General features: G+C 68.1%; 53 protein-coding genes (2 of these 53 only partly in view). 35 read left to right on the top strand and 18 right to left on the bottom strand.

All coding sequences use genetic code 11. The features are described from left to right. Positions 1-658, bottom strand: partial view of a ComF family protein gene (locus C8261_RS11105; protein ID WP_107493776.1) — the 5' portion only. 44 nt of this gene lie to the left of the window's left edge; the window shows 658 of its 702 coding nt (coding positions 1-658); it begins with the start codon at positions 656-658; its stop codon lies beyond the left edge, outside the window. A 49-nt stretch (positions 659-707) separates the two neighbouring features. On the opposite strand from C8261_RS11105, the gene bioB reads away from it, so the two are divergent. From bioB to C8261_RS11090, 3 genes are read left to right on the top strand one after another with little or no spacing between them, the layout of a single operon-like run. Beyond that, positions 708-1694, top strand: coding sequence for a biotin synthase BioB (gene bioB, locus C8261_RS11100; RefSeq protein WP_408003217.1), 987 nt, complete (start codon positions 708-710; stop codon positions 1692-1694). Between the two features lie 14 nt (positions 1695-1708). Continuing rightward, entirely contained in the window at positions 1709-2599 is an 891-nt protein-coding gene (locus C8261_RS11095) for a methyltransferase domain-containing protein (RefSeq protein ID WP_235864901.1), read from the top strand. 11 nt (positions 2600-2610) lie between these two features. After that, positions 2611-3255, top strand: a complete 645-nt coding sequence (locus C8261_RS11090; protein ID WP_107493773.1) for a pyrimidine 5'-nucleotidase — start codon at positions 2611-2613, stop codon at positions 3253-3255. On the opposite strand, the gene C8261_RS11085 is transcribed toward C8261_RS11090, so the two are convergent. From C8261_RS11085 to yihA, 3 genes are all read right to left on the bottom strand, one after another. Continuing rightward, the gene (locus C8261_RS11085) at positions 3244-3774 is read right to left on the bottom strand and encodes a GNAT family N-acetyltransferase (protein ID WP_107493772.1); all 531 of its coding nucleotides are present in this window, start codon (positions 3772-3774) and stop codon (positions 3244-3246) included. The genes C8261_RS11090 and C8261_RS11085 overlap by 12 nt on opposite strands. After that, entirely contained in the window at positions 3771-4787 is a 1017-nt protein-coding gene (hemB, locus tag C8261_RS11080; RefSeq protein ID WP_107493850.1) for a porphobilinogen synthase, read from the bottom strand. Before hemB ends, C8261_RS11085 begins: the two co-directional genes overlap by 4 nt. Positions 4788-4984: 197 nt before the next feature. Continuing rightward, on the bottom strand, positions 4985-5605 hold the full coding sequence (gene yihA, locus C8261_RS11075; RefSeq protein WP_107493771.1) for a ribosome biogenesis GTP-binding protein YihA/YsxC: 621 nt from the start codon (positions 5603-5605) through the stop codon (positions 4985-4987). 132 nt (positions 5606-5737) lie between these two features. Here yihA and C8261_RS11070 point away from each other — a divergent pair, with 132 nt between their 5' ends. The 3 genes from C8261_RS11070 to ccsB all read left to right on the top strand — a co-directional run bounded on the left by C8261_RS11070 (position 5738) and on the right by ccsB (position 9698). Next, positions 5738-6349 (top strand): c-type cytochrome, encoded by a 612-nt coding sequence (locus C8261_RS11070; protein ID WP_107493770.1) that lies wholly within the window; start codon positions 5738-5740, stop codon positions 6347-6349. A gap of 136 nt (positions 6350-6485) precedes the next feature. Beyond that, positions 6486-8549 (top strand): cytochrome c biogenesis protein ResB, encoded by a 2064-nt coding sequence (locus C8261_RS11065; protein ID WP_107493769.1) that lies wholly within the window; start codon positions 6486-6488, stop codon positions 8547-8549. A 3-nt stretch (positions 8550-8552) separates the two neighbouring features. Next, positions 8553-9698, top strand: coding sequence for a c-type cytochrome biogenesis protein CcsB (gene ccsB / locus C8261_RS11060; protein ID WP_107493768.1), 1146 nt, complete (start codon positions 8553-8555; stop codon positions 9696-9698). Between the two features lie 5 nt (positions 9699-9703). Here the strand turns inward: ccsB and C8261_RS11055 are convergent, their stop codons facing one another. Continuing rightward, the gene (locus C8261_RS11055) at positions 9704-10513 is read right to left on the bottom strand and encodes a ferritin-like domain-containing protein (protein ID WP_107493767.1); all 810 of its coding nucleotides are present in this window, start codon (positions 10511-10513) and stop codon (positions 9704-9706) included. Positions 10514-10670: 157 nt separating this feature from the next. Here C8261_RS11055 and rpiA point away from each other — a divergent pair, with 157 nt between their 5' ends. Together rpiA and phoU are read left to right on the top strand one after the other, a co-directional pair. After that, complete coding sequence (gene rpiA, locus C8261_RS11050) at positions 10671-11333, top strand: ribose-5-phosphate isomerase RpiA (protein ID WP_107493766.1); 663 nt, start codon at positions 10671-10673, stop codon at positions 11331-11333. Positions 11334-11394: 61 nt separating this feature from the next. Then, positions 11395-12105 carry a phosphate signaling complex protein PhoU gene (gene phoU, locus C8261_RS11045; protein ID WP_107493765.1) on the top strand — a complete coding sequence of 237 codons (711 nt, stop codon included), beginning with the start codon at positions 11395-11397 and terminating at the stop codon, positions 12103-12105. A gap of 67 nt (positions 12106-12172) precedes the next feature. Here the strand turns inward: phoU and C8261_RS11040 are convergent, their stop codons facing one another. The 5 genes from C8261_RS11040 to C8261_RS11020 form a co-directional block, all read right to left on the bottom strand. Beyond that, positions 12173-12445, bottom strand: coding sequence for an oxidative damage protection protein (locus C8261_RS11040; protein ID WP_107493764.1), 273 nt, complete (start codon positions 12443-12445; stop codon positions 12173-12175). A 97-nt stretch (positions 12446-12542) separates the two neighbouring features. Beyond that, positions 12543-14195, bottom strand: a complete 1653-nt coding sequence (locus tag C8261_RS11035; RefSeq protein ID WP_107493763.1) for a sensor domain-containing diguanylate cyclase — start codon at positions 14193-14195, stop codon at positions 12543-12545. Between the two features lie 61 nt (positions 14196-14256). After that, the gene (gene argA, locus C8261_RS11030) at positions 14257-15609 is read right to left on the bottom strand and encodes an amino-acid N-acetyltransferase (RefSeq protein WP_181358931.1); all 1353 of its coding nucleotides are present in this window, start codon (positions 15607-15609) and stop codon (positions 14257-14259) included. A gap of 140 nt (positions 15610-15749) precedes the next feature. Beyond that, a complete protein-coding gene (pap, locus tag C8261_RS11025) occupies positions 15750-17234 on the bottom strand; it encodes a polyphosphate:AMP phosphotransferase (protein WP_107493762.1) in 1485 nt (494 codons plus the stop codon). A 29-nt stretch (positions 17235-17263) separates the two neighbouring features. Beyond that, positions 17264-17995, bottom strand: a complete 732-nt coding sequence (locus tag C8261_RS11020; RefSeq protein WP_107493761.1) for a 16S rRNA (uracil(1498)-N(3))-methyltransferase — start codon at positions 17993-17995, stop codon at positions 17264-17266. A 146-nt stretch (positions 17996-18141) separates the two neighbouring features. Between C8261_RS11020 and C8261_RS11015 the strand changes: the two genes are divergently transcribed. The 12 genes from C8261_RS11015 (at position 18142) to C8261_RS10960 (ending at position 30708) form a co-directional block, all read left to right on the top strand. Further along, positions 18142-18951, top strand: a complete 810-nt coding sequence (locus C8261_RS11015) for an inositol monophosphatase family protein (RefSeq protein WP_107493760.1) — start codon at positions 18142-18144, stop codon at positions 18949-18951. 67 nt (positions 18952-19018) lie between these two features. Beyond that, positions 19019-19300, top strand: a complete 282-nt coding sequence (locus C8261_RS11010) for a hypothetical protein (protein ID WP_107493759.1) — start codon at positions 19019-19021, stop codon at positions 19298-19300. Positions 19301-19314: 14 nt separating this feature from the next. Then, entirely contained in the window at positions 19315-20190 is an 876-nt protein-coding gene (locus tag C8261_RS11005) for a phosphoribulokinase (protein ID WP_107493758.1), read from the top strand. 82 nt (positions 20191-20272) lie between these two features. After that, entirely contained in the window at positions 20273-22309 is a 2037-nt protein-coding gene (gene tkt, locus C8261_RS11000; RefSeq protein WP_107493757.1) for a transketolase, read from the top strand. 77 nt (positions 22310-22386) lie between these two features. Continuing rightward, on the top strand, positions 22387-23403 hold the full coding sequence (gene gap, locus C8261_RS10995) for a type I glyceraldehyde-3-phosphate dehydrogenase (protein WP_107493756.1): 1017 nt from the start codon (positions 22387-22389) through the stop codon (positions 23401-23403). Positions 23404-23473: 70 nt separating this feature from the next. Then, positions 23474-24523 (top strand): type I glyceraldehyde-3-phosphate dehydrogenase, encoded by a 1050-nt coding sequence (locus C8261_RS10990; RefSeq protein WP_107493755.1) that lies wholly within the window; start codon positions 23474-23476, stop codon positions 24521-24523. 65 nt (positions 24524-24588) lie between these two features. Beyond that, entirely contained in the window at positions 24589-25773 is a 1185-nt protein-coding gene (locus tag C8261_RS10985) for a phosphoglycerate kinase (RefSeq protein WP_107493754.1), read from the top strand. A gap of 103 nt (positions 25774-25876) precedes the next feature. Then, positions 25877-26749: an HDOD domain-containing protein gene (locus C8261_RS10980; protein ID WP_235864900.1), complete on the top strand. Its 873-nt coding sequence runs from the start codon at positions 25877-25879 to the stop codon at positions 26747-26749. Between the two features lie 70 nt (positions 26750-26819). Then, positions 26820-28262, top strand: coding sequence for a pyruvate kinase (pyk, locus tag C8261_RS10975; protein ID WP_107493753.1), 1443 nt, complete (start codon positions 26820-26822; stop codon positions 28260-28262). A gap of 135 nt (positions 28263-28397) precedes the next feature. After that, positions 28398-29462 (top strand): class II fructose-bisphosphate aldolase, encoded by a 1065-nt coding sequence (gene fba / locus C8261_RS10970; RefSeq protein ID WP_107493752.1) that lies wholly within the window; start codon positions 28398-28400, stop codon positions 29460-29462. A 129-nt stretch (positions 29463-29591) separates the two neighbouring features. Continuing rightward, positions 29592-30260: a hypothetical protein gene (locus tag C8261_RS10965; protein WP_107493751.1), complete on the top strand. Its 669-nt coding sequence runs from the start codon at positions 29592-29594 to the stop codon at positions 30258-30260. Positions 30261-30267: 7 nt separating this feature from the next. Then, entirely contained in the window at positions 30268-30708 is a 441-nt protein-coding gene (locus tag C8261_RS10960; protein ID WP_107493750.1) for a gamma-glutamylcyclotransferase family protein, read from the top strand. On the opposite strand, the gene C8261_RS10955 is transcribed toward C8261_RS10960, so the two are convergent. Both C8261_RS10955 and C8261_RS10950 read right to left on the bottom strand, forming a co-directional pair. Continuing rightward, the gene (locus tag C8261_RS10955; protein WP_107493749.1) at positions 30702-32564 is read right to left on the bottom strand and encodes a GGDEF domain-containing protein; all 1863 of its coding nucleotides are present in this window, start codon (positions 32562-32564) and stop codon (positions 30702-30704) included. The two genes, C8261_RS10960 and C8261_RS10955, sit on opposite strands and share 7 nt — an antisense overlap. 122 nt (positions 32565-32686) lie before the next feature. Next, positions 32687-33601 carry a LysR family transcriptional regulator gene (locus C8261_RS10950; protein ID WP_107493748.1) on the bottom strand — a complete coding sequence of 305 codons (915 nt, stop codon included), beginning with the start codon at positions 33599-33601 and terminating at the stop codon, positions 32687-32689. A gap of 102 nt (positions 33602-33703) precedes the next feature. On the opposite strand from C8261_RS10950, the gene C8261_RS10945 reads away from it, so the two are divergent. The 13 genes from C8261_RS10945 (at position 33704) to C8261_RS10885 (ending at position 48683) form a co-directional block, all read left to right on the top strand. Further along, entirely contained in the window at positions 33704-34777 is a 1074-nt protein-coding gene (locus C8261_RS10945) for a class 1 fructose-bisphosphatase (RefSeq protein WP_107493747.1), read from the top strand. A 149-nt stretch (positions 34778-34926) separates the two neighbouring features. After that, positions 34927-35805 (top strand): phosphoribulokinase, encoded by an 879-nt coding sequence (locus tag C8261_RS10940; protein ID WP_107493746.1) that lies wholly within the window; start codon positions 34927-34929, stop codon positions 35803-35805. Positions 35806-35818: 13 nt separating this feature from the next. Continuing rightward, positions 35819-37843: a transketolase gene (gene tkt, locus C8261_RS10935; protein WP_107493745.1), complete on the top strand. Its 2025-nt coding sequence runs from the start codon at positions 35819-35821 to the stop codon at positions 37841-37843. Between the two features lie 81 nt (positions 37844-37924). Then, positions 37925-38935, top strand: a complete 1011-nt coding sequence (gap, locus tag C8261_RS10930) for a type I glyceraldehyde-3-phosphate dehydrogenase (protein ID WP_107493744.1) — start codon at positions 37925-37927, stop codon at positions 38933-38935. After that, a complete protein-coding gene (locus tag C8261_RS10925) occupies positions 38932-40194 on the top strand; it encodes a phosphoglycerate kinase (RefSeq protein ID WP_328588075.1) in 1263 nt (420 codons plus the stop codon). The genes gap (C8261_RS10930) and C8261_RS10925 overlap by 4 nt, the downstream gene beginning before the upstream one ends. Before the next feature lie 53 nt (positions 40195-40247). Continuing rightward, positions 40248-41294, top strand: coding sequence for a class II fructose-bisphosphate aldolase (gene fba / locus C8261_RS10920; protein WP_107493742.1), 1047 nt, complete (start codon positions 40248-40250; stop codon positions 41292-41294). Between the two features lie 163 nt (positions 41295-41457). Next, positions 41458-42111: an OmpA family protein gene (locus C8261_RS10915; RefSeq protein WP_107493741.1), complete on the top strand. Its 654-nt coding sequence runs from the start codon at positions 41458-41460 to the stop codon at positions 42109-42111. 115 nt (positions 42112-42226) lie between these two features. Further along, on the top strand, positions 42227-43513 hold the full coding sequence (locus tag C8261_RS10910; protein ID WP_107493740.1) for a DUF3422 family protein: 1287 nt from the start codon (positions 42227-42229) through the stop codon (positions 43511-43513). Between the two features lie 16 nt (positions 43514-43529). After that, the gene (locus C8261_RS10905) at positions 43530-43883 is read left to right on the top strand and encodes a CidA/LrgA family protein (RefSeq protein WP_107493739.1); all 354 of its coding nucleotides are present in this window, start codon (positions 43530-43532) and stop codon (positions 43881-43883) included. Then, the gene (locus tag C8261_RS10900; protein ID WP_107493738.1) at positions 43880-44614 is read left to right on the top strand and encodes an LrgB family protein; all 735 of its coding nucleotides are present in this window, start codon (positions 43880-43882) and stop codon (positions 44612-44614) included. Before C8261_RS10905 ends, C8261_RS10900 begins: the two co-directional genes overlap by 4 nt. A gap of 67 nt (positions 44615-44681) precedes the next feature. Continuing rightward, positions 44682-46250, top strand: coding sequence for an MFS transporter (locus C8261_RS10895; protein ID WP_107493847.1), 1569 nt, complete (start codon positions 44682-44684; stop codon positions 46248-46250). A 100-nt stretch (positions 46251-46350) separates the two neighbouring features. Then, a complete protein-coding gene (gene fusA, locus C8261_RS10890) occupies positions 46351-48402 on the top strand; it encodes an elongation factor G (RefSeq protein WP_107493737.1) in 2052 nt (683 codons plus the stop codon). After that, the gene (locus C8261_RS10885) at positions 48399-48683 is read left to right on the top strand and encodes a DUF4212 domain-containing protein (protein WP_107493736.1); all 285 of its coding nucleotides are present in this window, start codon (positions 48399-48401) and stop codon (positions 48681-48683) included. The genes fusA and C8261_RS10885 overlap by 4 nt, the downstream gene beginning before the upstream one ends. Before the next feature lie 13 nt (positions 48684-48696). Here the strand turns inward: C8261_RS10885 and C8261_RS10880 are convergent, their stop codons facing one another. The 3 genes from C8261_RS10880 to C8261_RS10870 form a co-directional block, all read right to left on the bottom strand. Beyond that, a complete protein-coding gene (locus C8261_RS10880; protein ID WP_408003216.1) occupies positions 48697-49077 on the bottom strand; it encodes a hypothetical protein in 381 nt (126 codons plus the stop codon). A 148-nt stretch (positions 49078-49225) separates the two neighbouring features. Next, on the bottom strand, positions 49226-51082 hold the full coding sequence (locus C8261_RS10875) for a sodium:solute symporter family protein (protein WP_107493735.1): 1857 nt from the start codon (positions 51080-51082) through the stop codon (positions 49226-49228). A 15-nt stretch (positions 51083-51097) separates the two neighbouring features. Beyond that, positions 51098-51352: a DUF4212 domain-containing protein gene (locus tag C8261_RS10870; protein ID WP_107493734.1), complete on the bottom strand. Its 255-nt coding sequence runs from the start codon at positions 51350-51352 to the stop codon at positions 51098-51100. 230 nt (positions 51353-51582) lie between these two features. Here C8261_RS10870 and C8261_RS10865 point away from each other — a divergent pair, with 230 nt between their 5' ends. Continuing rightward, entirely contained in the window at positions 51583-52509 is a 927-nt protein-coding gene (locus tag C8261_RS10865; protein WP_107493733.1) for an SPFH domain-containing protein, read from the top strand. 10 nt (positions 52510-52519) lie between these two features. Beyond that, complete coding sequence (locus C8261_RS10860) at positions 52520-52996, top strand: NfeD family protein (RefSeq protein WP_107493732.1); 477 nt, start codon at positions 52520-52522, stop codon at positions 52994-52996. Between the two features lie 19 nt (positions 52997-53015). On the opposite strand, the gene C8261_RS10855 is transcribed toward C8261_RS10860, so the two are convergent. The 3 genes in view from C8261_RS10855 to C8261_RS10845 are tightly spaced (at most 28 nt apart) and all read right to left on the bottom strand, a layout consistent with a single transcriptional unit that may run on beyond the window. Next, positions 53016-55337, bottom strand: a complete 2322-nt coding sequence (locus C8261_RS10855; RefSeq protein WP_107493731.1) for a nitric oxide reductase activation protein NorD — start codon at positions 55335-55337, stop codon at positions 53016-53018. Between the two features lie 28 nt (positions 55338-55365). Continuing rightward, on the bottom strand, positions 55366-56196 hold the full coding sequence (locus tag C8261_RS10850; protein WP_107493845.1) for a CbbQ/NirQ/NorQ/GpvN family protein: 831 nt from the start codon (positions 56194-56196) through the stop codon (positions 55366-55368). A 21-nt stretch (positions 56197-56217) separates the two neighbouring features. Further along, positions 56218-56466, bottom strand: the 3' portion of a protein-coding gene (locus tag C8261_RS10845) for a ribulose bisphosphate carboxylase small subunit (protein WP_107493730.1). The gene runs 105 nt beyond the window's last position; only the last 249 of its 354 coding nucleotides appear in the window; its start codon lies off the right edge, out of view — the gene reads right to left on this strand; its stop codon occupies positions 56218-56220.

The raw sequence follows: 56466 nt of genomic DNA, 5'->3' as shown, positions 1-56466 counted from the left end.
CCATGCGCTTGAGGGTGCGGGCGAGCGCTTCGAGACTGGCACCGGTGGTCATCACATCATCGACCACCACCACGCTCAGCCCTGCCAGCGTACCCTCGCCGGTGAACGCGCCGCGCATGTTGCGCATCCGTGCGGCGCGCGGCAGCCCGGCCTGTGCCGGCGTATCGTGCTGGCGGCGGACCACGTCGAGAGCCAGCGGCAGCCCCCAGGCCCGCGCCAGCGGCCGGGCGATTTCCACCGCCTGATTGAAGCCGCGTTCGCACAGGCGCGCGCGGTGCAGCGGCATCGGCACCACCAGCGCAGCGCCGGGAGGCGGCGGCGCGGCCGCCAGGCAACGGGCAAAGTAGCCGGCCAGGGCGAGGCGGCGATGATACTTCAAGCCCTGCACCATGCGGTCGACCGGAAAGCGGTAGTCGAACACCGCGCGCGTGGCATCGAAAGCCGGCGCCCGGCGCTGACAGTGGCCGCACAGCAGGCCACCGGCGGTGGGCAGCGCGCAGCGCGGGCAGGCCGGCGCAAGCTGCCACGGCAACTGCCCGCTGCAGCGCGCGCAGAGCGGCTCGCCAGCGGCGTCAGCGCCGCACACGAAGCAGGCCTGCGGCAGCAGCGCCGCGGTGGTGCGCGCCAGCAGCGCGCGCAGGTTTGACAAGCTTTCCATGGATGGCGGAACATGCGCAGTCTTCGCATTACAGCCCGAAAACCGGATCATGACAATGTCTTCAGCCGCTGCCGCAACCGCACACCACGCTGCCTCACCAGCCGTCGCCCGCTGGGATGTGGATGCCATCCTGGCGCTCTTCGAGCTGCCTTTCATGGATCTGGTGTTCCGCGCCCAGCAAGTCCACCGCCAGCACTTCGACGCCAATGCCATCCAGCGCTCGACCCTGCTGTCGATCAAGACCGGGGGCTGTTCGGAGGATTGCGGCTACTGCTCGCAGGCAGCACGCTACGATACCGGCCTGGAACGCGAACGCCTGCTGGCGCTCGATGAGGTGCTGGACAACGCCCGTGCCGCAAAGGCGAAGGGAGCCTCGCGCTTCTGCATGGGCGCGGCCTGGCGCGGCCCCAAGGACAAGGACCTCGAACCCGTCCTCGACATGGTGCGCGAAGTCAAGAAGCTCGGCCTGCAGACCTGCGTGACCCTGGGCATGCTGCGCGAAGGCCAGGCCGGGAAACTTGCCGATGCCGGCCTCGACTACTACAACCACAACCTCGACACCGCCCCCGAGTTCTACGGTCAGGTGATCACCACGCACAGCCAGCAGGAACGCTTCGACACCCTCGACCAGGTGCGCGCCGCCGGCATCAACGTATGCAGCGGCGGCATCGTCGGCATGGGCGAATCGCGCCGTGCCCGCGCCGCACTGATTGCCCAGCTCGCCAACATGGCCACGCCGCCGGAGTCGGTGCCGATCAACAACCTCGTGCCGGTGCCCGGTACGCCGCTGGCCGACGCCGACCCCATCGACCCCTTCGAGTTCGTCCGCACCATCGCGGCCGCCCGCATCACCATGCCCACCAGCTACGTGCGCCTGTCCGCCGGACGCCAGCAGATGAGCGACGAGATGCAGGCGCTGTGCTTTCTCGCCGGCGCCAACTCGATGTTCTACGGCGATCGCCTGCTGACTACCGACAACCCGGACAGCGACCGCGACGAGCGCCTGTTCGAACGCCTCGGCCTGCGCCCGGTTTGAACCCTGCCGGCGCAGTGAGCGACGCCGCCTACGCCCTCGATCACGCCCTGCTGCGCCGGCGCTTTGCCCGCGCCGCCGGCGGCTATGCCCATGCCGACGTGCTGGCGCGTGAACTGGGGCGGCGCATGGACGAACGCCTCGACTACATCCGCTGCACGCCGCGGCGCATCGTCGACCTCGGCTGCGGCCCGGGCAGCGACCTCGCCACGCTGGCGGCGCGCTATCCGCAGGCCGAGTGCATCGGCATCGACTTCGCCGCCCCCATGCTTGATGCCGCGCGACGCCAGGCCCAGGCCCGCCGCGGCCTCGTCGACCGCCTCCTCGGGCGCACGCCGCCACCTGCGCTGCTGTGTGCCGGGGCGGAGGCCCTGCCCCTCGCCGATGCCAGCGTATCGCTGCTGTGGTCCAACCTGATGCTGAACTGGCTCAGCGACCCCCTCCCCGCGCTGCGCGAGATGCACCGCGTGCTGGAAGTGGGTGGCATGGTGATGTTCTCCACCCTCGGCCCCGACACCCTGAAGGAGTTGCGCGCCGCCATCCCCGCGGCGGCCGGCGAGCGCGTGCACCGCTTCATCGACATGCACGACATCGGCGATGCACTGGTCAAGGCCGGCTTTGCCGATCCGGTGATGGACATGGAGATGCTCACCCTCACCTACGCCGATGTCGACAGCCTGTTCGCCGACCTGCGCCAGTCCGGCAGCACGCTGGCAACGACGGCACGCGCCCGCGGTCTCGGCGGACGCGCGCCGTGGAACGAGGTGCGCACGCAATACGAAGCCCTGCGCGCTGGCGGCCGCCTGCCGGCCACCTTCGAACTCATCCAGGGGCACGCCTGGAAGGCGGCGCCGCGAAGCACTGCCGACGGCCGCGCCATCGTCCGCTTCCAGCCCCGTCCACGCTGAACGAGCCACGCATGTCCCACCCACCCGTCTGGCTGTTCGACCTCGACAACACCCTGCACAACGCCAGCCCGCACATCTTCCCGCACATCAACCGCAGCATGACCGCCTATCTGGAGCGCCATCTGGGACTCAGCGGCGACGAGGCGAATGCCCTGCGGGTGCGCTACTGGCTGCGCTACGGCGCCACGCTGACCGGCCTCATCCGCCACCATGGCACCGACCCCCATCATTTCCTCGCCGAAACCCACCGCTTCGAACAGCTCCACGAAATGATGGTCTTCGACCGCGCGCTGGCGGCCCTGCTGCGCCGCCTGCCGGGGGTCAAGATCGTCTTTTCCAACGGTCCGCAGCGCTATGCCGAAGCAGTGCTCGATGTGATGGGGATACGCCGCCACTTTGCCGACGTCTTCGGCATCGAGCGCATGAAGCTGCACCCCAAACCCGCGGTACGGGCCTATCGCGAGGTGCTCCGTGCGCACCGCCTCAACCCGCGGCGCTGCATTCTCGTCGAGGACTCCGCAGTCAACCTGCGCACCGCACGCCGCCTCGGCATGCGCACGGTATGGGTCAGCCGCAGCCTGCGCAGCCCGGCCTATGTCGACGTGAAGATCGCCTCGGTGCTCGACCTCGGGCGCAGCGTCGGCCTACTGCGCTGACAGCGTCAGGCGCATGCAGCAGGCGCCGTCGCCATAGCCCGCCGGCAGCGCGGTGGCGTCGGCGACGAAGCCCAGGCGCTGCCAGAAGGCACGTGCGTCGGCCAGCGCCACCAGCATGATCTCGCCCGCCCCCTGCTGCACCGCCCAGCCCCGTACCTTGCGGAACAAACCCTGCGCGAGGCCGCTGCCGCGGGCCTGCGGGCACAGCGCCATGTCATGCAGGAACACGCCTGTGGCCATGCCGGAAAGGCCGCCGAGCGGCGCATGCAGCGGCGGCGGCGAGGGTTCCGCCCAGGGGTGGGCGATGACGTAGCCGGCAGCCTCACCGCCACGTTCCCCAAGCCAGCAGCCCCCGGCCGACACTGCCAGTCGCGAGGCAAAGACCTCTGCGCGCTCATGGTAGTGCGGCGGATAGGCACGCGCCTGCAGGCGCAGCACCGCGGGCAGGTCGGCAGCCTGCAGGGGGCGCAGGACGCAGCCCGGAACGCCCGCCGGCGGGCGCAGGAAGGTGCCGCTCATGCGCCCCGCTGCAGACGGCGTGCCGCGGCAAGGGCGAAGTAGCTGAGGATGCCGTCGGCGCCGGCACGCTTGAAGGCCAGCAGGCTCTCCATCATGCAGGCTTCGAGGTCGAGCCAGCCGTTGGCCGCTGCGGCCTGCAGCATGGCGTACTCGCCGCTGACCTGATAGACGTAGGTCGGCACCTGCAGCTCGCTCTTCACCCGGCGGACGATGTCGAGGTAAGGCATGCCGGGCTTGACCATGAACATGTCGGCCCCTTCGGCGATGTCCAGCGCCACCTCACGGATGGCCTCGTCACTGTTGGCCGGATCCATCTGGTAGGTGTACTTGTTGCCCTTGCCGAGGTTGCCGGCCGACCCCACGGCGTCGCGGAAGGGGCCGTAGAAGCTCGAGGCGTACTTCGCCGAATAGGCCAGGATGCGGGTATGGATGTGGCCGCCGGCATCAAGCTCGGCACGGATGCGCGCCACCCGCCCGTCCATCATGTCCGACGGCGCCACCACGTCGGCGCCGGCTTCGGCGTGGCTGCGCGCCTGGCGGGCGAGCGCCTCCAGGGTCTCGTCGTTGAGCACGTAGCCGCGCGGGTCGGCGGGGTCGATGAGGCCGTCCTGGCCGTGACTGGTGTAGGGATCGAGGGCGACGTCGGTGATCACCCCGAGCTCCGGAAAGCGCGCTTTCAGCGCGCGCACGGTGCGCGGCACGAGGCCGTCGGGGTTCCATGCCTCTTCGGCGGCGGCGCTTTTCTTCGCAGCCTCCACCACCGGAAACAGTGCCAGTGCCGGAATGCCCAGTGCCACCGCCTCTTCGGCGACATGCAGGAGGCGGTCGATGGTGACGCGCTCGACACCGGGCATGGAGGCCACCGCTTCGCTGCGGCTGTCGCCATCGAGGACGAACACCGGATAGATGAGGTCGTCGGCACTCAGCATCGCTTCGCGCATCAGGCGGCGCGAGAAGTCGTCACGGCGCATGCGGCGCATGCGGATCTGGGGAAAGGCGCCGGTCGGTCGCATGGTCACTTGGGTCCTCATTGCACGTTCATAGTCCGGGATACATCCGGTAACGAGATCGCCCGGGAACTTGCCGGGCCATCCTCTATCTTAAAAGCCAGATGGTGCCAGCCATCTCCCGCTTCACCTCCCTGAGCGGGGCCCTGATCCAGACAGGGCTGCTTGACCCCCGGCATTTCTCCCCTTTGGCCGGGGGTTTTTTATTGTTCCGCCACCGCGGCTGGCGCATCCAGCCCCAGCCAGCCGGCGACCACCGCCTCGCACTCCTCGACCCCGCTCTTCTTCAGGCTGGAGAAAAGCTGCACGGTGACGCGCTCGCCAAGTTCGGCGAGTTCGCGGCGCACCGCGAAGAGGGTCTTGTTGGCCTCGTTGCGCGACAGCTTGTCGCTCTTGGTAAGCATCACGTGGATGGGCTTGCCGGTGGGGACGAACCACGCCAGCATGTTGCGGTCGAGCTCGGTGAGGGGGTGGCGGGAGTCCATGATCAGCACCAGGCCAACCAGGCTGTCGCGCTCCCTGAGGTAGCGTTCAAGCAGCCCTGCCCACTGCCGGCGCACGTTCTCGGGCACCTTGGCATAGCCGTAGCCAGGCAGATCGACCAGCGCCGCGCCACAGTTGAGGCGGAAGAAGTTGATCAGCTGGGTGCGCCCCGGGGTCTTCGACACATAAGCCAGGCGCACGTGCCCGGCCAGGGTGTTGATGGCGCTCGACTTGCCGGCGTTGGAACGCCCGGCGAAAGCCACCTCGGCACCTTGCGCGGGCGGCAGCGCAGCGGCCTGGGCGACGGAGATCTCGAATTGTGCGTTACGGAATATCGGCATCGGGAAAATGCACCCGCCCGGTCGGGCGCGTGAACAGGTTGCAGGCGGCGCCGACATTGCATCGCGCAAAACGGGCTTCGTGTATTAGAATACCAAGTTTGAGACATCCACTCACGGCTTTCCGAGGACACTATGATCAAGCGTTCCCTGCTGCTCACGCTCCTGCTCGCCGCAGGCAGCCTTCAGGCCCAGGACCAGGCTCCGGATCTCGCCAAGGCGAAACAGATTGGCGATTCCCTCTGCGTGGCCTGTCACGCGGCGGATGGCAACAGCCAGCTTTCCGCCAACCCGAAGATTGCCGGGCAGATTCCCGAGTACATCTACAAGCAGTTGCGCGAGTTCAAGTCGGGCGTACGCCAGGATCCGGTGATGGGCGCCATGGTGGCCGGCCTTGACGATCATGACATGCTGTCGCTGGCGCACTACTACGCCGGCCAGACCCTGCAGCCGGAATCGGCGCAGAACCTCGACACCATTGAACTGGGCAAGAAGATCTGGCGCGCCGGCATCGCCGACAAGGGCGTCCCCGCCTGCGCCGCCTGCCATGGCCCGGCCGGTGCCGGCATGCCCGCGCAATACCCGCGCATCGCCGGGCAGTTTGCCGAATACACCACGCTGCAACTGCAGAAGTTCCGTGACGGCGGTCGCGACAACGATCCGGCGCAGATGATGCGCATGATCGCGCTGAAGATGACCGACGCCGAAATGCGCGCGGTCGCGGACTACGCAGCCGGCCTGCGCTGACACGCCAGGCGGCGCGGTCCCCGCAACGAGAGAAAGGGGTGGATGATCCGCCCCTTTTTTGTTGCCCCGTTGCGAACCCCGGGACGGCGCCGAGGTCTCTAACAAAGTTCGTAGTACCAACCGCCCAAGGACCAGGATGCAACGCGGCACCTCCAAGGCCCTCTTCGAGCTGCTCAGCTCGATGCGCTTCGCCATCAGCCTGCTCACCGTACTCGCCATCGCCTCCATCATCGGCACGGTGGTCAAGCAGAACGAGCCGTTCAACGCCTACCTCAACCAGTTCGGCCCGTTCTGGTTCCCGGTGTTCGAGGAACTGGGGCTCTATTCGGTCTATAACGCCGGCTGGTTCCTCGTCATCCTCGCCTTTCTGGTGCTGTCGACGACGCTGTGCATCGTCCGCCAGAGCGCGCCCATGCTGCGCGAGATGCGCAGCTTCCGCGAACACGCGCGCGAGGTCTCGCTGCGCCAGTTCGCCCATCAGGCCACACTGCCCGGCGGCCTGCCGCTCGACGCCCAGCGCCAGCGCGTCGATGCCTACCTCGCTGCCAACGGCTTCAAGGCCCGCAGCAACGAACGCAGCGACGGCGTGCTGGTCGCCGCCAAGCAGGGCAGTGCCAGCCGCGCCGGCTACTTCCTCGCCCACGGCGCCATCGTCCTGATCTGCCTCGGCGGCCTGCTTGACGGCAACCTGCCACTTAAGATGCAGATGTGGCTCGGCGGCAAGCAGACCACCACCGGCAACCAGCTGATCGCCGACATCCCGGACTCCGCCCGCCTGGGCGAGAACAACTGGAGCTATCGCGGCAACCTCTACATTCCCGAAGGGCGCTCGTCCAACGTCGCGGTGCTCAACGTCAACGACGGCATCCTGCTGCAGGAACTGCCATTCACCGTGTCGCTGAAGAAGTTCCACATCGACCACTACGAGAATGGCATGCCGAAACGCTTCGCCAGCGACATCATCGTCACCGACGATGCCACCGGCGAGTCCTTCGAGCGCACCATCGAGGTCAATCACCCCTTCGAACACCGCGGCGTGGTGATGTACCAGGCCAGCTTCGACGACGGCGGTTCCACCCTGCACATTGCCGGGCGCAACCTCCTCCACGGCCCGGCGCTGCCGGTGCTCGACCTGCAGGGCGAGGTTGGCGAGACCCTGCGCCTCAATCACCCGCGCTTCAGCTATGCCCTCGAACTGACCGGCTTTACCCTCTTCAACGTCGAGGACATGGGTGAAGGCACCACGGATGCCGGAGGCCTCGGCCGCCTGCGCGACCATCTCGGCAGCGGTGCCGCCCGCCCCGACAGCGGCCGCGACATGCGCAACATCGGCCCCAGCTTCACCTTCAAGCTGCGCGACGAAGCCGGCCAGGCGCGCGAGTTCCAGAACTACATGCTGCCCATCGAACAGGGCGGACGATGGTTCATGTATACCGGCATGCGCGAATCGCAGGCCGAATCCTTCCGTTACCTGCGCATCCCGGTCGACGAGGATGGGCAGATCGACACCTGGTTCGCCATCCACAACCTGTTCTTCGATCCAGCCCGTCGCGAGCAACTCGCCCAGCGCTTCGCGCGCAGCAGCTTCGGCGACAGCGCGGAAGCCGCCGAGCCGCGTGCACGGCTGGCAGAGACTGGCCGCCACACCCTCGACCTGTTCAGCGATCGTGGCTACGAGACGGTCGGGCGCTTCATCGACACCACCATCCCGGAAGCCGAACGCGAACGCGCCGCCGACGTTTTCATCAAGATCCTTCAGGGGCTGACCTGGGAGGCCTGGCAGCTCGCCCGCGAAGAGGCCGGCATGGACGCGCTGCAGATCGACGAGGCGCGCGCCGCCTATCTGCGCGACACCATGGCAGCGCTCTCCGACAGCCTGTTCTACGAGTCACCGCTGTTCCTGCAGCTCAACGCCTTCGACCAGGTGCAGGCCAGCGTGCTGCAGGTCACCCGCTCGCCGGGCAAGCCACTGGTCTATCTGGGTTCGCTGCTGCTGGTGCTGGGCGTGTTCGCCATGCTCTACATCCGCGAGCGCCGCCTCTTCGTGCTCCTCAAGGGCGACGCCGAAGGCCTCCTGGCGATGTCCTCGAACCGCCAGACCATCGACGTCGACGAGACCTTCGAACGCCACACCACGGCCCTGCGCGAACTGCTCGCCGCGGCCGGCACTGCCACTCCCGAGTCTTCCGCCACGAGGTAAGAGATGGAATACGCCCACCCGTCCCTCAACCAGCGCAGCTGGCTGCAGCGCCGCGACCTCTACGACTGGCTGTACGCGCTTGCGCTGGTCGCTGGTGCCGGCATCGCGCTGGTCCATTACCACAGCTTCATGGATGTGTACGACGACATCGTGCTCATCATCCACGTCCCCGTACTGATCGCCATGGGCTGGTACTGGAAGCCCTTCCGCGTCTTCCTGGCGGCGGTGGCGGCGGTGGCCCTGCTGAGCATCTGGCTCTACGAAGGCGACCTTGCCCGCGCCGAGGAAGTCTTCTTCCTCAAGTACCTGGTCTCCAGCCAGACCGCCATCATGTGGATGAGCGCGCTCTACTTCATCGCCACCGGCTCCTACTGGCTGGGCCTGGCGGCGCGCTCGGAGTTCGCCGAAAAGCTAGCCAGCACGCTGGTGTGGATCGGCACGGTGATGGGCACTGCCGGCCTCTTCGTGCGCTGGTTCGAGTCCTATCTGATGGGCCCGGAGATCGGCCGTATTCCGATCAGCAACCTTTACGAGGTGTTCGTCCTCTTCAGCCTGATCACCGCGTTGATGTACCTGTTCTACGAACAGCGCTACAACACCCGCAAGATGGGCGCCTTCGTGATGGTGGTGATCTCCGCCGCGGTGGCCTTCCTGCTGTGGTACACCTTCACCCGCGGCGCCCACGAGATCCAGCCGCTGATCCCGGCCCTGCAGTCGTACTGGATGAAGGTGCACGTACCCACCAACTTCATCGGCTATGGCGGCTTCGCACTCGCCGCGATGCTCGGCGTCGCCTGTCTGCTCTCCGAACGCGGCATCCTTGCCGGCCGCCTGCCGCCGGTGCGGGTGATGGAAGACGTGATGTACAAGGCCATCGCCATCGGCTTCGCCTTCTTCACCATTGCCACCATCCTCGGCGCCCTGTGGGCAGCGGAAGCCTGGGGCACCTACTGGCAGTGGGATCCGAAGGAGACCTGGGCGCTGATCGTCTGGCTGAACTACGCTGCCTGGCTGCACATGCGCCTCACCAAGGGCCTGCGCGGCCCCATCCTGTCGTGGTGGGCGGTGATCGGTCTGGGGGTGACCACCTTCGCCTTCATCGGCGTGAACATGTTCCTCTCCGGCCTGCACTCCTACGGCAACCTGTAGGGCCCTCAGTCCTGCGCGCCACCCAGGCGCGCCAGCTCTGCCTCGCTGAAGCCCGCCGCCCGGCGGGCTTCGACATTCAGCGGCGGACGCGGGCGCGGTGCGCCGAAGTCGTCGACCAGCTGGCGGTAGGTGGTCTCGGCATCGACACCGCGGGCCGCACAGAGGTGGCGGAACCAGCGGTCGCCGAGAGCGACGTGACCGACCTCGTCGCGCAGGATGGTCTCCAGCACCGCCACGCTCCCGGCGTCGCCAATGGCGCGCAGCCTGGCCATGATCGGCGGCGTCGCATCCAGCCCGCGCGCTTCCAGCACCCGCGGCACCAGCGCCATCCGTGCCAGCGCGTCGGCCGCCGTCCGGCACGCCATCTCCCACAGGCCGTTGTGCGCGGAAAAGTCGCCGTAATCGAACCCGAGTGCGCGCAAACGCTCGCGGACGAGGCCGAAATGCTGAGCCTCCTCGGCAGCAACCTGAACCCAGCCGGCGTGAAAATCCACCGGCAGGCTGCGGAAGCGATAGACGCAGTCGAGGGCCAGGTCGATGGCATTGAACTCGATGTGGGCGATGGCGTGCAGCAGCGCGGCATGGCCCTCGCGGCGGCCGGCGGCACGCACCGGCACCTCCTGCGGCGGCACCAGCAGCGGCCGCGGCGGGCGCCCCGGGTGGGTCAGCGGCTCGCCCAGGTCGGCGGCGGCGACCACGCGCAGCCGCCCTGCCCCCCAGTCTGCCTGCAGCGCCTGGGCAGCGGCGCACTTGGCATCGGGGTCGGCCTCCATCAACGCCGCCAGCGCGGCCTCATGCACGGATCGGATCGTCATGGGGGCAGAGTATAGGGTGGGCCGCGCAGCGGTCGCCACCTGTGCGGGCTTTGTTGAGATAATCCGCTCATTCGATGGCGGCATGCCTTGGGCGCTGCCCCCTCCTCAACCCGACGCTGCGCACCGTTTGCCCGCAGCGCTTCACCGGAGTACCCCGATGAACCAGGACGAACTCAAGAAGGCCGCCGCGCTCGCCGCCCTCGACTATGTACCCGACGGCGCCATCATCGGCGTCGGCACCGGCTCCACGGTCAATCACTTCATTGACGGCCTGGCCACCATCAAGTCGCGCATTGCCGGCGCGGTATCGAGTTCGGAGGCCAGCAGCGCCCGTCTGCGCGCCCACGGCATCGCGCTGCTGGCGCTGACCGACATCGATGAGCTGCCGGTCTATGTGGACGGCGCCGACGAAATCGACGGCGGCTTCGCGATGATCAAGGGCGGCGGCGGCGCACTCACCCGCGAGAAGATCGTCGCCGCGGTGGCGCGGCGATTCGTGTGCATCTGCGACGCCAGCAAGCGCGTTGCCACGCTGGGGCGCTTTCCGCTGCCGGTCGAGGTGATTCCGATGGCAGTGCGCCACGTCGCCCGCGAGCTCACCGCCCTCGGCGGACGACCGCAGCTGCGCGAGGGCTTCGTCACCGACAACGGCAACCTCATCCTCGACGTCCACGATCTCGTCATCAGCGATCCGCAGGCCCTGGAGAGCACCATCAACCAGATCACCGGGGTGGTCACCAACGGTCTCTTCGCCCGCCGCGGTGCCGACGTCCTGCTGCTTGCCGCTGCCGGTGGCGTGGAACGCCTGGAACGTTACTGAAACAAAACCTTAACCTGTGAGTGCTAGCCTGCAAAGGTTACCAATACGCCCGATGCGACAAATGACCCAGCACACCCTCAAGCAGTTCGACACCGACCTCGAAGCCATCCGCACCGGCGTGCTGCAGATGGGCGGACTGGTCGAAAGCCAGGTGACCAATGCCTTCGCCGGCCTGCGCAGCGGCGACAAGAGCCTGATCGAGAAGGTGATTGCCGGCGACCACCGCATCAACCTGCTCGAAGTCGACATCGACGAAGCGTGCAGCAAGCTGATCGCCCTGCGCCAACCGGCGGCCAGCGACCTGCGCGCGGTGCTGGGGGCGATGAAGACGGTCACCGACCTCGAACGCATCGGCGACGAGGCCAAGAAGGTCGCCAAGGCCGCCCGCCGCCTGCACTCCGGCGACCTGCCCTACTCGCCGAAGGTCGACCTCAACCACGCCGCGCTGCTAGCCTCGGACATGCTGCGCAAGGCCCTCGACAGCTTCGCCCGCATGGACGTCACCCTGGCGCCCGAGCTGGCACGCATGGACGAAGACGTGGATACCGCCTTCGAGGCGGTCACCCGCCAGCTCATCACCTACATGATGGAAGATCCGCGCACCATCTCCAACAGCCTGGAGACCCTGTTCATCGCCAAGGCCATCGAACGCATCGGCGACCACGCGGTGAACATCTCCGAATACGTGATCTACATGGCCCACGGCCGCGACGTGCGCTATGCCGGCACCGAGGCGGTGGAGATCGAGGCGGCCAAGGGCGCGAAGTCCTGAGGCACAGCGCTGCGGAAACAAAAAAGGATGGCCGCGGCCATCCTTTTTTGCTGGTGCTGGCGCAGCCTCAGGCCGCCGGCGGCACGTAGCCGCCCACCTGATCGGCGCCACCGCCGAAGAAGTGCTTTTCCATCTGCTCGGCAAGGTATTTGCGCGCCTTGGCGTCCATCAGGTTGAGGCGGTTCTCGTTGATCAGCATGGTCTGGTACTTCACCCACTGCTGCCAGGCCTCTCTGGAGACGTTGTCGAAAATGCGCTTGCCGAGCTCTCCGGGGATGGGCGGCAGATCCAGCCCTTCCGCCTCACGACCAAGCTTGATGCAGTTGACCATGCGAGCCATCGTCCATTCTCTCCTGTGTTGGGTTTGCCGGTAGGCATTCTAGCCCGCATTTCTCACCCCGTCCCTACTGCGGGTTCCAATACGCTCACCGGGGCGCTCAATCCTCTCCGGCAATCGAGCAGCGGTTGCGCCCCTCGTTCTTGGAGCGGTACATGGCGTGGTCGGCGGCAGCGATCAGCGCTTCGCCATTGGTAGCGTGATCCGGATAGAGGGCGATGCCCAGGCTGGCGGTAAGCCGCGCCGGGCGGCCGTCGAAGGTGAAGCGCAAGGCCTCGATGCCGCGCACGATACGGCTCGCCAGCCCGACCAGCTCGGTGCTCTCGGCATCCGGCACGAGAACGCCGAATTCGTCACCACCGAGGCGGAAGAACAGTTCGTTGCGACGGATGATGCCGCCCACCTCGCGCGCCAGGGTGACCAGCACCTCGTCGCCGGCCTGGTGACCGAACTCGTCGTTGATGGGCTTGAAGCCGTCGAGGTCGATGGCCAGCAGACCGACCCGCACGCCACGGCGCGAGGCATCAGCGAGCAGGCGTTCGAGCTCCTCGTGGAAGCGCCGGCGGTTGAACAGGTTGGTGAGGGGATCGCGCTCGGCCAGCGCAACGAGCTTTTCCGCCACCTGGCGCTGCTCGGTGACGTCCTCGTAGATCCACACCCGGCCGATGCCACGCGCGCCGCCTGCTGCGGCGCTGCTGACCACCGACGAGAGGTCGGTGAGGATGCGCCCGTCCTTGAGGCGGAACTCGTGGGGTTCACTGACCTCACCGCGGCTGGTGACCACCTCGCGGATATGCGCGAAGTAGGCCTCGGGCGCCTCCAGCAGAGTCGCCACCTTGTGTTCCAGCACCACGTCGCGCACACCGATGAGGTTCTCGTTCGCCGGCATGCGCCAGATGTCCAGCATCGCGCGGTTGTAGTAGGTAACGCGATGCTCGCGGTCCATGAACAGGATGCCCAGGCGGATGACGTTGAGCAGTGCAGCCAGACGCTGGCGCTCGTCGTTGCTGCGGCTCAGGTAGTTCTCGCGCAGGGCCTGCGCGCGGCGCAGTTCGGCGACCGTCTCGAGCAGCTTGTATTCGGCTTCCTTGCGCCCCTGGATGTCCTCGGCGGACATGCGCACGCCGCACACCTGGCCATCGTCGTCATGCTGCGGGCGCCAGTGGCAGGCCACCCAGCATACCCGTCCCTCGTCGCCGAGCAGGCGCATCTCGAAATCGCGCCCGGCATTGGACTCGATGACCTCGCGCGCCATACGGCGACAGTACAGACGGTCTGATTCATGCACCAGCAGCGCGATGGGGTCCGCCGCCCGCGTACACTCCTGCGGCGTGCGGCCGATCAGGCGGTGGATCGACGGGCTGATCCACTGCAATTCCAGTGCGCTGCCGAAGAGGGCCTCGACACCATGCACACCCTCGGCAATTTCGCGCAGACGGCGCACCTCGAGGGTCACCGTGGCCAGCCCGGAGAGCGCCCCGGCCGTCTGCAGCGCGCTCTCGTCGACGCCACCGACGCCGTCGCCCAGGCGGCGCACATGCTCGGCCAGCGCACTCTGTTCGCCATTGCGGCGCTGCCACTGGCGGCGCAGGTGGCAATGGGTGGCAAGACCGGCGAATGCGGCCACCGCCAGCACCGCGAGACCGCCGGCGAAGCGGCCGTTCTCTACCCCCAGCCACAGCACCAGCGTGGCAAGAAGCGCGGCGCCGAGGGCCGCAAGCACACTGATGAGCAGCGCCGAGGCGTTCTTCATGCCACCCGCCCTCCCCGCCAGCACGACGGTGCCATTGCGCAGAGCGGGTGGCTGGCGGGGCTCATAGCGTCTTCACGAAGACCTTGGAGCGGCGCTGCAGGTTGTACAGCTCGCGCTTCTGGCGCGGCAGGGCCTCGGGACCGATCTCGCTGAAGCCGCGCTCGCGGAACCAGTGCGCGGTGCGCGTGGTGAGGACGAACAGACGCTCCAGGCGCTGCGCGCGCGCGCGCCGCTCGATGCGCCGCAGCAGCTGGTCGCCGAGCCCGGCGCGGCGGTATTCCTGCGTCACTGCCAGGCAGGCGAGTTCGGCAGCGTTGTCCTCGGAAAAGGGATACAGCGCGGCGCAGCCGACCAGCACGCCGTCGTGCTCGACCACCGAGAAGCGCTCGATCTCCTGCTCCAGCAATTCGCGCCCGCGGCGCACCAGTATGCCTTCGGCCTCCATCGGACTGATCAGCGCCACCAGCGCGCCGACATCCTCGAAGGTGGCTTCGCGCAGGCGGAACAGCGGCGCCCGCGAGACCACCGTGCCGACCCCGGAGTGGGTGAAGAACTCCAGCAGCAGGCCGCCGTCGCGGTCGCGGTCGATGAGGTGGGCACGCGCCACGCCGCGGCGCACCGCGCGGATGGCACCGGGCAGGAAGAGGTGCAGGTCCTCGGTGAGGCCCTCGCCGGATTCAAGCATGCGCTCGGCCTCGTCGGCGGTCACCGATTCGATCAGCTTGCCCTCGGCGTCGAGCAGGCCGGGCGCGTCGCACAGGTAGAGCAGCTTCTCCGCCTTCACCGCCACCGCCACCGCCTCGGCGACCTCTTCCATGCTGAGATTGAAGATCTCCCCGGCCGGCGACACCCCCAGCGGCGAGATCAGCACCACATTGTGCTGATCGAGGTCGGCATTGATCTCCTCGGCAATGATCTTGCGCACCGCGCCTGTGTACTGGTAATCGACCCCGTCGACCACCCCTACCGGACGTGCGGTGATGAAGTTGCCGCCCGTCACGCGCATGTAGCTGCCCGCCATCGGCGTGTTCGGCAGCCCCTGCGAGAGCAGCGCCTCGATCTCGATGCGGGTCACCGCCATGGCCGCCTTGACGCATTCGAGCGCCGCCGCGTCGGTCACCCGCAGGCCGTTGTGGAAGCGCGGTTCGAGGCCGCGGCGGCGCAGTTCGGTATCGATCTGCGGACGCGCGCCATGCACCAGCACCAGGCGGATGCCCAGCGCCGCCAGCAGGTTGCAGTCGTAGGCCAGGCTCTGGGCGAGCTCGCCGCTGGCGACTTCGCCACCGAAGGCAACGACGAAGGTCTTGCCGCGGAAGGCATGGATATAGGGCGCCGCGCCGCGTACCCAGGCGACGAAGCTGGCGGTGGTGTCGGTTTCGTCCGGCACCAGGGGAGTGGGCGATTCTGCGTTCACGGGCGTAGCGGGCTGGATGCGGTGAGCGGACTGCGCCACATGGGCGCACGGCCATTCTAGCAGGGCTGTCGCCGACTGCCTGCACCGCCTGTCATGCGGCGATGGCCTCTGGCACCGCAGCCCGGACCGGCAGCCGCCCCCTACACCAGCGCCGCCTCCAGGCGCTCGCAGAGGGTGCGCAGCACCTTGATGCGGGCATACAGCTTGTTGTCGGCCTCGACCAGGGTCCATGGCGCGCTTTCGGTGCTGGTGCGGTCGACCATGTCGCACACGGCCTGGGCATAAGCGTCGGCCTTTTCGCGGTTGCGCCAGTCCTCGGCGGTGATCTTGAAGCGTTTGTGGGGTTCGGCCTCGCGCTCCTTGAAGCGCGCCAATTGCTCCTCCGGGCTGATCGCCAGCCAGAACTTCACCACCAGCGCTCCGGCGCCGATGAGCTGGTCCTCGAAGTCGTTGATCTCGGCATAGGCGCGCATCCAGTCGGCTTCCGAACAGAAACCCTCGACGCGCTCGACGAGCACGCGGCCGTACCAGGAGCGATCGAAGATGGCGACCTTGCCCTGACGCGGCAGGTGGCGCCAGAAACGCCACAGATAGGGTTGCGCGCGCTCCTCTTCGGTGGGCGCGGCAATCGGGATGATGCGGAACTGGCGGGCGTCAAGGGCGGCGGTGATGCGGCGGATGGCGCCGCCCTTGCCGGCGGCGTCGCCGCCCTCGAAGACGAGCACCAGGGCGCGCTGGCGGAACTTCTCCGAGCGGCACAGCAGGGCCAGCCGGCCCTGGTAGAGTTCGAGCTGCTCGGCGTATTCCTTCTTGCCCATCTCCTGGTTCAGGGTGAGGCTGTTGAGCAGATTGAGGTTGTCCAGCGAGGGCGGCAGCGGCGCGGCGGTCTGCCGTGGCGCCCAGCCTTTCTGGGCTGCTTCGATGCGCTTGCGCAGGGCGTCGAGCAGGGTGCGCCCGACGAGCAGGGCGCGATAGCGCGGGTCCGAGCCATCGACCACCAGCCAGGGCGCCATGCCGGTGCTGGTGTTGCGCAGCACATGCTCGGCGGTTTCACGGTAGCGGTCGTAGAGGGCGTAATACTTCCAGTCGCGCTCGGTGACCCGCCAGCGCGTCTTGGGGTCCTTTTCGAGCGTCTTCAGGCGCTGCTTCTGGCCTTCCTTGGAGAGATGGAACCAGAACTTGATCAGCAACACCCCTTCACGGACCAGCATGGCCTCGAAGCGGTTGATGCGGTCGAGCTGCTGGTCGAGTTCGGCGCGCTTGCTGATCTTTTTCGCGCGGGCATGGATGGGTTCGGTATACCAGTTGCCGAACAGCACGCCGATCTTGCCCTTGGGCGGCAGCGCGCGCCAGAAGCGCCACATGAAGGGGCGTTCGGACTCTTCCGTGGACGGTGCATCGAAAGCCCAGGTCTGAATGTGGCGCGGGTCCATCCACTCATTGAGCAGATTGACCGTCTCGCCCTTGCCCGCGCCGTCGATGCCGTTGATCAGCACCACCACGGCAAAGTCCTTCAGTTCGAGGAGGTCGAACTGGGCGTCGAGCAGTTGCGCGCGCAGCGCAGGCACAGCCTCTTCATAGTCAGTCTTGGCGGTCTTGTGACCCAGCTCGGCGGATTCGAACATCGCTCACCCCTTCGTCATTGTTGTCGTTTTCAACCAAAGTCTCCCCAGCGCGCCTGCAGGGCCGCCAACGCCGCAAGGCCGGCGGTTTCGGTACGCAGCACGCGCGGCCCGAGCGCCAGCGCGGTAACACCGGCACGGGCACAGAGCGCCAGCTCGTCCTCGCTCCAGCCGCCTTCCGGGCCGACCAGCAGGTGCAGAACCTCGCCGCTGCGCGGCGCCGCCAGCGCAGCGAGCCCGACGGCTCCGCCCGGCGCCAGCACTACCCGCCGATCGGTGGCGGACGCGGCGAGGTAATCGGCCAGAGAACTCAGCCCATGCACGGTGGGCACGCGATTGCGGCCACATTGCTCGCAGGCTGCCACGGCGACCTGCTGCCAGTGCGCGACACGGCGCTCGGCGCGCTCGCCGGCGAGACGCAACACCGAACGCGCTGCGCTGAGCGGCTGCACCGCATGCACACCGAGCTCGACGGCCTTCTGCACCACCCAGTCCATCTTGTCGCCGGCCGCCAGCGCCTGCACCAGCACCACCTGCAGCGGTGACTCGCGCTCGACGAAACGGCAGTCCTCCAGCTCTGCAGTGCACGCGCGCCCGCGCACCGCCAACCGCGCCGGCCACTCGGCGCCACTGCCATCGAACAGCACCACGGCGTCGCCATCGCGCAGGCGCAGCACGCGCACGGCATGGTGGGCAAGGGGCTCGGGAAGGTCGACGCAGCCGCCTGCGGGGAGGGCGGAGGGGAAAAAGAAGCGCGCAATCATCGTGCTATTATAGGGACTCGGTAATACTTGCGCCGATCCCGGCAAACGCCCGCCACCGCGGGCTTGCGGGCATCGACCTCAAACCTCGTGCCGCGCGCCGCCCACACCGGCCGTCGTGCGGCCGCCCCGGCTCAGGACACCCCGACATGCCGACCGCAGCACAACGCCTGGCCCGCGCCCGCGCGCTGGAATCACTGGTACGCGACGTGGCGCGCGATGAAATCCTGCCGCGTTACCTGAAGTCGGCGCGCAACCGCAAGGCCGACGGCTCGCTGTTCACCGAGGCCGATGTCGAATCCCAGCGCCGCTTCAGCGAGGAGCTGCCGAAACTGCTGCCCGGCCCGGTGCTCGGCGAGGAGATGACCGCCGAAGAGCAGGCGCGCCAGTGGAGCGAGGGCCAGCGCGGGCTGTGGTGCATCGATCCGATCGACGGCACCACCAACTTCGCCAACGGCATCCCATTTTTCGCCGTCTCGATCGCCTATCTGGTCGACCACGAACCGCGTTTCGGCGTGGTCTACAACCCGGTCACCGACGAGTCCTTCTACGCCGCCAAGGGCGCCGGCGCCTTCCTCAACGGCAGCGAACTGCCGCTGCGCCCGGCTGCGGCAAGCCTGCGCGATGCCGTCGCCGGGGTCGATTTCAAGCGCATCAGCCATCACCTCGGCGACGAGCTGGCGGTGCGCCCGCCCTACTACTCGCAGCGCAACTTCGGCTCCAGCGCGCTGGAATGGTGCTTCGTCGCCGCCGGCCGCCTGGACGTCTATCTGCACGGCGGCCAGATGCTGTGGGACTACGCCGCCGGCCGCCTGATCCTTGCCGAAGCCGGGGGTGAGGCCGCCGCACTCGACGGCGGCTCGCTGATGGCGGGGCCGGCAGTCAAGCGCGGCGTGGTCGCCGCCGCCAGTCCGGCGCTGTTTGCCGAATGGCGCGCGTGGATCAACAGCCACTCCTGAGCGCGGCAGTTACCCACGCCGCCCGCCAGGGCTTATCATTAGCGCGCACACACAAAGACCGGATACCATGGAACAGTCCGCTTCCGCCCAGTCCTGGGACAGCAGCCAGCAGGATCGCCGCAAGTACCACTACGTCCGCGAGATCTTCGACGAGGCCTACGAGCTGATCACGCCGTTCTTCGCCAAGGAAAACCGCTGGGGCAACGCCACCCTGGACCACCTTGCCTACCGCGTGGTGCGCGAGAACTACCCCACCCTGTCGTTCGAGGAGGTCCATGTGCTGGTGCAGGCCTCCAAGCGTGTGTATACCGAGCTCGAAGCCGAGCGCGCGGCCTCCGGCCGCAACTGAGCGCGCCGCGCGCCATGTCGCTGAAGCACCCCATCATCGCGGTGACCGGCTCGTCGGGCGCCGGCACCACCACGGTCAAGCACACCTTCGAGGCGATCTTCCACCGTGAGAACGTCAACGCCGCAATCGTCGAAGGCGACAGCTTCCACCGTCACACCCGCGACGAGATGAAGCGCCTCATCGAGGAAGCCGAAGCGCGCGGCGAGCGCGGCATCAGCCACTTTGGCCCCGAGGCCAACCTCTTCGAAGACCTCGAACAGCTCTTCCGCGCCTATGGTGAATCGGCTACCGGACGGCGGCGCTACTACATCCACAACGAGGAACAGTCGGTACGGCGCAACCTGCCGATGGGCACCTTCACCGAGTGGGAAGACCTCCCGGTCGGCACCGATTGCCTGTTCTACGAGGGCCTGCACGGCGCCGTGCAGACCGGAACGGTGGACGTCGCGCGCTACGTCGACCTGCTGATCGGCGTGGTACCGACCATCAACCTGGAGTGGATCCAGAAGCTGCACCGCGACACCAAACTGCGCGGCTACTCCAAGGAAGCGGTGCAGGACACCATCCTGCGCCGCATGCATGACTACGTGCATTACATCGTGCCGCAGTTCACCCGCACCCACATCAACTTCCAGCGCGTACCGGTCGTCGACACCTCCAACCCCTTCATCGCCCGCGACGTTCCCTCGCTCGACGAATCGATGGTGGTGATTCGCTTCAAGGACCCGCGCGGCGTCGACTTCCCCTATCTGCTCAACATGATTCACGACGCCTTCATGAGCCGCGCCAACACCATCGTGATCCCTGGCGGGCGGCTCGACCTGGCGATGCAGCTGATCCTCACGCCACTGATCTGGAAGCTCATCGAACGCCGCCGGCAGTCGGTGTAGGCGCACGCACACCCTACCAAGCGAAGGGGGTTTTCGGCGATAATTGCGGTTTTCCCCGCCCCCGAACGGCACCGAGGATCCCATGTCGCCCACCAGAAACGTCAAAGCCCCGGTATTCAACGAGATCACCGGAGCCATCCGCGCGCTGGCCATGGATGCCGTGCAGCAGGCCAACTCCGGCCACCCCGGCGCCCCCATGGGCATGGCCGAGATCGCCGAAGTGCTGTGGCGCCGCCACCTCAAGCACAACCCGGCCAACCCGCAGTGGGCCGACCGCGACCGCTTCGTGCTCTCCAACGGCCACGGCTCGATGCTGATCTACGCGCTGCTGCACCTCACCGGCTACGACCTGCCGATCGAGGAAATCAAGCGCTTCCGCCAGCTCCACAGCAAGACTCCGGGCCACCCCGAATACGGCTACACCCCGGGCGTGGAAACCACCACCGGCCCGCTCGGCCAGGGCATCACCAACGCGGTGGGCATGGCGCTGGCCGAAAAGGTGCTGGCCACCGAGTTCAACCGCCCCGGCCATGAGATCGTCGACCACCGCACCTGGGTGTTCCTCGGCGACGGCTGCCTGATGGAAGGCATCAGCCACGAAGCCTGTTCGCTGGCCGGCACCTGGGGGCTGGGCAAGCTCACCGCCTTCTACGACGACAACAACATCTCCATCGACGGCCACGTCGACGGCTGGTTCACCGACGACACCCCGAAGCGCTTCGAAGCCTACGGCTGGCAGGTCATCCGTGACGTGCAGGGTCACGACCCGGTGGAGATCGAAGCGGCCATCCAGCAGGCGCTGGCCAACACCACCCAGCCCACGCTGATCTGCTGCAAGACCGTTATCGGCGCGGGCTCGCCCAACAAGCAGGGCGGCCACGACGTGCACGGCGCCCCGCTGGGCGCGGCCGAGATCGCCGCGGCGCGCGAGCACATCGGCTGGAAGCACGCCCCCTTCGAGATCCCGGCCGACGTCTATGCCGCCTGGAACGCACGCGAGCAAGGCGCCGCTGCCGAAGGCGACTGGAACGCCCGCTTCGACGCCTACCGCGCCGCCTTCCCGGAACTGGCCGCCGAATTCCAGCGCCGCATGGCCGGCGAGCTGCCCGCCGACTGGAACGCCCATGTGGACGCGGTGCTCGCCAAGGTCGTCGACAAGGCCGAGACCATCGCCACCCGCAAGGCCAGCCAGAACAGCATCGAAGCCTACGCGCCCAAGCTGCCCGAGCTGATCGGCGGCTCGGCCGACCTGGCCGGCTCCAACCTCACCCTGTGGTCGGGCGCCAAGGGTGTGAGCCGCGACAGCGGCGGCAACTACGTGTACTACGGCGTGCGCGAGTTCGGCATGGCCGCGATCGCCAACGGCATCAGCCTGCACGGCGGCCTGATCCCCTACACCGCCACCTTCCTGATGTTCAGCGAGTACGCGCGCAACGCCCTGCGCATGGCCGCGCTGATGAAGGCGCGCCAGGTGTTCGTGTTTACCCACGACTCCATCGGCCTGGGCGAGGACGGGCCCACCCACCAGCCGGTGGAGCAGACCGCGACGCTGCGCATGATCCCCAACATGGACGTCTGGCGCCCCTGCGACACCACCGAGTCCGCCGTGGCCTGGGCCAACGCCATCGAGCGCAAGGATGGTCCCAGCAGCCTGTGCTTCTCGCGTCAGAACCTGCCCTTCCAGGCGCGCACAGCCGAGCAGGTCGCGGCCATCCGCCGTGGCGGCTATGTACTGTCGGAAGCCGACGCAAACATCAACGCGGGCAAGCCGCAGGCGGTGATCATCGCCACCGGCTCGGAAGTGGCGCTGGCGATGGCCGCACAGAAAGCGCTGGGTGAAGCCGGCATCGCGGTGCGCGTGGTATCCATGCCCAGCACCAACGTCTTCGAACGCCAGGATGCGGCCTGGAAGGCCGCCGTGCTGCCGGCCGGCGTGCCGCGCGTGGCGGTGGAAGCCGGCGTCACCGACGGCTGGTACAAGTACGTCGGCCTCGAAGGCCGCGTCATCGGCCTCGACCGCTTCGGCGAATCCGCCCCGGCCGGCGAGCTGTTCAAGGAATTCGGCATCACCGCCGAGGCGGTAGCCGCTGCCGTACGCGCGGTGCTCGCCACCCGCTGAACCCCAACCCGCTGCAGTGCCGCGGCTGGTGGCAGCCGCAGCCCTGCAGCGCCGTTCTTTGCATCGAGGAGATCTGCATGCCCATCAAGCTTGCCATCAACGGTTACGGTCGTATCGGCCGCTGCACCCTGCGCGCCATCTACGAACTCGGCCTGCGTGACCAGTTCGAGATCGTCGCCGTAAACGCCTCCGGCGACCTGGCGACCAACGCCCACCTCACCAAGTACGACACCACCCACGGCCGCTTCGCCACCGAAGTGGCCACCGAGGGCGACAATACCCTCATCGTCGGCGGCGACCGCATCCCCTTCTACTCCACCAAGAACCCGCTGGAGACCAACTGGGGGGCGCACGGCGTGGACGTGCTGCTCGAGTGCACCGGCGCCTACACCACCAAGGCGAAGGCCGAAGTGCACCTCAAGCAGGGCGCACCCAAGGTGCTGATCTCCGCTCCGGGCGGCGACGACGTCGATGCCACCATCGTGTATGGCGTCAACCACGACATCATCACCCCGCAGATGACCGTAGTCTCCAACGCCTCGTGCACCACCAACTGCCTGGCTCCGGTGGCCAAGGTGCTGGAGGACGCCATCGGCATCGAGAAGGGTCTGATGACCACCATCCACGCCTACACCAACGACCAGGTCCTGGTGGACGTGCGCCACAAGGACCTGCGCCGCGCACGCGCCGGCGCGCAGAACATCATCCCCACCAAGACCGGCGCCGCCAAGGCGGTGGGTCTGGTGCTGCCGACTCTGAAGGGCAAGGTTGACGGCTTCGCGCTGCGCGTACCGACCATCAACGTCTCCCTGGTGGACCTTACCTTCACCGCCCGCCGCGCCACTTCCAAGGAAGAGATCAACGCCCTCATGCACGCCGCCGCCAACGGCCCGATGAAGGGCGTGCTGGGTGTCAATGAAGCGCCGCTGGTATCCAGCGACTTCAACCACGACCCGCACTCTTCGGTGTTCGACGCCACCCAGACCCGCGTCATCGACGGCAACCTGGTGAAGGTGCTGGCCTGGTACGACAACGAGTGGGGCTATTCCTGCCGCATGCTCGACGCCGCCCGCGTGCTCGCCCAGGCCTGCTGAGCTCCACCCGTACAAGGGCCGCCCACGGGCGGCCCTTTTTCCATACTGCCCTGCCGACGACCCACCCCTCATGTCCCTGCGCCTCGCGATCAATGGCTACGGCCGCATCGGACGCTGCTTCCTGCGCGCACTGCATGAGTCGCCGTTCCGCGAGCGCTACCGCGTGGTGGCGATCAACGAACCGGCCGATCTCGCCAGCATCGCCTACCTGACCCGCTTCGACTCCACCCATGGGCGCTTTCCGGGCCAGGTCGCGACCACCGCCGACGGCCTGCTGATCGACGGCGAAGCGCTCACCGTCACCCATGCCGAGAACCCGGAGGCAGTGGACTGGGCGGCGATGAACCTTGACGTGGTGGTGGAATGCTCCGGGCGCTACGGGCGCCGCATCGAACTCGAACGTTTCCTCAAGGCCGGTGCCCCGCGCGTACTGCTCTCCCATCCCGGGCACAGCGCCGAGGACGTCGATGCCACCGTGGTGTACGGCATCAATCACGATGCTCTCAGCGGCAGCGAGCGCATCGTCTCCAATGCCTCCTGCACCACCAATGCCGCAGTGCCGGTGCTGGCCGTACTCGACGAGGCCTTCGGCCTCGACCACGCCCTGCTCACCACCCTGCATTCGGCGATGAACGACCAGCCGCTGATCGACGGCTACCATCACACCGACCTGCGCCGCACGCGCTCGGCGATGCAGTCCATCATCCCGGTGTCCACCGGTCTGGCGCGCGGCATCGAGCGCCTGCTGCCGCAACTGGCCGGGCGCATCAGCGCAAAGGCCATCCGCGTACCCACGCACAATGTCTCGGCGCTCGACATCGCCCTCACCGTGCGCCGCGAGGTCAGCGTGGACAGCATCAACGGCGTGCTGCGCGAGGCCGCCACAACGCGCTTCCCCGGCCTGCTGGCGTGGTCGGAGGATCCGCACGCTTCGATCGATTTCAACCACGACCCCCATTCGGCCATCGTCGATGCCAGCCAGACGCGCGCCAGCGGCAACCGCCTGTTCAGCGTGCTGCTGTGGTTCGACAACGAATGGGGCTTTGCCAGCCGCATGGTCGACACCCTGCACCACTGGCAGGCGCGCCGCCGCGCCGGAGCCGGCACCCGTATCCCCTAGTGCGGCAGGCGTGCCCGTCACGCCATCCGCGCTGAACCACCGAAAGCAAGCCAAGGAGACCGTCAATGCAAGTCAAGAAGCTCGCCGACCTCGACGTACGCGGCAAGAAGGTGTTCATCCGCGCCGACCTCAACGTTCCCCAGGACGACGCCGGCAACATCACCGAGGACACCCGCATCCGCGCGTCCATCCCGTCCATCCAGTACTGCCTGGACAACGGCGCCGCGGTCATGGTGACCTCCCACCTCGGTCGCCCCACCGAGGGCACCGTGGGCCCCGACGATACCCTCGCGCCGGTGGCCGTGCGCCTCGGGCAGCTGCTGCACAAGCCGGTGAAGCTGGTCTCCGGCTGGGTGGACGGCGGCTTCACCGTCGAGCCCGGCCAGATCGTCCTGCTGGAGAACTGCCGCTGCAACAAGGGCGAGAAAAAGGACAACGAGGAGCTGGCGCGCAAGATGGCAGCCCTGTGCGACATCTATGTCAATGACGCCTTCGGCACCGCCCACCGCGCCGAGGCCACCACCCACGGCATCGCCCGCTTCGCCCCGGTGGCCTGCGCCGGCATGCTGATGGGCGCCGAGATCGACGCCCTCTCCAAGGCCCTGCACGAACCGAAGCGCCCGCTGGTGGCCATCGTCGGCGGCGCCAAGGTATCGACCAAGCTCACCATCCTCAAGACCCTGGCCGACAAGGTCGACCAGCTCATCGTCGGCGGCGGCATCGCCAACACCTTCCTGCTCGCCGCCGGCAAGCGCATCGGCGAATCGCTCGCCGAACCCGAGATGGTGCGCGAGGCCCAGCAGGTGATGGACATCATGAAGGCGCGTGGCGCCGAAGTGCCGCTGCCGGTGGACGTGGTGGTGGCCGACGAGGTCTCGGCGCTGGCACGCGCCAACCGCATTTCGGTAGACGAAGTCGGCCCCCACGACCGCATCCTCGACTTCGGCCCGAAGTCCTCCGCCCGCCTTGCCGACATCATCGCCCACGCCGGCACCATCGTCTGGAACGGGCCGGTGGGCGTGTTCGAGCATGCGCAGTTCGCCGGTGGCACCAAGATGATGGCCTCGGCCATCGCCCACTCGGAGGCCTTCTCCATCGCCGGCGGCGGTGACACCCTGGCGGCCATCGCCAAGTTCCACATCGCCAACGACGTCGGCTACATCTCCACCGGCGGCGGCGCTTTCCTCGAGTTCCTCGAAGGCAAGACCCTGCCGGCCATCGCCGCGCTGGAGGCACGTTTCGGCGGCTGAGGACGACGGTGTGCCGGCTCCCACGCCGGCACACCCGCCCCGCCGTAGGTGAATCTCCGACTTGTGCCACGGGCACGGACGGCCCAGCATAGTGCATCGCACCATGCCCGAGAGCGCCGCCATGAACGTCAGCCCCGCCCCCCTGCCTGCCGACACCAGCAGTTCCGCAGCCAGCGGTATCCGCATCCCGCCGCAGCCGCAGGTGCTGATCGACCTCGTCGAGCTGCTCGGCTCCGACGACTACGATGCCCGCCGCACCGCCGCAGTGATCGGCCAGGACGCCGGCCTCTCGGCGATGATCTTCAAGGCCGTGCGCAGCCCGGCCTTCGGCGGCAGCCGCGCCCCCGACAGCCTCGATCAGGCCATCGTCCGCATCGGCTTCCGCCAGACCCTCAACATTGCCCGCGCGGTCGCCCTCAGCACCGCCATCGACGCCGGCCGGCGGCGTGCCTACGAGCTGTTCTGGACACGCAGCCGCGAACTCGCCCAGCTCGCCGCGCTGATCGCCGAAGAGCGCGTCTCGGTATGCAACATCTTCCCCGACCAGGCCTACATGGCCGGGGTGTTCTTCGAGTGCGGGGTACCCGTGCTGATGCAGCGCTTTCCGGACTACTGCGAAGCCCTGCTGCTCGACGACCGTCTCGACATGCCCAGCCTGCGCGACGAGGACCTGCGCTTCAACGTCGATCACAGCTCCATCGGCTACCTGGTCGCCCGCCACTGGGGGCTGCCGGACTTCATCGCCCAGGCCATCCTCCACCACGAGGACGTTCCCCGTGGCGAACTGGGCGCGGTGCGCAGCCTGGTGGCCATCCTCCACCTCGCCAGCCATGCCCGCCTGCATGCCCTGCACATCCACGATTACAACTGGGAGCGCACCGGTGACGAGGTACTCGGCGAACTCGGCCTGCATCCCGACGACCTCGACGGCTACCTCGCCGACCTCGGCGAGCGCTTCCTGCCCCTGGAGCTGTAGCGCCCGCGCTGCCGCGGTAGAATGGGCGACCGCGCCGGCCACGCCGCCCGCACACCGCCCAGGAGACACCATGCCGCGTCACACCAAGATCGTCGCCACCCTCGGACCGGCCTCGTCCGACCCTCAGGTCCTCGAACGCATGGTCCATGCCGGCATCGACGTGGTGCGCATGAACTTCTCCCACGGCAAAGCCGAAGATCACGTCGCCCGTGCCGCGACGATCCGCGAGGCGGCGGCACGCGCGCGCCGTCCGGTGGGCATCCTCGCCGACCTGCAGGGTCCCAAGATCCGCATCGGCAAGTTCGCCGAAGGGCGCATCACCCTGCGCCGTGACGCCGCCTTCATTCTCGACGCACGCTGCGAACTGGGCGACCAGGAACGCGTCGGCCTCGACTACCGCGACCTGCCCAAGGACGTCCGCCCCGGCGACATCCTCCTCCTCGACGACGGCCGCCTCAAGCTTGCCGTCGAGCGCGTGCTCGGCAGCGAGATCCACACCGTGGTGCGCGTCGGCGGCGAGCTGTCGAACAACAAGGGCATCAACCGCCAGGGTGGCGGCCTCACCGCGCCCGCGCTGACCGCCAAGGACATGGAGGACATCCGCACCGCCGCACGGATCGGTGTGGACTTTCTCGCCGTCTCCTTTCCCAAGAGCGCGGCCGACATGTACATGGCCCGCCAGTTGATGCGCGCGGCCGGCGGCGACGCCCTGCTGATCGCCAAGATCGAGCGCACCGAGGCGGTGGCCAACCTCGACGAGATCCTCGAGGCCTCCGACGGCATCATGGTGGCGCGGGGCGACCTCGCCGTGGAGGTCGGCGACGCCGCCGTGCCGGCACTGCAGAAGCGCATGATCCGCGCCGCACGCGAGTGCAACAAGCTCACCATCACCGCAACACAGATGATGGAGTCGATGATCAGCAGCCCGGTACCGACCCGCGCCGAGGTCTCCGACGTCGCCAACGCCGTGCTCGACGGCACCGATGCGGTCATGCTGTCGGCGGAAACCGCGGCCGGCAGCTATCCCGTCGAGGTCGTCGAAGCGATGAGCCGGGTCTGTCTGGAGGCGGAGAAATCCGCCGAAGTCACGCTCGACCGCGAAGTCCTCGACCAGGTGTTCACCCGCATCGACCAGTCCATCGCCATGGCGGCGATCTGGACCGCCTACCACCTCAAGGTGAAGGCCATTGCCTCGTTGACCCAGACCGGCTCCACGGCGCTGTGGATGAGCCGCCTGAACAGCGGCGTGCCGATCTACGCGCTGACCCCGGAGGTCTCGGCGCGCAACCAGATGACCCTCTACCGCGAGGTCTATCCGCTGCTGATGAGCCAGCAGCACCACGATCGCGACGTGCTGCTGTGGGAGGCCGAGCAACTGCTGCTCGACCAGGGTGTGGTGAGCTACGGCGACCTCATCGTGCTCACCATCGGCGAGCCCATAGGCGCCGCCGGCGGCACCAACACGCTGAAAATCGTCCGCGTCGGCGACCACCCCTCGCCGCAGCAGGACTGAAGCGCACCCGGCGCTGCGCCCTGGCGCCGTATCAATCGGTAAGCGTATTTCATGCTTGCCACACTGACGGGCTAGAATCGCCCCTTTGCCATTACTGCCAGAGCCGGCTGCGCCGGCCACCCTCGGAGGAACACCATGCCGCTCGTTTCCATGCGCCAGCTTCTCGACCACGCCGCGGAGAACGGCTACGGCCTGCCGGCATTCAACGTGAACAACCTGGAGCAGGTCCAGGCGATCATGGAAGCGGCCGCCGAAACCGACAGCCCGGTCATCATGCAGGCCTCCGCCGGCGCCCGCAAATACGCCGGCGAGGCCTTCCTGCGCCATCTCATCGACGCCGCCGTGGAAGCCTATCCGCACATCCCCATCGTCATGCACCAGGACCACGGCCAGTCTCCCGCTGTGTGCATGGCGGCGATCCGCTCGGGCTTTTCCAGCGTGATGATGGACGGCTCGCTGCTGGAGGACGGCAAGACGCCCTCCTCCTATGAGTACAACGTCGCGGTGACCCGCGAGGTGGTCAAGCTCTCGCACGCCATCGGCGTCACCGTGGAAGGCGAACTGGGCTGCCTGGGCTCGCTGGAAACCGGCATGGCGGGCGAGGAGGACGGCATCGGCGCAGAAGGCAAGCTCGATCACAGCGCGCTGCTCACCGACCCGGACCAGGCCGCCGACTTCGTCAAGCAGACCGACTGCGACGCGCTGGCGATCGCCATCGGCACCAGCCACGGGGCCTACAAGTTCACCCGCAAGCCCACCGGCGACATCCTCGCCATCGACCGTATCAAGGCCATCCACGCGCGCATCCCCAACACCCATCTGGTGATGCACGGCTCCTCCAGCGTGCCGCAGGAACTGCTGGAGATCATCCGCCAGTACGGCGGCGACATGAAGGAAACCTACGGCGTGCCGGTCGAGGAGATCGTCGAGGGGATCAAGTACGGCGTGCGCAAGATCAACATCGACACCGACATCCGTCTGGCGATGACCGGCGCAGTGCGCAAGTTCATGGTCGAGAACCCCTCCAAGTTCGACCCCCGCGAGTTCCTCAAGCCAGCGCGCGAGGCCGCCAGGCTGGTGTGCAAGGCGCGCTTCGAAGCCTTTGGCTGCGCCGGCCAGGCCAGCCGCATCAAGGCGGTGTCGCTGGACAGCATGGCGGCGCGCTACAAGTCCGGCGAACTCACCCAGATCGTGCGCTGAGCGCTCCTGCGCCACCATCCCCGCAAGGGGAGGCGCGGCGGGGCAGCGGGTGCCCGTCGCGCCACTTTCCCGCTGCCGTGGATGTCCTTCATAATCGACCGACAGCACACTCCCACAGCGAGCACCCGCATGTCCAAGGCCAACGTCAAGCTGCAGCTCACCTTCGATCTGGACATCTGCGTGCCCGAACGCCTGCTTGAACAGGATCACGCCGCACTCTGCCGCACGCTCAGCGAGATGCTCGGCTCGATGGTCTTCCAGGGCATGCCCACGGTCACCGGCAAGCAGCTTGCCAAGGGCGGCGCCGCCCTCGTCGGCCATCACTACCACATGAGCACCGCGGTACTCGGCGCGCCCACGGTAGCGCGCGAGCTGCTGGTCGCCGCCGCCCCCCACCTCACCGACGACGAACTCGAGCAGCTGGCCCGCAAGGCCCACGGGCGCCTGCCCGAGGGCAGCGAGGAGCAGCAGCGTTACCTGCGCCGCCAGGCCCTCAATCTGGTCAACGATTTCCGCATGCTGCCCTGCAAGGTCGCCGCCCGGCTGACCTCGGGCAACGCTGCCGAACTGGAAGGCAAGCTCAATCTCACCAATGGCAGCGTACTGATCGGCGAGCGCGACCGCCAGAGCCGCCTGCAGGCCAACCAGGGCCCCATCCTGGTGGAGCCGCTGGGTACCGGCGTGCAACTGCAGGGAGCCTGCGCCGGCCATACGCTCAGCGGCCCGGTGATCGAGGTCAGCGTCACCCAGCTCGCTGCCCACCGCGATCCGCTGATCAAGGCCTGGCAGCAGGGCTGAGCGCACCATGCGCCACTGCTTCACCTACGGTTCGCTGATGTGCGCCGACATCATGGCGGCGGTGTGCGGCGCCAGCCACGTCGCACGTCCGGCACGCCTGTACGGCTTCCGCCGCCACCCGCTGCGCGGCGAACACTATCCGGCCATCGTCCCCTGCCCCACGGAGGTGGTGAACGGGGTGCTCTACAGCGCTGTCGATGACGCCGCGCTGGCCCGCCTCGACGCCTTCGAGGGCGCGCTCTACCAGCGCACCACGGTCAGCGTCGAAGACGGCACGGGCGGCCTCGTGGCGGCAGAGACCTATGTGCTGGTCCCTGCGCACAGCGGCCTGCTGGCCCCCGGCGAGTGGGACTTCGACGCCTTCCTGCAACACCACAAGGCGAGCTTCTGCGCGCGCTACGTGGGTTTCTCCGCCGTGGCTGCCGCCACCGCGACAGGACCTCAGTAGCTCTCGGCGTTGCCTTCCCACATCTGCGGCGTGAAGCGCACGACGCGGTTGCGCCCCTCGTCCTTGGCACGGTAGAGCGCAACATCGGCGAACTTCACCGTCTGCCAGAAGGTCTCGCTGTCCTCGGGGAACAGCGCCAGGCCAATGGAGATGGTCTTCTGCAGCACCGCGCCGGCAATCTGGATCTTGAGCTGGGCGACGGCGGCGCGGATGTTCTCGGCGACCTTCAGCGCCGCCTCGGCATTGGCGTCCTGCAGGACGATGAGGAATTCCTCGCCGCCAAAACGGATCACCAGGTCGGAAGCGCGCACGGCCTGCTTCATGACCCCGGAGAGGGCTTTCAGCACGGTGTCGCCGGCATCATGGCCGTAGGTGTCGTTGACCACCTTGAAGTAATCGAGGTCGAGCAGCAGGATGGCCAGCGGCACGTTGCGGCGGCGTGCCGAAGCGATCAGGGTATCGACGTACTCCTCCAGGAAGCGGCGGTTGTGCAGCCCGGTCATGGCATCGCGCAGCGAGGAGTCGCGCAGGGTTTCGGTGAGGCGCTTGGCCTCCAGCACCGGCGCCATTTCGCGCACATAGACATGGATGAAAGGGGCCTGGGCTTCGAGTTCGGCAGCCTTCTCCGCTGGCGCGACGAGCTGGATCACACTGCCCACCGAGCCCGACTGGATGATCGGCACACAGTAGTGGCGACGCGCTGCGCCGCCGTCCGGCGAGGGCTGGAAGGCATAGCAGATGCCGGGCTGCACAAGGCCGTCGACCGGATGGCCGGAGCGCTTCGCGCGGCACATGTCGGCGCGCACGAGGATCTGCGGATCACACCAGCGACAGGCCGCCCCCGGCTCGCCGTCGACGGTGATCGGTGTCAGCTGCTTGCCCACGGTCTCGTAGATCGAGAAGGTGTCGATGCCGAAACGCTCGGTGAGGATCTGCGCAAAGCGGTCGTAGATCTCCACCTTGGTCTCGTCCTCCTCGATGGCCTGCTTGAAGGCCGAGGCGTCGGCCAGGCCGTTGACCATGTCGATGGTCGCTTCGAGCTTGTTCTCGTCCAGACGCGGCTGGCGCCCGGTGAGCTGCACGACGCGGTGGGAGATGCGTTCCAGGCCGTCGTCGAGGTAGCTCAGCAGGCGGTTGGTGTCATCGGCGATCTGGCCGATCTCGTCGCCGCTGTACTGCTTGACCTTGGTCTTGAAGTCGCCCTTCAGCGCGCGCTGCACGGCCACCTCGACCTCGCGCGCGGCCTCGCCCACCGGACGGATGGCGCGACGCACGAGGGCGATGGCCAGCAGGGCGAATACCGCCACCACGGCCTGGAGGATGAACACGGTGAGCAGCGCGCGGCGCTTGAGGTCGGCAATCGACAGCTCCAGCGTCACCGCACCGAGCACCGCGCCTTCCGGCACGGTGTGGCACTGCAGGCAGTTCGGCGTACCGGCGGTGGTGGCGGCAAAGGGGATGGTGCCGCGGAACAGGGTGTCGCCGTTGGCCTCGCGCAGCTCATAGCGCTCCTTGCCGTCGGCGAGCACGGCACGCTCGATCTCGTCGGCGGGCATCTCGCGCAGCAGGCCGGCGCCGTACTGCTGGTCGACCAGCGGCGAGCGGATCACCCGCGCCACGGTCAGCCCCTGCACCTCCATCAGACGGCTGAGGAACTGCTCGCGGTGCTCAATCGTGCCCTGGATCATCGCCTCGGTCAGGTGCACGCGCACGACTTCGGCGGCGGTACGCACATGACTGGTGGATGAGCTGATCGAATACGAACGAAAGGCATAGAGACTGATGGCCACCAGCATGACCAGGATGCCGACCGCGATTGCCGCAAAAAGCAGCGTCACCTTGCTGTTCAGATTCATTGACGAAGCCTTCTCCCGGCCGCCGGGGGCCGCATTCTCATAGCGTTCGGATTATGCGCCCAAATTCCCTTTCATGAGTATGGAATTATGCACGACCGCGGCAACCCGCAGAACCGCCGCATTCATGCCGTACGCATCCGCGCGGCGCCCTCGCCCTGGAGGAAATCCAGCATCGCCTCCAGCGCCGGCGTCAACGGCCGTTCGCCATGGACGAGCACGTTCCACTCGCGGATCACCGGCGTATCGGCCACGTCGAGGCGCACCAGGCGCCCGCCCTGCAGTTCCATGTCGAAGGTGTGATGGGACAGGAAGGCCACCCCCATGCCGGCCATCGCCGCCTGCTTGAGGGTCTCGTTGCTGCCCATCTCGTCGGCACGCAAGGCCTTCACGCCGTGGGCGCGCAGAAAGCGTTCGAGGTTGCCGCGCGTACCGGAGCCGCGTTCGCGCAGCAGCAGGCGCTCGCCTGCCAGCGCGGCGGGGGGGATGTTGCGGCGTCCGGCAAGGGGATGGTCGGGGGCGGCGACGAAACTCAGCGGATGGGGGGCAAAGGGGATGCGCCGCAACGCCAGGCCACGCGGCGGCGTGCCCATGATGGCGAGGTCGGCGCGGCCGTCCTTGAGCAGTTCATACACGGCCTCGCGGTTGCTCACCCGCAGACGGAAGCTGATGTCCGGGTAGCGGCGACCGAATTCGGCGAGGAGGTGGGGGACGAAGTATTCGGCAGTGGTGATTGCCACCACCTCCAGCGTGCCTGCGGCCACCCCGCGCATCGCCTTCAGCTCGACCTCCGCCAGTTCGAGCGCGCCCAGTGCCTCACGGGCATGGCGCACCACCACTTCGCCGGCGGGGGTGAGGTGGATCTCGCGCCGGCCATCGACCAGCACCTGACCAATGATGCCCTCCAGCTCGCGCACCTGCATGGATACCGCCGGCTGGGTGAGATGGAGCAGGCGGGCGGCCTGGGTGAAGCTGCCGCTGTCGGCGAGGGCGACGATGGCGCGCAACTGGCGCAGTGTGGTGCGCTGGACGATTTTCATCAGAAAACCTTATCTCAAAATTGCTGGAAACATCATTGGAGCTTATTTCAACAAATACATAGTCTCTTGTCACGCCCCTGCCACATCAGCTCCGGAAAAACCATGTTCTCCATCGAACGCACCACGCTGACCGAATACCTCATCGACCAGCGCCGTCGTCATCCCGACGCCACCGGCGAATTCAACGCCCTGCTGCTGCAGGTCGCACAGGCCTGCAAGGCCATTTCGCGCGCAGTGGCCCACGGCGCGCTTGCCGGCGTACTGGGCAATCTCGACAGCAGCAACGTGCAGGGCGAGACGCAGAAGAAGCTCGACGTGCTCGCCGACGAGATTTTCCTGCGCGCCACCCACTGGGGCGGCGATCTGGCCGGCATGGTGTCGGAGGAGAACGAAGCGCCCATCGCCCTGCCGCCGGGCCATGAACGCGGCAAGTACCTGCTCGTCTTCGACCCCCTCGACGGCTCCTCGAACATCGACGTCAACGTCTCGGTGGGCTCGATCTTTTCCGTGCTGCGCGCCCCGACGCCGGGCTGCGACGCCGCCAGCGCCGATTTCCTGCAGCCGGGCTGCCGCCAGGTGGCGGCCGGCTACGCCATCTACGGCCCGTCGACAATGCTGGTGCTGACAGTCGGCGACGGTGTCGCCGGCTTCACCCTCGACCCCATCGTCGGTGACTTCTTCCTTACCCACCCGGAAATCCGCATTCCCGCAGCCACCCGCGAGTTCGCCATCAACGCCTCCAATGCGCGCTTCTGGGAGGCGCCGGTGCGCCGCTACGTGGACGAGTGCCTGGCCGGACGCAGCGGCCCGCGCGGCGAGGACTTCAACATGCGCTGGATCGCCTCGCTGGTCGCCGAGACCCACCGCATCCTGATGCGCGGCGGGGTCTTCCTCTACCCGCGCGACCGCAAGGATCCGAGCAAAGCCGGGCGGCTGCGCCTGCTCTACGAATGCAACCCCATCGGCATGCTCATCGAGCAGGCCGGCGGACGCGCATCCACCGGCAGCGGCGCGGTGCTCGCCGTACAGCCGGAGACACTGCACCAGCGTATCGGCTTCGTCTTCGGCTCACCCGAGGAAGTCGAGCGCATCGAGCGCTATCACACCGAGCCGGACGCCGGCACCGACGCCGAGCTGCCCCTCTTCCACAGCCGCAGCCTGTTCCTGCAGCACTGATTCATGTAGCCCGGATGGAGCACAGCGCAATCCAGGGGCGCGCGCCGAACACGGCCACCCTGGATTCCGCCCCGCGGCGGGCTCAGGACGGGCCCTGCGCCCTCCATCCAGGCTGCACAAGGCTTTTACATCGCACCCGGAGGACAACCATGTCCGAACGCCACCCCATCGTCGCCATCACCGGCTCCTCCGGCGCCGGCACCAGCACCGTGCAGCGCACCTTCGAGGAGATCTTCCGCCGCGAGGGGGTCAGCGCCGCGGTGATCGAGGGTGACAGCTTCCACGCCTACGACCGCCAGGGCATGCGCAGCAGAATGGCCGAGATCGAGGCCGGCGGCGAACTCTCGCACTTCTCCCACTTCGGCCCCGAAGCCAACCTCTTCGAGGAGCTCGAAGCACTCTTCCGCAGCTACGGCGAGAGCGGCCGCGGCAAACGCCGCAAGTACCTCCACAACGCCGAGGAAGCCGAACCGTACGGCCAGCAACCGGGCACCTTCACGCCCTGGGAGGAGCTGCCACCGGGCAGCGACCTGCTGTTCTACGAAGGCCTGCACGGCGCGGTGGTCACCGAGACCGCCAACGTCGCCCAGCATCCCGACCTGCTCATCGGCGTGGTGCCGGTGATCAACCTCGAATGGATCCAGAAGCTGCACCGCGACCGCAGCATGCGCGGCTACTCCACCGAGGCGGTCACCGACACCATCCTGCGCCGCATGCACGACTACGTGCATTACCTCTGTCCGCAATTCGCCCGCACCCACGTGAACTTCCAGCGCGTGCCGATGGTGGACACCTCCAATCCGTTCATCGCCCGCGCGGTGCCGACCGCCGACGAAAGCATGGTGGTGATCCGCTTCGCCAACCCCAAGGGCATCGACTTTCCCTATCTGCTCAACATGATCTCCGACAGCTTCATGAGCCGCGCCAACACCATCGTGGTACCGGGCGGAAAGATGGAGCTGGCCATGCAGCTGATCTTCACCCCCTTCATCTGGCGCCTCATCGAGCGCCGCAAGAAACTGCTCTGAGGAGGTCCGCCCCATGAACATGCGTATCGAAACCGCCGCCCTCGACACCCTGTGCGCCAACGCGCTGCGTTTTCTCGCCATCGACGCCGTCGAACAGGCGAAGTCCGGCCACCCCGGCATGCCGATGGGCATGGCCGAGATCGCCGTCGCGCTATGGACCCGCCACCTGCGCCACGACCCGGCCGACCCCGCCTGGGCCGACCGCGACCGCTTCGTGCTCTCCAACGGTCACGGCTCGATGCTGCTCTACGGCCTGCTGCACCTCACCGGCTACGACCTGCCCCTGGACGAGTTGAAGCGCTTCCGCCAGTTGCACAGCAAGACCCCGGGCCACCCCGAGCACGGCCTCACCCCGGGCATCGAGACCACCACCGGACCGCTCGGCCAGGGCCTCGCCAACGCCGTCGGCATGGCCCTGGCGGAAAAGCTGCTGGCGCGCGAGTTCAACCGCCCCGGCTTCGACATCGTCGACCACCGCACCTGGGTTTTCCTCGGCGACGGCTGCCTGATGGAAGGCATCAGCCAGGAGGCCGCCTCCTTCGCCGGCGTGCAGCGCCTGTCCAAGCTGATCGCGCTGTGGGACGACAACCACATCTCCATCGACGGCGAGGTCGACGGCTGGTTCGCCGACGACACCCCGGCACGTTTCCACGCCTGCGGCTGGAACGTCATCGAGGACGTCGACGGCCACGACGTCGCGGCGGTGGACGAGGCCATCCGCGAGGCCCTCGCCAACGCCCGCAACGACACCGGCCCGACGCTGATCTGTTGCCGCACCGTCATCGGCCGCGGCAGCCCGGCACGCGCCGGCACCGCCGGCATCCACGGCGCCCCGCTGGGCAGGGACGAAGTCGCCGCCACGCGCGAAGAGCTGGGCTGGCCCCACGCGCCCTTCGAAATCCCCGCGGAGGTCCGCGCCGCCTTCGACGCCCGTCCCGCCGGCGCCCAGCGTCGCGCCGCCTGGCAGGCCAGCTTCGAAGCCTACCGTGCCGCCTGGCCGGAGGCCGCGGCCGAGTTCGAACGCCGCACCGCCGGCCGCCTGCCGGTCGGTTTCAACGTGCTCGCGCAGGCCATCCTGCGTGGGGTCAATAACGACGGCGCCACCCTCGCCAGCCGCAAGGCCAGCCAGGACGCCATCGCCCGCCTTGCCCGCGCGCTGCCCGAGCTGCTCGGCGGCTCCGCCGACCTCACCCACTCCAACCTCACCGACTGGCCGGGCTGCGGCGCCGTGCGCGCCGACCAGCCGGGGCGCCATATCAACTGGGGGGTGCGCGAGTTCGGCATGAGTGCGGCCCTCAACGGACTCGCCCTGCATGGCGGCTTCCTGCCCTTCGGGGCCACCTTCCTGGTGTTCTCCGACTACGCCCGCAACGCCATCCGCATGAGCGCGCTGCTGCGCCAGCGTGTCATCTACGTGATGACCCACGACTCCATCGGTCTCGGCGAGGACGGCCCCACCCATCAGCCGGTGGAGCACCTCCCCAGCCTGCGCCTGATCCCCGGCCTCGACGTCTGGCGGCCCTGCGACGCGGTCGAGACCCAGGCGGCGTGGAATGCCGCAGTCGGGCGTACAGGCCCCAGCCTGCTGGCGCTGTCGCGGCAGAACCTGCCCCACCAGCCGCGCGACAGTGCCCAGCTGGAGGCCATCGCACGCGGTGGCTACGTACTCGCCGAAGCGGCAGGCGGCAAACCCACGCTGGTGCTGATCGCCACCGGCTCCGAGGTCGCCCTGGCCATGGCCGCACGCGAGCGCCTGCAGGCCGACGGCCTGCCCACCCGGGTGGTCTCGATGCCCTGCACCGCCGCCTTCGACCGCCAGGACGCCGACTGGCGCGCCAGCGTGCTGCCCGCAGGAGTCGCGCGCCTGGCTGTCGAAGCCGCCCACCCCGACGGCTGGTGGAAATACCTCGCCGACGCGCCGCGCGCCGCAGTCGTCGGTATCGCCCGCTTCGGTGAATCCGCCCCGGCCGGCGATCTCGCCGCCTTCTTCGGCCTCACCGCCGAGCGCGTCGCGGACAGTGCGCGCCGCCTGCTGTAAACACCGCCCCCGGATGGCGCCACCGCCCCATCCGGGGACCTTCCGATCCCGCATCCATCCACACCTTCCGAGGAGACAGACGTGACCATCAGAGTCGCCATCAACGGCTACGGCCGCATCGGCCGCAACGTGCTGCGCGCGCATTTCGAGAACGGCCGCCGCCACCCGATCGACATCGTCGCCATCAACGACCTCGGCGATGCCGCCACCAACGCCCACCTGACCCGCTACGACAGCGTACACGGCCCCTTCCCGCACGCCATCGAGGCCGGCCCCGGGCAATTCACCGTCGACGGCCAGGCCATCCGCGTGTTCGCCGAACGCGACCCCGCGCGCCTGCCGTGGGGCGAGCTGGGCGTCGACGTGGTGCTCGAATGCACCGGTCTGTTCACCACCAAGGCCAAGGCCGGCGCCCACCTCGCCGCCGGTGCCGGCAAGGTGCTGATTTCCGCACCCGGCGGCGAGGACGTCGACGCCACCGTGGTGTACGGCGTCAATCACCGCAGCCTGCGCCCCGAGCACCGCGTGGTCTCCAACGCCAGCTGCACCACCAACTGCCTGGCCCCACTGGCCTGGGCCCTGCACCGCGAACTGGGCATCGTGCGCGGGCTGATGACCACGGTGCATTCCTACACCAATGACCAGGTGCTCATCGACGTCTATCACAGCGACCTGCGCCGCGCGCGCAGCGCCACCCTGTCGATGATCCCCACCCGCACCGGCGCCGCCGCCGCCGTCGGCCTGGTGCTGCCGGAGCTGGCCGGCCGTCTCGACGGCTTCGCGGTACGCGTCCCCACCCCCAACGTTTCCTTCACCGACTTCACCTTCAGCGCCGCGCGGCCGACCACCGCCGCAGAGGTCGACGCCATCCTGCGCGCCGCCGCGGCCGGCCCCCTGCAGGGCATCCTCGCCGTCAACGAACTGCCGCTGGTGTCCTGCGACTTCAACCACAATCCCCATTCGAGCATCTTCGACAGCACCCTGACCCGCGTCGACCACGACCTCGTCAAGGTCACCGCCTGGTACGACAACGAATGGGGCTTCTCGAACCGCATGCTCGACACCGCGGTGGCGATGATGGAGGCCGCATGATGAGCAGCGCAGACTTCATCCGCCTCGAAGACCTGGCCCGCGACGGCCGCCTGCGCGGCCAGCGCGTGTTCATCCGCGCCGATTTCAACGTCCCCCTCGACAGCGACGGCCGCATTACCGACGACACCCGCATCCGCGCCGCCCTGCCCGGCATCCGCCTGTGTCTGGAACACGGCGCCACCGTCCTGCTGAGCTCCCACCTCGGCCGCCCGCAGGAAGGCGCGCTGCACGCGCAGGACAGTCTGGCGCCGGTTGCCGCCCGCCTCGGCGAACTCCTTGGCACTGCGGTCGCACTGGTCGGCGACTGGGTCGGCGGCGCCTTCGGTGCCGCCGCCGGCAGCGTCACCATGCTGGAGAACTGCCGCGGCAACCGCGGCGAAAAGGCCGACGACGCCCGCCTCGCGGCCTGCATCGCGAGCTGGATCGACATCTATGTGAACGACGCCTTCGGCACCGCGCACCGCGCCGAGTGCACCACTCACGCCCTCGCCCTCGCCGCCCCGCTGGCCTGCGCCGGCCCCTTGATGGCCGCCGAACTCGACGCCCTCGGGCGCGCCCTGGCGGCGCCGGCTCGGCCGCTGGTGGCCGTGGTCGGCGGCTCCAAGGTGTCCACCAAGCTGGCAGTACTGGAAGGGCTCGCCGAACGCGTCGACGTGCTGGTGGTCGGCGGTGGCATCGCCAACACCTTCCTCGCCGCCCAGGGCTGCGCCGTCGGCACCTCGCTGCACGAAGCCGGCCTCATCGACGCTGCCGCCCGCATCAGCCGTCGCCTCGCCGCGCGCGGCGCACGCCTGTGGCTGCCCGACGATGTCGTCACCGCCGACCGCTGTGCCGCCGACGCCCGCATCACCGTGCGTGCCAGCGACGCCATCGGTGCCGACGAGATGATCCTCGACATCGGCCCGGCCAGCCGCGTCGCCCTCAGCGGCGTGCTCGCCGCCGCCGGCACGGTGGTATGGAACGGCCCGCTGGGGGTCTTCGAACTCGCCCCCTTCGCCGCCGGCACCCAGGCTCTGGCGGAGGCCATCGCCGCCAGCCCGGGCTACAGCATTGCCGGCGGCGGCGACACCCTGGCGGCCATCGGCGCCTTCGGGGTAGGCGCGCAGATCGACTACATCTCCACCGGCGGTGGCGCCTTCCTGGAGTTTCTCGAAGGCCGCGAACTGCCCGCGGTGGCCGCCCTCAGGGCACGCGCGCACCCGCACAGCCGGCGCATCGCACCGGGCACGCATTTCGAGAACGAACCCGAGGCGGCCTGACCCGCGCCCGAGCGCACAGGCCGACACCACGACAGGACAACCAGGAGACCCCCATGGCGATGATCGCCCTCAGACAGCTGCTCGACCACGCCGCCGAACACGGCTACGGCGTGCCAGCCTTCAACATCAACAACATGGAACAGATTCACGCCATCATGCAGGCCGCCGCCGAGACCGCCAGCCCGGTCATCCTGCAGGCCTCGGCGGGCGCGCGCGGCTATGCCGGCGAAGCCTTCCTGCGCCACATGGTGGCGGCCGCCGTGGAGGAGTGGCCGGACATCCCCATCTGCCTGCACCAGGACCACGGCGCCAGTCCGGCGGTGTGCCAGCAGGCCATCCGTTCCGGCTTCACCAGCGTGATGATGGACGGCTCGCTGCATGAGGACATGAAAACCCCGGCGAGCTGGGACTACAACGTCCAGGTCACTGCCCGGGTGGTGGACATGGCCCACGCCGTAGGAGTGTCGGTGGAAGGTGAGCTGGGCTGCCTGGGCTCGCTGGAGACCGGCCAGGCCGGCGAGGAAGACGGCGTCGGCGCGGCCGGTACGCTGGACCACAGCCAGATGCTTACCGACCCTGCGGAGGCGGCCGACTTCGTCGCTGCCACCGGCGTCGATGCGCTCGCCGTCGCCATCGGCACCAGCCACGGGGCCTACAAGTTCACCCGCCCGCCGACCGGCGACATCCTCGACATCGAACGCATTGCTGCCATTCACCGCCGCATCCCCGACACCCATCTGGTGATGCACGGTTCCTCCAGCGTGCCGCAGGAATGGCTGCAGATCATCCGCCAGTACGGCGGCGAAATAGGTGAAACCTACGGCGTACCTGTAGAGGCACTGGTCGCCGGCATCCGCAACGGGGTGCGCAAGATCAACATCGACACCGACCTGCGTCTGGCGATGAGCGGCGCGATGCGCCGCCTGCTCGCCGAAGAGCGGCAGGAGTTCGACCCCCGCAAGGTGTTCCGCGCCGCCACCGCCGCCGCCCGCGAGATCTGCCGCCTGCGCTTCGAAGCCTTCGGCTGCGCCGGCCACGCCGCACGCATCAAGCCACTGCCGCTGAGCGCGCTGGCGCGCCGCTACGCCGGCGGCCGCTGACCGTTTTTCCGCTCCCTGCCGCAAGGCATTTGCCCGCCCTTCCCTCGGGGCGGGCTTTTTTTTTACAATTTTCCACCGCTGCCAACTACGCAAGCGGTCATTCCGCGGGCACGCTGTGCACCGTTTCCGGTCTATCCGGATACCACAGAAGAGGACACCCGCCATGAAAACCATCACCACCGCCACCGCACTCGCCGCCCTGCTGCTCACTGCCTGCGCCGGCAATCCCTATTACGGCGACAGCGCCAACACCGCGCGCGGCGCCACCATTGGCGCCGGCGCCGGCGCCGTGCTCGGCGGCGTCGCCTCCAGCCGTGGCGACCGTACCAAGGGGGTGCTGATCGGCGCCGCGGTGGGCGCCACCGTCGGCGGGCTGATCGGCCACCAGATGGACAAGCAGGAAGCCGAACTGCGCCGCGACATGGCCGGCACCGGCGTAGAAGTGGTGCGCGAGGGCGACACCATCCGCCTGCAGGCTCCGGAGAACATCACCTTCGACACCAATCGTGCCGACATCCGCCCGCAGTTCCAGCCCGTGCTCGAACAGCTCGCGCAGAGCATCCGCCAGTACCCCGGCACCGTCGTGCAGGTCGAGGGCCACACCGACGCCACCGGCGCCGCGGCCTACAACCAGACCCTGTCGGAGAACCGCGCCGCCAGCGTGCGCAGCTACCTCATCCAGCGCGGCGTCGAGGCCAACCGGCTGATCGCCGTCGGCTACGGCATGACCCGCCCCATCGCCGACAACAACACCGCCGCCGGGCGCGCGCAGAACCGCCGCGTGGAGATCCTCATCGTGCCGCAGCAACAGGGCTGAACAGGCTGCGGCAACCCGGCGCAGCCGGGGTGGGACGCAGCTGTCCGGCATTGACCACTTCCCCAGCATGGCTGCGGGCGGGTACTCTTGCACTTCTTCCGTACTGTCCGCCGCCATGTCGCTCTTCATCTCCCATCCCCTGCGCCAGACCCTCAGCGACGAGGTGCATGCGCGCCCGCCGGTGCCGCTCGACACGCCCGAGCAGGTCAGCTATCTGGCCTTCCTGCACGATGCCGGCAGTGCCGAGCGCGAACTGGCCCATCTCGCCGCGCTTGCCGGGCAGTTCGGAATAGCGCCGCCGGCGCCCGAGAGCAGCCATGTCTTTCTCGACACCGGCAGCTTCCGGCTGAAATGGGAACGCCACAACGAGTTCTCCAGCTACACCTTCTTCCGCCGCCTCGACACCGCCGCACCGGCCTGCAGCGCCCTGCTCGACGTGCCGGCGGCGTGGCGCAAGGAGATCCCCGGCCAGCTCATCGTCGCCACCGAGATCGAGCTGCGCACGGTCGCCGAGGTGTCGCCGGAAGAGGTCATGGCGAAACTCTCGCCCACCGGCACGCAGACCGTCGCCGCGCGCGTTGCCGACGGTGCGGCGTGGGTGTTCACCGATTTCCAGATCAGCGAGGGTTTCTCGCGCTTCCAGGTGCTCAATGCCAGCCTCACCCCGCGCCAGGCCGGGCGCACGGTGCAGCGCCTGCTGGAGATCGAGACCTACCGCGTCATCGCCCTGCTGGCCTTTCCGGTGGCCAAGCAGGTCGGGCGCCTGCTGTCGCGTGCCGAGGACGAACTCGCCGACCTGATGGACATCATCGGTGGCGCCGACAGCGTCGACGACGAGCGCAGCGTGCTCGCCCGCCTCACCCGCCTGGCTGCCGAGGTGGAACGCTCGGTGGCGCACACCACCTTCCGCTTCGGCGCAGCGGCGGCGTACTACCGCCTGGTGCGCCAGCGCATCGACGAACTGCGCGAAATGCGCCTCGCCGGCTTCCCCACCATCGGCGAGTTCATGACCCGCCGCCTGACCCCGGCGATCGACACCTGCGCGTCGATCGCCCGCCGCCAGGAGGACCTCTCCGGCCGTATCGCGCGCAACTCGCAGCTCCTGCGCACCCGCGTCGATATCGCCCTGCAGCAGCAGAACCAGGAGCTGCTGGCACAGATGAACCGCCGTGCACGCCTGCAGCTGCGCCTGCAGGAGACCGTCGAGGGACTCTCGGTGGTGGCCATCACCTACTATGCCTCGCAGCTCATCCACTACCTCGCCAAGGGTGCCAAGGACTACATCGTCCCGCTGACCCCGGAGCTCGCCACCGCTGCCTCCATCCCCCTCATCGCCGGCCTGGTAGCCCTCGGCCTGCGCCGCATGCGCCGCCAGCTCGCCGCCGAGGAAGGCGGCCACTGAGCACGACGCACCTGCGATGATCGGCGCCCTCACCCTGCTCCTGGTCTATCAGCTCGTCGGCGAGGTCATCGCCCGCGGGCTGGACCTCCCCGTGCCGGGGCCGGTGATCGGCATGCTGCTGCTCTTCCTCACCCTGGTAGTGCGCGGTCGTGTGGACGCCGAGCTGCGCGGCACCGCAAATGGCCTGCTGCAGCACCTGTCGCTGCTTTTCGTGCCTGCCGGCACCGGCATCATGCTGCACTACCAGCGCCTCGCCGACGAATGGCTGCCGCTGCTCGCCGGCGTACTGGGCTCAACCCTGCTGGCAATGGCGGTGACCGCGCTGGTGCTGCGCGTGCTCAGCCGCAAGCGCGCCGGGGAGGAAGGATGAACCCGCGTCTCGACGAGATCTGGGTCTATCTGTCCACCACCCCGCTGCTCGGCCTCACCCTCACCCTGGTGGCCTATCAGTGCGCATGGTGGCTGTACCGGCGCGCCGGCTTCCACCCCGCGGCCAACCCGGTGATGATCGCGGTGGCCATCCTCGTCGGCGTGCTCAGCCTCACCGGCACCGATTACCAGACCTATTTCGACGGCGCGCAGTTCGTGCACTTCCTCCTCGGCCCCGCCACCGTCGCCCTCGCCATCCCGCTCTACGCCCAGTTGCCGCGCCTGAAGGCGATGCTGCTGCCGCTTGCCGGCGCCCTCCTTGCCGGCTCGCTGACCGCGGCGCTGTCCGCCTTCGCCATCGGCGCCGCGCTCGGCGCCAGCACCCAGTCGCTGATGTCCCTGGCGCCGAAGAGCGTCACCACGCCGATTGCCATGGGCGTGGCCGAGAGCCTCGGCGGCCTGCCCTCACTCACCGCCGTGCTGGTAATCATCACCGGCATCCTCGGCGCCGTCGGCGCGCGCGGGCTGTTCGCCGTGCTGCGCATCGACGATCACGCCGTACGCGGCTTCGCCACCGGCGTGGCCGCCCACGGCATCGGCACCGCGCGCGCCTTCCAGGTCAGCGAACAGTGCGGCGCCTTCGCCGCACTGGCGATGGGACTGAACGGACTGCTCACCGCCCTGTCACTGCCGTATATCCTGCCCTGGCTGGCCCGCCTCACCGGACACTGACGGAAACCGCACCTTGACCGCCCTGTACCGCTGGTTCGACCGCAACATCCTCGAACTCGGCCGCGAGATGCGGCTGTCCTACCTGCCACCGCTGATGGTGTATATGGCCGCCGGGGTCTCCGGCCTCACCGGCATCGTCGGCACCTTCTTCATCAAGGAGTACCTCGACCTCTCCGCGGCCTTCCTCGCCGCACTGGGGTTCTGGGCCGGTATCCCGTGGGCGCTGAAGATGCCCATCGGCCACCTGGTGGATCTGCTGTGGCGCTACAAGGCCGGGCTGGTCTATCTGGGCGCGACACTGATCGCCACCAGCCTGCTGATCATGGTCGGCCTGATCGCCCACACCGAAGCAATGCGCGCCACCATGCCGGTGGAGAGCTGGTTCGTGCTCGCCGTGCTGCTCTCGCCGGTGGGCTACGTGATGCAGGATGCGGTGGCCGACGCGATGACCGTCGAAGCCGTGCCGCACGAGGACGCCGACGGCCGCCCGCTCGATGCCGACACCGTGCGCCTGATGCACACCACCATGCAGATGCTCGGGCGGGTAGCGATCATCGGCGGCAGCGTGCTGGTGGCGCTGGCCAACGTGATCCTCTTCCAGGGCGCCGATCGCCTGGAAGAGGCGGAGAAGGTGGCGCTCTACGCACGCATCTACGAATACGCCCTGCTCATCCCGGCGCTGTCGGTCAGCGGGGTGCTCTTTGCCGGCTGGCTGAAACGCCGCGAGGCACGCCGCCTGCAGGCGCTGGGGCGCACCGCCGCGGAAATCTCCCGCGTGCTGCACGAGCCGCAGGAGAAGACCGCGCCCAACTGGTGGATCATCAACGGCAGTGTGGTGTTCATCGCCATCACGCTGAGCGTGGGGCTGTCCGGCATCCCCTGGGGGCAGGAGATCATCTTCGCCGGCTCCTTCCTGGTCATCGCGGTGATGATGGGCCGCTTGCTGCGCGAACTCTCGCCGGCGGCGCGCAATACCCTGCTCGGCACCGCGATCATCATCTTCGTCTTCCGCGCCCTCCCCGGCCCTGGCGCGGGGGCCACCTGGTGGATGATCGACGAACTGGGTTTCGACCAGGCCTTTCTCTCCCGCCTCGACCTGATCGTCGCCACGCTGACCCTCGCCGGCCTGTTCCTCTTTCGCCGCTTCATGGCCGAACGCTCGATCGCCGCCATCGTCGTCTTCCTCACCCTGGCCACCACGCTGCTCGCGCTGCCCACCCTGGGCATGTACCACGGCCTGCACCACTGGACCGCGGCGCTGAGCGGCGGCGTGGTCGACGCGCGCTTCATCGCCATGGTCAGCACCGCGCTCGAATCCCCGCTCGGCCAGGTCTCGATGGTGCCGATGCTGGCGTGGATCGCCAACTCCGCCCCGCCCCATCTGAAGGCCACCTTCTTCGCGGTGATGAGCTCCTTCGCCAATCTCGCGCTGTCGGCCTCGCAACTGGGCACCAAGTACCTCAACCAGATCTACACCGTGAGCCGCGAGGTCCGCGATGCCACCAGCGGCGCCGTGAGCACCGCCGCCGACTACAGCGAACTGGGCATGCTGCTGCTCACCGTCGCCCTGCTCGGCCTTGCCTTGCCGCTGGCAGCGATCTGGCTGACCCGCCGCTGCGGGTTGCGCAGCGCGTGAGCGCGGGAGGGGATTCTGCGCCCGCATTGACGTGGACCATTGCCGGCGCGCGCGCAGTGGCGTAAAACTCGCTACAGCGAACAGGCAAAGGGGAGACACCATGGTACCGAGCTCGGTTCACGACATCCGCAACCTCGCCCTGCTGGGCCAGACCGGCAGCGGCAAGACCACCCTGCTGGAGGCCCTGCTGCTCGCCTCCGGGGCCATCGCCAGCGCCGGCAGCATCGAGCGCGGCGACACGGTTAGCGACTTCGACCCGCGCGAGAAGGCCATCGGCCATTCGCTCAATACCAGCCTGGTCCATCTCGAATGGGCCGGACACTGGATCAACCTCCTCGACACCCCGGGCACCCCCGACTTCCTCGGCCGCGCCCTGCTTGCCCTGCCGGCGGTGGAAACCGCGCTGGTGGTGGTCAACGCCCAGGCCGGGGTCGAATCGGTGACCCGCCGGGCGATGGAGGCCGCCGCCGACAAGTGCCGGATGATCGTCGTCAACCGCATCGATGCTGCCGGCGTCGACTTCGCCGCGCTGATGGAGACGCTCAGCGCCGCCTTCGGGCGCGAATGCCTGCCCATCAACCTGCCCGCGCCCGACGGCGGGCGGGTCATCGACTGCTTCTTTGCCCCCGATCATGGCGCCGCCACCGCCTTCTCATCGGTCGCCGCCGCCCATGACGCCATCGTCGACCAGGTCGTCGAGGTCGACGAAGCGCTGATGGCACGCTACTTGGAACAGGGTCAGGCGCTCGACCCCGGGCAGCTCCACGACCCCTTCGAACAGGCCCTGCGCGAAGGCCATCTGATCCCGGTATGTTTCGTCTCCGCACGCAGCGGTGCCGGGGTGGCAGAACTGCTGGAGGTCATCGGCCGCCTCGCCCCCGATCCCACCGAGGGCAATCCGCCCCACTTCGTCCGCGGCGAAGGCGCCGAGGCCCAGCCGGTGGCCATCGCCAGCGACGGCAGCGGCCATGCGCTGGCCCATGTCTTCCAGATTCACAACGACCCCTACCGTGGCAAGCTCGCCCTCTTCCGCATCCACCAGGGCAGCATCGCCAGCGGCGCCCAGCTCTACATCGGCGACGCCCGCAAGCCCTTCAAGGCGGCCCATCTGCTGCGCATCAACGGCCGCCAGCAGAACGAGATCGCGCTCGGCGTCTGCGGCGACATCTGCGCCGTGGCACGGGTGGACGACATCCACCGCGACGCGGTGCTGCACGATTCCCACGACGAGGACCGCCACCACCTGCTGCCGCCGCACTATCCGCAACCGGTGCACGGTCTCGCGCTGCTGCCGCACAAGCCCGGCGACGAACAGAAGCTCGCCGATGCCCTCGCCCGCCTGGTCGATGAAGACCCCTGCCTGGAGGTCAGCTACGATCCCCAGGGTCGCCAGACCGTCGTACGCGGACTGGGCGAACTGCACCTGCGCGTGGTGCTGGAACAGCTCGCCGAGCGCTGGAACATCTCCGTCGACACTGCTGCGCCGGCCATTCCCTACCGCGAGACCATTACCGCCACCGCCGAGGCGCGCTACCGCCACAAGAAGCAGTCTGGCGGCGCCGGCCAGTTCGGCGAAGTCGCCCTGCGCGTCGAGCCCCTGCCCCGCGACAGCGGCCTGCAGCTGGCGGACGAGACCCGTGGCGGGGTGATCCCGGTGCAATTCATGGCGGCGGTGGAAAAAGGCGTGCGTCAGGCAGTCGGCGAAGGCTGCCTGGCCGGCTTCCCGCTCCAGGATCTGAAGGTGACGGTATTCGACGGCAAGCACCACGCCGTCGATTCCAACGAGATCTCCTTCATCACCGCCGCCCGTCACGCCCTCCTCGAAGCCGCCGCCGCCGCACGGCCGCAGGTGCTGGAGCCCATGCTGAGCGTCGAGGTACGCGCCGATGAGGCCCGCTTCGGCGAGATCAGCGGCGAATTCTCCGCCCGCCGCGGCCGTCTGGTGGGCACCGACGCCGCCGGCAACGGCCGCCTGGCGCTCACCGCGCTGGTGCCGATGGCGGCCATGGAAGGCTTCGAGGCACGCCTGAAGGCGATCTGTGCCGGCGAGAGCGAATGCACGCTCACCGCCAGCGGCTTCGAAGCCGCGCCCGCCGACGTACAGCAACGCCTCGCCCACGCCCATGGCAGCCGCGGGCGCGCAGAGCAATGAGCCCCCACGGCACACGCGCGCCGGCGCTCACCGCGGCCCACCACGAGTACTGGCGCAGGACGCGGCTGCTCACCCTGAGCCTGCTCACGGTATGGGCCACGGTGACCTTCGGCGGCGCGTGGTTCGCGGTAACGCTCAACGAGGTTGAGGTATTCGGTTTTCCGCTGGGCTTCTATCTCTTCGCCCAGGGTACGCTGATCGTCTATCTGCTGCTGATCGGCATTTACGTGGTGGTGATGAACCGCCTCGATCGCCGCTACGGTGTGGCCGAGCGGCGCTGAACGGCTCTGACGCTCATTCCTTGGCCGCCGGCTTGGCCGCCTCGCGGCCGAGCTTGGCGCGCGCCTGGCGCGAGAGTGCGAAGTCGAGGATGAACTTGGTCCAGATCGACACGCCGGCAATGGCGGTCCAGGTTTCGTACTCGAACAGGCCGGCGAGCACACCGAAGATCACCCACACCAGCACTACCCCGCCGATCAGGTTGATCGCCGCCGCATAGGGCGCGAAACGCGCCGCATTGGGCGGCGCCTCGCCGCGCTTGAGGGCGACTTCGGAGAAGTCGCGGCGGACGATGATGCGCCAGGCCCGGCGCAGCCAGAAGAAGGCGATCGGGAACAGGGCGAGGAAGAGGATCCAGTTCAGCACCAGGCTGACGGTCGGTGCCATTGCGGTCATGCGGTACTCCATCAAGGCTTGCGGCGGACAACTCAGGCCGCAAGGTGCCACAAAAGAAAAAACCCCGCCAGAACAACCGGCGGGGTCTTGCCGTTTCCGGGGGTGCGCCCGCCGGGCGCAACCCCCCTCAACGTTGGCTTGCGGGCGCTTAGTGGGCGCCGTCGATCATCTTCGCGCCGCGCGGCACGCGGACGCTCTCGACCAGGGCCTGGATGTGCTCGGGCGGTTCCTTGGTCATCTTGTCGACAATGAAGGCGACAGCGAAGTTGACCAGGGCGCCGATCGCACCGAAGGCTTCCGGGGTGATGCCGAAGAAGCTGTTGGCACCGCCGATGAGGCCGAGGTACTCGGTACCCTTGACGAAGAAGATGCCCTTGTGTGCGAACACGTAGAACAGGGTGATGAACAGACCGGCCAGCATGCCCGCGATCGCGCCTTCCTTGTTCATCTTCTTGGAGAAGATGCCCATCATGATGGCGGGGAACAGCGAGGAAGCGGCAATACCGAAGGCCAGGGCCACGGTACCGGCAGCAAAGCCCGGCGGATTCAGACCCAGCCAGCCGGCGACGACGATGGCGAAGGCCATGGAGATCTTGCCAGCCATCAGTTCGGCCTTCTCGGACATGTCGGGCACGAAGATGCTCTTGATGAGGTCGTGCGACACCGCCGAGGAGATCGCCAGCAGCAGACCGGCAGCGGTCGACAGCGCGGCGGCCAGACCACCGGCAGCAACCAGCGCGATCACCCAGTTGGGCAGGAGGGCGATTTCCGGGTTGGCCAGCACGATGATGTCGGCGTTGACCGTCAGCTCGCTACCCTTCCAGCCGGCAGCCTCGATCTTCGCCAGGGCGGCGGGATCCTTGGTGGCGGCATTGTAGAACTGGATGCGGCCGTCGCCGTTCTTGTCTTCCCACTTCAGCAGGCCGGTACGCTCCCAGCGCTTCATCCAGTCCGGACGCTCTTCATAGACCAGGCTGGCTTCGGTGGCGTAGAGGTCGGCGTTGGCGCTGATCACTGCCGGGTTCACCGCCATGCGGCCGCTGGCATCGGTTTCCAGACCGACGGCGCTGTTGACGGTGGCGTGCAGGTTGAGCTTGGCCATGCCGGCCACGGCGGGCGCGGTGGTGTACAGGATGGCGATGAAGACCAGCGCCCAGCCCGCGGAGTAACGGGCATCGGCAACCTTCGGCACGGTGAAGAAGCGCACGATGACGTGCGGCAGGCCGGCGGTACCGATCATCAGCGACATGGTGTACACGAACATGTTCAGGTAGGAACCCGGAACCTGGGAGGTGTACTCGCTGAAGCCCAGATCCTTGACCACCATGTTCAGCTTGGTGAGCAGGCTGACGTCGGTGCCGGCAATAGTCGAACCGAGGCCGAGCTGCGGGATCGGGTTGCCGGTGAGCTGGAAGGAGATGAACATCGCCGGCACGGTGTAGGCGGAGATCAGCACGCAGTACTGCGCCACCTGGGTGTAGGTGATGCCCTTCATGCCGCCGAACACGGCGTACATGAAGACGATGCCCATACCGATGTAGATGCCGGCATCGTTGGAGACGCCGAGGAAGCGCGAGAAGGTCACGCCCACGCCGGTCATCTGGCCGATGATGTAGGTGATGGAGGCCACCAGCAGGCACAGCACCGCCACCGCACGGGCCGACTTCGAGTAGAAGCGGTCACCGATGAACTCGGGCACGGTGAACTTGCCGAACTTGCGCAGGTACGGAGCCAGCAGCATCGCCAGCAGAACGTAGCCGCCGGTCCAGCCCATCAGGAACAGCGAGCCGCCGTAGCCCATGTTGGAGATCAGGCCGGCCATCGAGATGAAGGAAGCCGCGGACATCCAGTCGGCCGCCGTCGCCATGCCGTTGGTGACCGGGTGCACACCGCCGCCGGCGACGTAGAAGTCCTTGGTGCTGCCGGCACGCGCCCAGATGGCGATACCGATGTACAGCGCAAAGGAGGCGCCGACCACCAGGTAGGTTAGAGTTTGCAGATCCATGTGTCGTCGTCTCCCTTATTCTTCGTGCACGTCGAACTTGCGGTCGATATCGCCCATCTTCTTCGCGTAGTAGAAGATGCAGCCGATGAACACGTACATCGAGCCTTGCTGAGCGAACCAGAAGCCCAGCGGATAACCGCCCAGGCTGATGTTGTCGAGCGCATCCTTGAAGAGGATGCCGGCGCCGAACGACACCAGGAACCACACGACCAGAATCTTGGCCAGCAGTCCCAGTGTGGCCTGCCAGTAGGCTGCACTGTTGTTATCCATAACGTCTCCTCGTGGTGATGTTGCTTGGCGAGCGGCCCTGCGTGGACGCAACCCCCGAACTACAAAAACAGCGGGGCGATTATATGGACGGCGATCTTACTCATAGCTTACAAGTCGAAACCGATTCTCAAACGCGCCTGCTGTCGCCCCCTCCGGGTTGCGCATGGCATGAGCCTGATCGTCGGCTGATACAATCGGCGTATCCGTCCAACAACAGGCAAGGGGCCGCCATGGAAGGCTTGATGATTTTCTCCGCCATCGTCGTCGTGCTGGCGGTAGCGCTGATCGCCGCCGGGGTCAAGACAGTACCTCAGGGTGAGCGGTGGACGGTGGAGCGTTTCGGCCGCTACACCCATACGCTGGACTCCGGCCTGCGCCTGATCGTCCCCTTCATCGACCAGATCGGCCGCAAGCTCACGGTCATGGAACAGGTCCTCGACGTTCCTGCGCAGACCGTGATCACCAAGGACAATGCCGCCGTGGTCGCCGACGGCGTGGTCTTCTTCCGCATCGACGATGCGGCCCGCGCGGCCTACCAGGTGCGTCACCTCGAGGAAGCCATCGTCAACCTCACCACCACCAACCTGCGCTCGGTGATCGGCTCGCTGGACCTCGACGACACCCTCTCCAATCGCCAGAAGATCAACGAGATCCTCCTCGGGGTCGTCGACGAAGCCACCAACCCGTGGGGCATCAAGATCGTCCGCATCGAGATCCGCGACCTCAAGATGTCGCCCGAGCTGCAGGAGGCGATGAACCTGCAGATGACCGCGGAGCGCCGCCGCCGCGCGCTGGTCACCGAGGCCAACGGCAAGCGCGAGGCCGAAATCCTCGCCGCCGAAGGCGAGAAGCAGGCCGCCGTGCTGCGCGCCCAGGGCGAGCGCGAGGCCGCCTTCCTCAACGCCGAGGCGCGCGAGCGCGAGGCCCAGGCCGAGGCACGCGCCACCATGATGGTCTCCAAGGCCATCGCCGAAGGCGACATCCAGGCCGTGCAGTACTTCCTCGGCACCCGTTACGTCGAAGCGCTGGCCGAGATCGGCCGCGCGCCGTCGAGCAAGCTGGTGATGGTGCCGCTGGAAGCGGGCGGACTCACCGGCGCGGTGGCCGGTGTCACGGAACTGATCCGCCAGACCCAGGGCACCAAGGCGCAAGGCTGAGGAGAAGGCCATGAACGCCATCCATACCCTGTTTGCTTCGCCGTGGCCGTGGGTGATCGGCGCGGCCGTGCTGGCCGGACTGGAGATCGTCGTTCCCGGCGTCTTTCTGCTGTGGATCGGCCTCGGCGCGCTGGTCGTCGGTCTCGCTGTGCTGGTCGCCCCCGAGCTGCCGCTGAGCTGGCAGCTGCTGGTCTTCGCAGTCGCCATGCTGGGTTCGATCTCGCTCGGCTTCGCCATCCAGCGCCGCAGCCGCAGCACGCCGCCCGGCACGTCCCTGAACCAGGAACTCGATGGCCTCGTCGGCCGCCAGGCGCAGGCCATCGCCGCCTTCAGCGGCGGTCGCGGACGCATCCGCGTCGGCGACAGCAGTTATGCCGCCACCAGCCCCGCCGCCATCGCCGCAGGCCAGGACCTGGTGATCACCGCGCGCGCCGCCGACGGCAGTTTCCAGGTCATGCCGCTGGCGCAGGGCGCCGGACACGACTGAGCCAGTCGCGGGCGCCGCCTCAGCGCGTCAGCGCGCCGAACAGCGCCGGCAAGCGCTCGGGCAGCCGGGCAACGCTGTCCACCACCGTGAACGCACTGGCGCCGAAGATGCGCGCAACGTAGCGGTCGGCGGCAGGGTCGAGGCTGAGGCAGAAGGTATCGACGCCACGGCCGCGCAGTTCCTCCACGGCCTTGCGTGCATCGTGGCGCAGGTACTGCGGGTCGCGTTCATCGACATCGGCGGGCTCACCGTCGGTGACCAGCAGCAACAGCTTGCGGCGCTGCGACTGGGCGCACAGGTGATGACCGGCATGGCGCAACGCGGCGCCCATGCGCGTCGAACAGGCGCCCTCGATGGCCGCCAGGCGGGCGCGCGCATCGTCGCCGAAGTGCTCGCCGAAGTCCTTCACGCGCAGGTAATGCACCGCCTGGCGGCCGTCGGAGCAGAAGCCGTGGATGGCAAAAGGATCGCCGATGCGCTCCACCGCGGTGGCCAGCACGGTGGCGGCCTCGCGGGTGAGTTCGAGCACCGTGCGGGTACTGCCGGCCACCACATCGTTGGTCGATGCCGACAGATCGAGCAATATCAGTACGGCGAGGTCGCGGCGCATCAGCACATGGCGCAGGGTAACGCGCAGGTCGGCATGGTGGCCGCTGCGCAGATCGACCATCGCCTCGACGGCGGCGTTGAGGTCAAGCTCGTCGCCATCCTCAAGCTTGCGCACGCGTTGCACGCCCTGCGGGCGCAGGCGTTCGACCATCTGCCGCAGCCTTGCGCAAAGGCCCTTGTGGCGGGCGAGGATGTCGGCGATCAAGGTGCCGTCGCCGGCGCGCTGGCGGCTTTCGAGCACGCTCACCCAGTCCGGGCGGTGAATCTGCACCTGATAGTCCCACTCCGGATAATGGAAGGGCTCGGGGGGCGCTTCGCGGCCGTACTTGTCATTGAAGGTGCTGCCGTCGTCGTCGTGCAGCACGCCATCCAGCGTCCACACCTCATCGGCGTCGTCGCCGGCGGTCTCGACCTCGACCTCGTTGACCATCTCCATGATCGACACCCGCCGGCGCAGTTGCCGGCGTGCCGCCGGGCGTGCCATCCCGCGCTGCCAGTCGAGGCCGGCCTGCGCCCACACCACGCGGTTGTCGTCGCGGTAGCCGGGACGCAGTTGTTCGAGCTGGCGCAGGCTGGGCACGGCACTGCGGGCCTTGAGCAGGGCGTGGAGGGCGGCGCCGAGCTCCGTCGACAGGCTGGCATCGCGGCTGCGTGCCGGCATGGCGTCGTGAAAGCGCACTGCCAGTGCATCGAGCTCGGCATCGCCGCAGCACCGGCCGGATTCGAACAGCGCCAGCACCAGGGCCTGCAGCCAGGCCTGCGCGGGGTGCTCGGTGGCACCGGCCCAGGCCGCGGCCAGCAGCGCGCCCCAGTTCTGCCGCAGGCCGGGGAACTCGGCCATCGCGCAGTATTCGACGCGGGCGTCTTCGAAGAGAGCGACCAGATACTTGCGCACGGCGTCCGCCCCGCCACCGTCGGGTGGCACCGGCGAATAGGCGAGATGGGCGGCGAGATGCGCGCTGATCGCCCGATACACTTCCAGCCCGGGCAGCACACCGCCATCGTCGACGGCGTCGGGCAGGTAGAGGACGAAATCCTCCACATGCGGGCTGAATTCGGTGTAGTCGGCGGCCGCCGGCCGCAGCCAGAAATCCCGCCCCCACAGCGCACGCAGGTAGGCGGCGAGCTTGCGCTGGTGATCGACGAAAAGCACGCCCTTGCGCGCCTGCTGCAGCACGGCCTTGCTGTCGGCGCTGGCGAGGGCGAAGTAGGCCTGCTGGGCGGCGAAGTCACTGCGGTAGGCGTCGGCGCCGAAGAAGGCCCACTGGCGCAGGCCGCCCAGGGTGAGCTTGCCGAGCAGCTCGTCGATGAGGCCGAGCATGGGGCGCAGCGCGCGCGGTGCGCGCGCTGCGAGCTGATGCAGGAAGTTCAGGTAGGCGCGCAGCAGTTCGACGTCGCCGAGGCGGCGGGCGGCCGTGGGCAGGGCGTCGAAGAACAGCGCGATGACCTCCCCGGAGGTCATCGAGGACAGCTTCATCGCCGCCAGCAGGCTGTCCTGCACGGTGTCGTCGCCGAGTTCGCGCGCCACCTGCGGCATTGCCTCCAGCCACGCCACCACCGGCCGCGCGCCGCGGCCGAGTTCGGCCAGACCGCGCGCACCTTCCAGGTAGTGCTGCAGCGCCGCCGCCCCCATGCAGCGCCGCGCATCGTTCACGCAGGCATCGAGCACCGCGGCAATCGCCGCATCGCGCGCGCGCAGGGCGGCGACATAGTCCTCCAGCGCCTCGCTCATCGTTCCGCCCTCCGTGGCGCCGCTTGCGTCAGGCGAAGAAGGTCGCCACCGCCGCATCGAGGGCGTCGCGCATGTCGACGTCGTCGGTGAGCGGGCGCACCAGGGCGATGCGGCAGGCATCGGCGGGGGCGACACCGCTGCGGATGAGGGTGGCGGCGTAGATCAGCAGGCGGGTGGACATGCCCTCGTCGAGGCCGTGGCCCTTGAGGTTGCGCGAGCGCAGCGCGACCTGCACCAGGCGTCCGGCGACCTCCTCGGAGACGCCGCCCTCGTGGGCGACGATGGCGGTCTCCACCGCGCTCTCGGGGTAGTCGAAGTCCAGCGCGCCAAAGCGCTGGCGGGTGGACGGCTTGAGGTCCTTCATCAGCGACTGGTAGCCGGGGTTGTAGGAAATCACCAGCTGGAAGTCGGGGTGGGCTTCGACCAGCTCGCCCTTCTTGTCCAGCGGCAGCACGCGGCGGTGGTCGGTGAGTGGGTGAATGACCACCACCGTGTCCTGGCGCGCCTCGACCACTTCGTCGAGGTAGCACAGCGCGCCGATGCGCGCCGCCAGGGTCAGCGGGCCGTCCTGCCAGCGCGTGCCCTCACGGTCGATGAGGAAGCGCCCGACGAGGTCGGCGGCGGTCATGTCCTCGTTGCAGGCCACGGTGATCAGCGGCCGCCCGAGGCGCCAGGCCATGTACTCGACGAAGCGCGACTTGCCGCAGCCGGTGGGGCCCTTGAGCATCATCGGCATGCGCGACGCGGCGGCGGCCTCGAAATGGGCGACCTCGTCGCCTACCGGGTGGTACCAGGGCTCGGCGCGTACCAGATATTGCGCCGCACTGTCCGCGGCGGTCGCGGAAAAGGCTGCAGGCATGTTCATCGCGCCCTCCCCTGCTCAGTCCTGCGGCCGGTAGATGAGCATCGCCGTGCCCTGGGTCTGGCGCTGGTTGTCGTAGCCGATCAGCTTCACCAGATGGCCCGGGTTGGCGTCGCGGCAGCGCCGGCATTCGTCAAGAATGCGGTCGACGTCGGTCTCGCCGAACAGCGGCAGCTTCCACATGTACCAGTAGTGGTGCATGGCGTTTTCCGGCTCGCAGTGCTCCACGGCCGGGTTCCAGCCGCGCTCGATGATCCACGCCACCTG

The sequence above is a fragment of the Pseudothauera lacus genome, assembly GCF_003034845.1.
GTDB lineage: Bacteria > Pseudomonadota > Gammaproteobacteria > Burkholderiales > Rhodocyclaceae > Pseudothauera > Pseudothauera lacus.
Note: the sequence above shows the minus strand (reverse complement) of the source record. Positions and strands in the feature narration are given on the sequence as shown.

Excerpts from the sequence above, each read along its gene's own strand:
- bioB (WP_408003217.1), top strand. The coding sequence starts at position 708 with ATGACAATGTCTTCAGCCGCTGCCGCAACCGCACACCACGCTGCCTCA.
- C8261_RS11090 (WP_107493773.1), top strand. The coding sequence starts at position 2,611 with ATGTCCCACCCACCCGTCTGGCTGTTCGACCTCGACAACACCCTGCAC.
- C8261_RS11085 (WP_107493772.1), bottom strand. The coding sequence starts at position 3,774 with ATGAGCGGCACCTTCCTGCGCCCGCCGGCGGGCGTTCCGGGCTGCGTC.
- hemB (WP_107493850.1), bottom strand. The coding sequence starts at position 4,787 with ATGCGACCGACCGGCGCCTTTCCCCAGATCCGCATGCGCCGCATGCGC.
- yihA (WP_107493771.1), bottom strand. The coding sequence starts at position 5,605 with ATGCCGATATTCCGTAACGCACAATTCGAGATCTCCGTCGCCCAGGCC.
- C8261_RS11070 (WP_107493770.1), top strand. The coding sequence starts at position 5,738 with ATGATCAAGCGTTCCCTGCTGCTCACGCTCCTGCTCGCCGCAGGCAGC.
- C8261_RS11065 (WP_107493769.1), top strand. The coding sequence starts at position 6,486 with ATGCAACGCGGCACCTCCAAGGCCCTCTTCGAGCTGCTCAGCTCGATG.
- ccsB (WP_107493768.1), top strand. The coding sequence starts at position 8,553 with ATGGAATACGCCCACCCGTCCCTCAACCAGCGCAGCTGGCTGCAGCGC.
- C8261_RS11055 (WP_107493767.1), bottom strand. The coding sequence starts at position 10,513 with ATGACGATCCGATCCGTGCATGAGGCCGCGCTGGCGGCGTTGATGGAG.
- rpiA (WP_107493766.1), top strand. The coding sequence starts at position 10,671 with ATGAACCAGGACGAACTCAAGAAGGCCGCCGCGCTCGCCGCCCTCGAC.
- phoU (WP_107493765.1), top strand. The coding sequence starts at position 11,395 with ATGACCCAGCACACCCTCAAGCAGTTCGACACCGACCTCGAAGCCATC.
- C8261_RS11040 (WP_107493764.1), bottom strand. The coding sequence starts at position 12,445 with ATGGCTCGCATGGTCAACTGCATCAAGCTTGGTCGTGAGGCGGAAGGG.
- C8261_RS11035 (WP_107493763.1), bottom strand. The coding sequence starts at position 14,195 with ATGAAGAACGCCTCGGCGCTGCTCATCAGTGTGCTTGCGGCCCTCGGC.
- pap (WP_107493762.1), bottom strand. The coding sequence starts at position 17,234 with ATGTTCGAATCCGCCGAGCTGGGTCACAAGACCGCCAAGACTGACTAT.
- C8261_RS11020 (WP_107493761.1), bottom strand. The coding sequence starts at position 17,995 with ATGATTGCGCGCTTCTTTTTCCCCTCCGCCCTCCCCGCAGGCGGCTGC.
- C8261_RS11015 (WP_107493760.1), top strand. The coding sequence starts at position 18,142 with ATGCCGACCGCAGCACAACGCCTGGCCCGCGCCCGCGCGCTGGAATCA.
- C8261_RS11010 (WP_107493759.1), top strand. The coding sequence starts at position 19,019 with ATGGAACAGTCCGCTTCCGCCCAGTCCTGGGACAGCAGCCAGCAGGAT.
- C8261_RS11005 (WP_107493758.1), top strand. The coding sequence starts at position 19,315 with ATGTCGCTGAAGCACCCCATCATCGCGGTGACCGGCTCGTCGGGCGCC.
- tkt (WP_107493757.1), top strand. The coding sequence starts at position 20,273 with ATGTCGCCCACCAGAAACGTCAAAGCCCCGGTATTCAACGAGATCACC.
- gap (WP_107493756.1), top strand. The coding sequence starts at position 22,387 with ATGCCCATCAAGCTTGCCATCAACGGTTACGGTCGTATCGGCCGCTGC.
- C8261_RS10990 (WP_107493755.1), top strand. The coding sequence starts at position 23,474 with ATGTCCCTGCGCCTCGCGATCAATGGCTACGGCCGCATCGGACGCTGC.
- C8261_RS10985 (WP_107493754.1), top strand. The coding sequence starts at position 24,589 with ATGCAAGTCAAGAAGCTCGCCGACCTCGACGTACGCGGCAAGAAGGTG.
- C8261_RS10980 (WP_235864900.1), top strand. The coding sequence starts at position 25,877 with ATGCCCGAGAGCGCCGCCATGAACGTCAGCCCCGCCCCCCTGCCTGCC.
- pyk (WP_107493753.1), top strand. The coding sequence starts at position 26,820 with ATGCCGCGTCACACCAAGATCGTCGCCACCCTCGGACCGGCCTCGTCC.
- fba (WP_107493752.1), top strand. The coding sequence starts at position 28,398 with ATGCCGCTCGTTTCCATGCGCCAGCTTCTCGACCACGCCGCGGAGAAC.
- C8261_RS10965 (WP_107493751.1), top strand. The coding sequence starts at position 29,592 with ATGTCCAAGGCCAACGTCAAGCTGCAGCTCACCTTCGATCTGGACATC.
- C8261_RS10960 (WP_107493750.1), top strand. The coding sequence starts at position 30,268 with ATGCGCCACTGCTTCACCTACGGTTCGCTGATGTGCGCCGACATCATG.
- C8261_RS10955 (WP_107493749.1), bottom strand. The coding sequence starts at position 32,564 with ATGAATCTGAACAGCAAGGTGACGCTGCTTTTTGCGGCAATCGCGGTC.
- C8261_RS10950 (WP_107493748.1), bottom strand. The coding sequence starts at position 33,601 with ATGAAAATCGTCCAGCGCACCACACTGCGCCAGTTGCGCGCCATCGTC.
- C8261_RS10945 (WP_107493747.1), top strand. The coding sequence starts at position 33,704 with ATGTTCTCCATCGAACGCACCACGCTGACCGAATACCTCATCGACCAG.
- C8261_RS10940 (WP_107493746.1), top strand. The coding sequence starts at position 34,927 with ATGTCCGAACGCCACCCCATCGTCGCCATCACCGGCTCCTCCGGCGCC.
- tkt (WP_107493745.1), top strand. The coding sequence starts at position 35,819 with ATGAACATGCGTATCGAAACCGCCGCCCTCGACACCCTGTGCGCCAAC.
- C8261_RS10925 (WP_328588075.1), top strand. The coding sequence starts at position 38,932 with ATGATGAGCAGCGCAGACTTCATCCGCCTCGAAGACCTGGCCCGCGAC.
- fba (WP_107493742.1), top strand. The coding sequence starts at position 40,248 with ATGGCGATGATCGCCCTCAGACAGCTGCTCGACCACGCCGCCGAACAC.
- C8261_RS10915 (WP_107493741.1), top strand. The coding sequence starts at position 41,458 with ATGAAAACCATCACCACCGCCACCGCACTCGCCGCCCTGCTGCTCACT.
- C8261_RS10910 (WP_107493740.1), top strand. The coding sequence starts at position 42,227 with ATGTCGCTCTTCATCTCCCATCCCCTGCGCCAGACCCTCAGCGACGAG.
- C8261_RS10905 (WP_107493739.1), top strand. The coding sequence starts at position 43,530 with ATGATCGGCGCCCTCACCCTGCTCCTGGTCTATCAGCTCGTCGGCGAG.
- C8261_RS10900 (WP_107493738.1), top strand. The coding sequence starts at position 43,880 with ATGAACCCGCGTCTCGACGAGATCTGGGTCTATCTGTCCACCACCCCG.
- C8261_RS10895 (WP_107493847.1), top strand. The coding sequence starts at position 44,682 with ATGCGGCTGTCCTACCTGCCACCGCTGATGGTGTATATGGCCGCCGGG.
- fusA (WP_107493737.1), top strand. The coding sequence starts at position 46,351 with ATGGTACCGAGCTCGGTTCACGACATCCGCAACCTCGCCCTGCTGGGC.
- C8261_RS10885 (WP_107493736.1), top strand. The coding sequence starts at position 48,399 with ATGAGCCCCCACGGCACACGCGCGCCGGCGCTCACCGCGGCCCACCAC.
- C8261_RS10880 (WP_408003216.1), bottom strand. The coding sequence starts at position 49,077 with ATGACCGCAATGGCACCGACCGTCAGCCTGGTGCTGAACTGGATCCTC.
- C8261_RS10875 (WP_107493735.1), bottom strand. The coding sequence starts at position 51,082 with ATGGATCTGCAAACTCTAACCTACCTGGTGGTCGGCGCCTCCTTTGCG.
- C8261_RS10870 (WP_107493734.1), bottom strand. The coding sequence starts at position 51,352 with ATGGATAACAACAGTGCAGCCTACTGGCAGGCCACACTGGGACTGCTG.
- C8261_RS10865 (WP_107493733.1), top strand. The coding sequence starts at position 51,583 with ATGGAAGGCTTGATGATTTTCTCCGCCATCGTCGTCGTGCTGGCGGTA.
- C8261_RS10860 (WP_107493732.1), top strand. The coding sequence starts at position 52,520 with ATGAACGCCATCCATACCCTGTTTGCTTCGCCGTGGCCGTGGGTGATC.
- C8261_RS10855 (WP_107493731.1), bottom strand. The coding sequence starts at position 55,337 with ATGAGCGAGGCGCTGGAGGACTATGTCGCCGCCCTGCGCGCGCGCGAT.
- C8261_RS10850 (WP_107493845.1), bottom strand. The coding sequence starts at position 56,196 with ATGCCTGCAGCCTTTTCCGCGACCGCCGCGGACAGTGCGGCGCAATAT.